Here is a 57,671-nt window from a genome sequence, read left to right as displayed (position 1 = left end):
GATCGACGTGCACTCCGCCGTCGTCACCACCGCGCTGCTCGACCTCGTCCCCGGCGTACGGGAGCTCGACGGCTTCCACGACGGGCGCGCCCCGCTGACCGGCGACGCCCACCACGCCGTCCGCGCCGCCGCCTTCGCCGCCGTCTCCCCGCGCCAGCGCGCCGAGGCCCAGCGGGCCGCCCGGTCCCACGCGGCCTCCCTCGGCATCGGCACCCTCCACGAGTGCGGCGGACCGCGGATCTCCTCCGAGGACGACTTCACCGGCCTGCTGGACCTCGCCCGCGGCGAGCCCGGCCCCCGCGTCGTCGGCTACTGGGCCGACCTCGACATCGAGCGGGCCCGCGCGCTCGGCGCCCTCGGCGCGGCCGGCGACCTCTTCGCCGACGGCTCCCTGGGCTCGCACACCGCCTGCCTCCACGAGCCGTACGCGGACTCCGCGGGGCACACCGGGTCCGCCCACTTGGACGCCGGCGAGATCGCCGCCCACGTCGTGGCCTGCACCGAGGCCGGCCTCCAGGCCGGCTTCCACGCCATCGGCGACGCGGCCGTCGGCGCCGTCGTGGACGGCGTCAGGGCCGCCTCCGAGAAGCTCGGCCTGGCCCGGATCCGGGCCGCACGGCACCGCGTCGAGCACGCCGAGATGCTCACCCCCGAGACGATCGCCGCCTTCGCCGAGCTCGGCCTCACCGCCTCCGTCCAGCCCGCCTTCGACGCCCTGTGGGGCGGCGACGAGGGCATGTACGCCGACCGCCTCGGCACCGAGCGGGCCCGCACCCTCAACCCGTACGCGGCCCTGCTGCGCGCCGGTGTGCCGCTCGCCTTCGGCTCGGACAGCCCGGTCACCCCGCTCGACCCGTGGGGGACCGTCCGGGCCGCCGCCTTCCACCGCACCCCCGAGCACCGGATCTCCGTCCGGGCCGCCTTCACCGCCCACACCCGCGGCGGCTGGCGCGCGGTCGGCAGGGACGACGCCGGCACCCTGGTGCCCGGCGCCCCCGCCGACTACGCGATCTGGCGGACCGGCGATCTGGTGGTCCAGGCCCCGGACGACCGGGTGGCCCGCTGGTCCACCGACCCCCGCTCCGGCACGCCCGGTCTGCCCGATCTGTCCCCGGGTGCCGACCTTCCCGTCTGCCTGCGGACCGTGGTGTACGGACAGACGGTTTTCGTACGGCCGAACGAGTGATGTCCGGTTGACGGCCACCCGGGTGTACGCACCACGGGTTCGTCCCCGACCTGCGGATCTTCCCGTCCGGCCTGCGGCTTTTCGATAACCCCGCAGGTCAAACGGGTGTTGACAGCCGACCGCCATGGCCCGGTAGGTTCTCGGGCGTCCACCACAGGACGTCCGACCGGACCACACCTCCTCGCCGGCGCCGACCGCCGCCCGCGCCTCGGCCGCGAGGGAAGGTTTCACCGGCGGAAGGTGCGACCCGGGTGGGGCCCGGACGTTCAGTAGACAACGGCCTTCGGCCGATCCGCAGCCAGCGGGTCCCGGGTCGGACCGAAGGACGTCGGGCCCCGCACCGCACGCGACCCCGCGCCCCCGCGTCGCACGTCTCACACCCCGCTGGACCGGACCACGCCGGAGACCTCGCTAAGGTGGGGGCCTGTGTCTGTATCCGAAGGGGCTGTAGTGAACGACGGTGGCGTGAGGCGTTACGGCCCGCTCGGCAAGGCTTTGGTGATCATTCCGACCTACAACGAGGCGGACAACATCAGGCCGATCGTCGCGCGCGTACGGGAGGCCGTGCCCGACGCGTTCATCCTCGTCGCCGACGACAACAGCCCCGACGGCACGGGCAAGTTCGCCGACGAGATCGCGGCCGAGGACGACCACGTCCACGTCCTGCACCGCAAGGGCAAGGAAGGGCTCGGCGCCGCCTACCTGGCCGGCTTCCGCTGGGGCATCGAGAACGGCTTCGACGTCCTCGTCGAGATGGACGCCGACGGCTCCCACCAGCCCGAGGAGCTGCCCCGGCTGCTCACCGCGCTGAAGGGCGCCGACCTGGTGCTCGGCTCCCGCTGGGTGCCGGGCGGCCGGATCGTGAACTGGCCCAAGTCCCGCGAGTTCATCTCCCGCGGCGGCAGCCTCTACTCCCGCGTGATGCTCGACGTCCCGATCCGCGACGTCACCGGCGGCTACCGCGCCTTCCGCAAGGAGACCCTGGAGGGCCTGGGCCTGGAGGACGTGGCCTCCGCCGGCTACTGCTTCCAGGTCGACCTCGCCCGCCGGGCCGTCGCCGCCGGCTTCCACGTCGTGGAGGTCCCCATCACCTTCGTCGAGCGCGAGGTCGGCGACTCCAAGATGAGCCGCGACATCCTCGTCGAGGCGCTGTGGCGCGTCACCGGCTGGGGCATCACCGCCCGCGCCGAGAAGGTCACCAAGCTCCTCGGCCGCAAGCGCGGCTGACCCCGGCCCGGACCGTCGCACGGTCCGCCGCCGTCCCCGGCCCGGACCGTCCCGCGGTCCGGGCTGATCCTTTCCTTACGACGTTCCTGCGGCGCGCCAGGCACACTGGACGGCATGACGACCGGCGCAACGCCCCCTCACGCCCCCAAGCGCTCCCGCGCGCGCACCTTCCTCCCGCTCGGCATCGCCGCCTGGCTGGTCCTGGAGATCTGGCTGCTCACCGTCGTGGCGAACGCGGCGGGCGGCCTGACCGTGCTGCTGCTCCTCGTCGGCGGTGCCGTCCTCGGCGGCGCCGTCGTCAAGCGGGCGGGCCGCCGGGCCTTCGCCAACCTCTCCTCCACCTTCCAGCAGGCGCAGGCCGCCGCGCAGAGCGGCACGGCGCCGAGCGCCGCCGACCGGAAGGGCGCGGAGGACCGCAACGGCTTCCTGATGCTGGGCGGCCTGCTCCTGATGCTCCCCGGCCTGATCTCCGACGTCGCCGGCCTGCTGCTGCTCGTGCCCCCGGTCCGCACGGCCCTCGGGCGCGCCGCGGAGAAGGCCGTGGAGCGCCGGATGGCCGCCGCACGTCCCGGAAGCCTCCAGGACGCCTTCCAGCAGGCCCGTATGCGCCGTCCGGACGGAAAGGTGGTCCAGGGCGAGGTCATCCGCGACGACGCGCCCCGGAGCCCGTACGGCCCCGCCGACGGACAGCGCCCGCCGCTGACGCCCTGAGCGGGCGCGCACCGCGGGACCACGCGGGACAGCCGCCTCACGCGGGAACGCCGAGGGGCCCGGTACACGAATCGTGTACCGGGCCCCTCGGCGTTGCTTCTGCCGTGTCGTCCGTCAGGCGGACTTGCGGCTGTCGCGCGGATGCACCGCGATGTTCATGGCGCCGGAGCGCAGGACGGCCAGCCTCTCGGCCAGGACCTCCTCCAGCTCCTCGCGGGTACGCCGCTCCATCAGCATGTCCCAGTGCGTACGCGCCGGCTTGCCCTTCTTCTCCTCGGGTCCGTCGCCGTCCACCAGAAGCGCCTGGCTTCCGCAGACCTTGCATTCCCACTCCGGCGGAATCTCCGCCTCCACCGAGAAGGGCATCTCAAAACGATGGCCCTTCTCGCATGCGTACTCCACGGCCTGGCGCGGGGCCAGATCGATGCCGCGGTCGGTCTCGTAGCTGGTCACCACGAGGCGCGTGCCGCGAAGAGCTCGCTCACTCATGAATCGTGCCTCCCGGGCTTGTCGCCCACAGGACAGGTGTCGCTGTCGTCGTCATCCGGTCAACGTCCGGTCGGCGATAAAGATTCCCGTTCCGGGTCATGCGTCGCCCGTCGTGCCGCCCCTTGTTGTACCCACCAGTGCCCGTTTTGTCACATCTGGCGGCAGATGTGACACGGCGTCTTCACTAAAGGAGCACGCAGTAACGGTCCGCCTGGCAGGCCAAACGCGTACACTACCGGCCTTTCACTTCCGCGTCTAAATTCGCTCGGGTACGACATTGCCCGCCTCGTGCGCGGCGTCCCGTACGGGCACCCTGGCGAGCAGCGCGAAACCGGCCACGAAGAAGATCACGAGAGAGATGATGGCAGCTCGATAGCTGTCCGTCAGCTGATACACGAGGCCGAACATCAGCGGGCCCAGCCAGCTCAGCCCGCGGTCGCTCAGTTCGTACGCCGAGAAGTACTCCGCCTCCTTGCCCTCCGGGACCAGATGCGAGAAGAGCGAGCGGGACAGCGCCTGGGTGCCGCCCATCACGAGCCCGATCGCGGCGGCCAGGCAGTAGAAGAAGACCGGCGCCCCGGCGGGCAGCAGGTACCCGGCCATCAGGATGACGGTCCACACGACGAGCGCGCCCAGGATCGTCCGCTTGGCGCCGTACGTCCGGGCGAAGCGGGCCATCAGCAGGGCGCCCGCCACCGCGAGCACCTGCACCAGCAGCACCGCCGTGATGAGCGTGGTCTTCTCCAGGCCCAGCTCCTCCTCGCCGAAGATCGCCGCCTGCGAGATGACCGTCTGCACCCCGTCGTTGTAGACGAGGTAGGCGAGCAGGAAGGCCAGCGTCAGCGGGTGCTTGCGCATGTCCTTGATGGTCGACCGCAGCTGCCGCCAGCCCGCGCCGACCGCGCCCCCGCCCGCCGGCCGGTCCGGCCCGGCCGCGGGCGGCAGCCGCCGGTCCCGCAGCCGCCGCAGCGGGATCAGCGCCCACGCGCCCCACCACAGGCCCGCCGAGGCCAGGCAGATCCTGACCGCCTCGCCCTCCTCCAGGCCGAAGGACTCGTGCGCCGAGTACAGGACCAGGTTGAGCACCAGGACCAGGGCGCCGGAGGTGTAGCCGAAGGCCCAGCCGCGCGAGGAGACCCGGTCCCGCTCCTCGGGGTCGGCGATCTGCGGCAGATAGGCGTTGTAGAGCATCATCGCGACCGCGAAGGACGCGTTCGCCACGATCAGCAGGAAGGCGCCGAGGAGGTACCGGGTGCCCTCCAGGAAGAACATGCCGGTCGTCGCGCCGGCCCCGATGTACGCCGCCGCCGCGAGCAGCGGCTTCTTGCGGCCCCAGCGGTCCGCCGCGGCGCTCACCAGCGGCATCGCCACGATGGCGACTACCAGCGAGACGGAGACCGCGTACGGGAAGAGCGAACCCGGGGCCACGGGTATGCCCAGCGGGTACACGAGCTTGCCCTCGCCGCCGGCGGCGTTCTCGGCCACCGTCTTGAGGTACGGCCCCAGGAAGACGGTGACGACGCTGGTCGAGTAGACCGAGCAGGCGAAGTCGTAGAAGTACCAGCCGCGCTGCTCACGTCTGCGCTCGGCCGGATCGGTGATGGGCCCCTCAGGACCGGTCGTCTCGGCGGTCACGGCCGCACGCCCCCTCGCTCGTCCCCGTCGCCGGGACGCCCGCGCGGCCTCAGGCCCATGCCCCACGGGCGGTGAGGACCTCGCGCAGCGTCTCCAGATGATCGGTCATGATGCCATCGACCCCCAGGTCGAGGAGAGAGTCCATGCGCTCCGCGTCGTTCACGGTCCACACGTGCACCTGGAGCCCGCGCGCGTGCGCCGCCCGGACGAAGCGGCGGTCCACCACGCGGATCCCGCCCTGCGTCTCCGGGACCTGCGCGGCGACCGCGCCGGCCCGCAGCGGCGCCGGGACGCCGAGCGAGCGCATCCGCAGGGCGGCGACGCCGGTCACGCCGTACGAGGTGGCCAGCCGGGGCCCGGCGAGGCGCTGGGCCCGCGCGATGCGGGCCTCGGTGAAGGAGCTGACCAGGACCCGGTCCCAGGCGCCGGTGCGGGAGACGAGGTCCACCAGCGGGACGAGCGCCGACTCTGTCTTGAGGTCCACGTTCCAGCGGGCCTCGGGGAACTCCTGGAGCAGGTCCTCGAAGAGCGGCAGCGGCTCCTTGCCGGCCACCCGCGCCTCCCGCACCGCCGCCCACGGAAGGTCGCGGATGAGGCCCGAGGCGTCCGTCACCCGGTCCAGGGTCGAGTCGTGGAAGGCGACCAGCACGCCGTCGGCGGTGGTGTGCACATCGGTCTCGAAATAGCGGTAGCCCGCCGCGGCGGCCCGGCGGAAGGCGGCCGCGGTGTTCTCCAGGCCGTCCGCCGTGCCGCCCCGGTGGGCGAAGGGCAGCGGGAGCGGGTGGTCGAGGTAGGGGTGGCGTACGCGAGTCACCGCCGCAGTATGGCGCCTTCCGGTGACTCCGCGGCGACCGGCGTGTCGACGGCTTCGGGCCCGGGGGTGGCCTTCCGCGCGGGGGCGGCGGCGTCCGGCCGGGAGGCGGACTCCCGCTCGGGGGCGGCGGCGGCCTCCGGCCCCGGGACGGCGAAGAGGCGCAGGAAGAACTGGGCGAGCGGGCCGATCGACAGCGCGTAGAGCACCGTGCCGACGCCGACGGAACCGCCGAGCAGGAATCCGGTGGTGACGACCGCGATCTCGATCAGGGTCCGGGTCAGCCGGATCGACCGGCCGGTCAGCCGGTGCAGCCCGGTCATCAGGCCGTCGCGCGGGCCGGGGCCGAAGCGGGCCGCGATGTACAGGCCGGTCGCCACGCCGTTCAGCACGATGCCCAGCACCAGGAGCGGGATCCGTACCGGCAGGCCGTGGCCCTCCGGGAGCAGCGCCAGGGTGCCGTCCATCGCCAGGCCGATCACGAACACGTTCGACACCGTGCCCAGACCCGGGCGCTGCCGGATCGGGATCCACAGCAGCAGCACGACCGCGCCGACGATGATCGACACCACCCCGATCGTCAGCCCCGTCCGCTCGGCCAGGCCCTGGTGGAGCACGCCCCACGGCTCGAGACCGAGCCCCGCCCGGACCAGCAGCGCCGAGCTGATCCCGTACAGGGCCAGACCGGCGTAGAGCTGGACGAGCCGCCGGGTGAGTTGCCGGCCACGCGAGCCGGAGGCGATGGACATGGACGTGCCCCCCTGGGGTGGTGTGCGGGAGTGATCGCGGCCCGGTGTGGTGACGGTGGACCGACTCATGACACTCTGTGGCGGGAGAACGGATGCCAACCATGGCCAATTCGAGGAAGGTGGACTGATTTCCATGGCTCAGTGGACTTCAGCCGTCGGGGCCGCCCAGCTCGCCCGGCAGCTCCAGGCGCAGCAGCCCCGCCCCGCGGGCCCCGGCGCCAGGAAGCCGCCCGCCTACCGCGCCCTCGCCGACGGCATCCGCCTGCTCGTCCTGGAGGGCCGGGTGCCGGTCGCCGCCCGCCTGCCCGCCGAGCGCGAGCTCGCCCTCGCCCTCACCGTCAGCCGCACCACGGTGGCCGCCGCCTACGAGGCGCTGCGCACCGAGGGCTTCCTGGAGTCCCGGCGCGGCGCCGGCAGCTGGACCGCCGTCCCGGCCGGCAACCCGCTGCCCGCGCGCGGTCTGGAACCCCTGCCGCCGGAGACCCTCGGCTCCCTCATCGACCTCGGCTGCGCGGCCCTTCCCGCCCCCGAGCCCTGGCTGACCCGCGGCGTCCAGGGGGCCCTGGAGGAGCTGCCGCCGTACGCGCACACCCACGGCGACTACCCGGCCGGCCTCCCCGCGCTGCGCGCCATGCTGGCCGAGCGCTACACCGCCCGGGGCATCCCGACCATGCCCGAGCAGATCATGGTCACCACGGGGGCGATGGGCGCCATCGACGCCATCTGCCACCTCTTCGCCGGGCGCGGCGAGCGGATCGCCGTCGAGTCGCCCTCGTACGCCAACATCCTCCAGCTGATGCGGGAGGCGGGCGCCCGGCTGGTCCCCGTCGCCATGTCCGAGGGGCTCGGCAGCTGGGACATCGGCCGCTGGCGCCAGGTGCTGCGCGACGCGGCGCCCCGGCTGGCGTACGTCGTGGCCGACTTCCACAACCCGACCGGCGCCCTCGCCGACGAGGACCAGCGGCGGCGGCTCGTCGAGGCCGCCCGCGGGGCCGGCACGGTCCTGGTCGTCGACGAGACCATGGCGGAGCTGCACCTCGACGACGACGTGGACATGCCCCGCCCGGTCTGCGCCTTCGACCCGGCAGGATCCACCGTCCTCACCGTCGGCTCGGCCAGCAAGGCGTTCTGGGCCGGGATGCGGATCGGCTGGGTGCGCGCCGCCCCCGACGTCATCCGCTCCCTGGTCGCCGCCCGCGCCTACGCCGACCTGGGCACGCCCGTCCTGGAGCAGCTGGGCGTCAACTGGCTGATGCGCACCGGAGGGTGGGAGGAGGCGGTCGGCCTGCGCCGGGCACAGGCCCGGGAGAACCGGGACGCGCTCGTCACCGCGGTCCGCAGGGAGCTGCCCGAGTGGGAGTTCGAGGTGCCGAAGGGCGGGCTGACGCTCTGGGTGCGCACCGGCGGGCTCTCCGGCTCGCGCCTCGCCGAGGCGGGCGAGCGGGTCGGCGTCCGGGTGCCCTCCGGCCCCCGGTTCGGCGTCGACGGCGCCTTCGAGGGGTACGTCCGGCTGCCGTTCACCGTCGGCGGCCCGGTCGCCGACGAGGCCGCGAGCCGGCTCGCGGCCGCGGCCCGGCTGGTGGAGTCGGGTCTCGGCGGAGGGGTCGAGCCGCCGCGGACGTTCGTGGCCTGAGCGGTGTGTTCGCGGCCCGAGCCGGGGCCGTTCCCGCGCGGGAACGCCCGTCCGCGCCCTGACGTCCGCCACGCGCGCGTGGGAACGGCGAAGGCCGGTACCGACCCGTCAGGGTCCGTACCGGCCTTCGCCGCTCTGTGGATCGGGGCGGGATCGGGGCGGGTCAGCCCTCCGCCGGGACCGGGGCGTGGTGGGGGAGGATGCCGGGGGTCGGCTCCGCCGCCGCCTCCGGGACCTTCTCCAGGGCCACCGTGGCCGCCGGCCGCCGCTCCGGGAGCAGGTCGAGGACGGCCTGCCGGTCGGTGTCGCCGACGGCGTCGTCGTACGGATCGGGCGTGGCCGGCACCTGGAGCCGGAGGACCTCCCCGGTGCCGAGGCGGGCGTAGCCGCGGCCCGGCGGGACCTGCGCGGTCGGGGTGGTGTGCGGCGCGGCGCCGAGGACCGCGGCGATCTGCTCGGGGGAGGCGGGGCCGAGCACCACGCGGGCGCGGGTGTGGGCGCGTACCCCCTCGTGGAGGGCGTCGGCCGTGTCGAACTGCTCGGCCACCACCACCGTCACCTGGGCGGCGCGGCCGTGCCGCAGCGGCACCTGGAGCAGCTCCTGGGGGTCGGGACGCCCCTCGGAGGCGGCCAGGTGGCCGAGGGCGCCGGGGCGGTCGAGGAGGATCCACAGCGGGCGGCGGGTGTCCGCGGGGGCCGGGTGGCCGGCCTGCCGGGCGCGGTTGGAGGAGATCAGCCGGCGCTCGGTCTCGTGGGCGGCCCATTCCAGGCTCTCCAGCGCGCCGGACAGCTCGCTCTCGATGCCGAGGACGCCGTCGCGGCCGACCAGGCAGGCGTACTCGCCGGCGCCCGCGCCGTCCACGATCAGCACGTCGCCGTGTTCGAGGGCCTGGAGCGCGAGGGACCGCAGCAGGGTGGAGGTGCCGCTGCCGGGCTGGCCGACGGCGAGCAGATGCGGCTCGGTGGAGCGGGGGCCGGTGCGCCAGACGACGGCGGGCGCGTCCTCGGAGCCGTCCGCGGAGACGACCGGCACGGTCCGCTGCACGGCCTCCGCGTCGGTGAAGCCGAGCACGGTCTCGCCCGGGGCGGTGACGAACCGCTGGGCGCCGATGGTGGTCGGGAGGGCGGGCAGCACCTGCATGACGAGGCGGTTGCCCTCCTCGTCCCAGTCGAAGCGGTACTCGCGGCCGCGCCCCGACTTGGCGTGGAGCAGCTGCTCGATGCGGGCGCGGGAGGCCGGCTCGCCGTCAGGGAAGTACGGCGGGTAGGAGATCCGCAGTCGGGTCGGGCGGCCGTCCCCGTCGAAGGCGTGGTCGGCGAAGGCCCGGCTCCAGTCGCCGCCGTGGGCGAAGAGCGGCTCCGGGTCCTCGGGGACGGAGAAGTACGGCACCAGGGCCTCGTACAGGCCCTTCAGCCGGGCGATCTCCGCCTCGTCGGGGCCGGTCTTCACGACCGGTTTCTCACGCCCCTTCCACGCGGCGGCGCCCATGAGCGCGACGAGCGCGAGCAGCGGCCCGTACGGCACGAGGGCGACGACCAGGACGCAGGCCGCGACCAGGAACAGCGTGGGACCGCGCCGCTCCTTGGGGGTCGCGGCCCACTTGGCGCGCGCGGTCGCGGCCAGCTTCCGCAGACCACGGGAGACCGTGATCAGCGGGTGGAGCACGTCGGTGGCGCTGTCGGCGGCCGACCGCGCGATCTCTCGGCTGCGCGCGAGCTGCGCGCTGCCGCTGCTCAGAATGCGGGGGAGTGGTCGCCGGGCCACGTCGTACTCCTGAAGTGGTGGAAGGGGGTGAGAGGCGTCAGAACTTGATTCCGCCCAGCAGGCCGGCCAGGCTCTGGCCGCCCGCCGTGATGCTGGGTGCGATGGCGGTGCCCGCCAGGTAGAAGCCGAAGAGCGCGCAGACGAGGGCGTGCGAGGCCTTGAGGCCGTCCTTCTTGAAGAACAGGAAGCAGATGATGCCGAGCAGGACGACGCCTGAGATGGACAGGATCATGGGGTGTTCTCCTGGTTGAGGGGACAGTCACGATGAGTCCTTCCAGGTTCACGGCAAGTATCTATGTGACTAAAGGTTCATTCGGGTGAATAGCGGGCGTTTTCACTTGACCGGCGGACGCCGGTCCCCGCCCCGGGTGGCGAAACCCCCGAAGTGGGGTAAGGGAGCACCGAGGGGTGCTGGTCACCGCTGGTGAACGGGGTGATCCTTGCCTCGGCCGGACGCGGCCATGTCACCGCGAGGGCAGTACCCTGTCGATTCACTCGTACGGCCGCGCTTGCCGTGCGCAGGTCAAGGGCAGGCGGTACCGGGCGGCACGCGCGCGGGACGCAGGCGGAGCACGGAAGGCGGTTGTGAAGATGAGCGAGACCCCGGACCCCGAGGTCGTCGAGCTGGCGTCGAAGGTCTTCGACCTGGCGCGCACCGGCGACGCCGCGGCCCTCGCCGCCTACGTCGACGCGGGCGTCCCCGCGAACCTCACCAACGACCGGGGCGACACCCTCCTCATGCTCGCCGCCTACCACGGCCACGCTCCCGCGGTCACCGCCCTCCTGGAGCGCGGTGCCGACGCCGACCGCGCCAACGACCGCGGCCAGACCCCGCTCGCCGGCGCCGTCTTCAAGAACGAGGACGCCGTGATCCGTGCCCTCCTGGCCGGCGGCGCGAATCCGGAGTCCGGCACTCCGTCCGCCGTCGACACCGCCCGCATGTTCGGGAAGAACGAGCTCCTGGAGCTCTTCGCCGACCGGTGAACGACAGCTGAACCCCAGGTGGGAGCGGTGTCGTAAATGTGGTCGCGGCGGTGGAAACGGTCGGTCATCATGACGACAAGCCCGGCCGTCCGACCGGGCCACGGACGAGAGGCAGAGGAAGATGAACAGCGCGCACAAGCAGCGACGTACGACGGACGGCCCGACTTGTTGTCCCGCGGCCTACTAGGGCGGCCACCGCGCGGACGGGCCCAGCGCCCGACCCGGTCCACCCCGGTCCACCCCGTCGTGTCGACAGCTTGATGTGAGGCGTCTTCCCATGTTCGAACCAGCCATAGCGCCGAGCGGCACCCTGCTCGGTCTGCTGCAGCGGGGCCGCGGCGACGGCACCCTGCACGCCCTCGCCGCACCACGCCCCGAGGCCCTCGCGGCCCTCGACCGGTGCGTGCTCGCCGACCCCCGCCACGACTGGCGGGTCGAGAACCGCTCCCTCTACTACGCCCGGCTCTACCTCGACCTCCACGGAGGTCTGGAAGCCGTCGAGGCGCACCTCTTCGCGCCCGAGGACCACCTCGACACCGAGGAGCACCGCACCGGGCTCGCCCTCGCCGTCCTCGGCCACCTGGCCTCCTACGGACGCCACGACGCCCTCCTCCTGCTCCGGCGCTACGCGGCCACCGGCGCCAACTGGGCCTGGGCGCTCGACGAGCTCGCGCTCCGCGACGACGACGCCGGACTCCGTTCCCTCGCCGAGCCCGTCCTCGCCCGCTTCCCCCAGGACGCGGCGGGCGACGCCGAACTCGGCCGCACCGTCCGCGACGCCTTCGAGCCCCGCCCCTGGCGGCTGTGGGCCGAGGACCAGCGCGACGCCGTCGGCGCCCGCGTCCGCGCGGCCCAGGAACAGGGCTCCTTCGACCGCTGGCAGCGCCAGCTGCGCCCCACAGGACCCCGCCCCGGCTGGAGCGTGCGCGCCGTCCTCGACTGGGCCCAGGAGGGCTACGAGCGCGGCGCCGACCTCGCAGGGCCCGCCGCCCGCTGCCTCGCCGCGGTGGCCGGGCCGGAGGACCGCCCCGAGCTGCTCGCCGCCGGCCGCGACGGCGCCCCCGGCGCGCGCGGCGCCGTCCTGCACCACCTGGCCGCCGGCCGGGACCCCGCCGTCCTCGACCTCGTCGAGGCCGCCGCCGACGGCGTCCACCCCCTCGACGCCGCGGCCGCCGCCGACGCGTCCGGCCAGGGCGAGCCGTACGGCGACGTCCCCGGCGCCGTCGACCGCGACGCCCTGCACGTCGCCCGTGCCGCCGTCACCGCCTACCTCCGCATGTGCGGCGACGACGCCGTCGCCCGCGCCCGCGCCTGGGTCCACCGCCCCGACCCCCTCGGAGCCGCCGCCGGCGAGCTCCTCGCGGCACGCGGCGAGGACCGGGACGCCCAGCTCGTCCTCGGCGCCCTGCGCACCGCCATCCGCGCCGCCGGGCCCGACGCGCCCGCCCTCGGCGCCCTCGTCGACGGCGCCGGCCGCCTCGGCATCGCCTGCGCGGCCCCCGTGCTGCGCCACGTCTACCGGGAGACGGCCTCCTCCCAGCTGCGCGGCCGCACCGCCCGCGCCCTCGCGGCCACCGACCCCTGCTTCGCCAGCGGCTTCGCCGTCGAATGCCTCTGGGACTGCGAGGAGACCACTCGCGAGATCGCGGCCCAGCACGCGGAGACGGCCGACGTCCGCGTGGCCGAGCGATTGCGACGCCTGGCCGCCGACCCGGCCGAAGAGGTCGAGGTCCAGACGGCCGTCCGCAACCGCATCGGCCCGGACCTCCAGGTCTGACCCACCCTCCCTCCGCCCCGCCCGGGGCGGCGCGGCCCCCGGCGGAGACCCCGCCGAGCGTGGCCCCGCCCCGGGGCGGGGCCGGCAGCCGACGAGCCCGGGGGCGTACGGGGCTCCGCGCCCCGGATCCCCCGTCGGCCGCCCGACACCCGCACGGCGCCCCCGACCGCCCGCCGCCGGTCCGGGTATCGGAGGCGCGCCGCACGGGCGGGGCGGGAAAAGCTCACGGGACGTTCCCCCCGCGTCCAGATCCACGTCGGCGGGGACACGTCGGACGCGACGAGAACACCCGTATGCGTGTCGTCATCGTCACCGAATCCTTTCCCCCCGACATCAACGGTGTGGCGCACTGCGCCCTGCAGACCGCGCGCCACCTCGTCCGCCGGGGCCACCAGCCCCTCGTGATCGCCCCGGCCGTCCCCGACCCCGCCGCCGACACGGACGCGCCGTGCCCGGTGGTCCGCGTCCCCTCCCTGCCGCTGCCCGGCTACGCCCAGGTGCGGGTCGCCCTCCCCAGCCGCCGCGTCGCCGCCGCCATCGCCGACCACCGCGCCGACCTCGTCCACCTCGCCGGACCCTTCGTCCTCGGCGTCCGCGCGATGGCCGCCGCCACCCGCCTCCGGGTGCCCACCGTCGCCGTCTACCAGACCGACCTCGCCGGCTACGCCCGCACCTACGTGGGTGCCGGGGAAGCCACCGCCTGGCGCCGCCTCCGCGCCGTCCACGGCGCCGCCGACCGCACCCTCGCCCCCTCCCGGGCGGCCCTGCGCGACCTGGAGGCGCACGGCATCGCCCGCGTACGCCTCTGGGGCCGGGGCGTCGACACCACCCGCTTCCACCCCGGCCGCCGGGACCAGGAGCTGCGCCGGGCCCTCGCCCCCGACGGCGCGCTCCTCGTCGGGTACGTCGGCCGCCTCGCCCCGGAGAAGCGGGTGGACCTCCTCGCCGCCGCCGACGGACTCCCCGGGGTCCGGCTCGTGGTCGTCGGGGACGGACCGAGCGGGTCCGCCCTCCGCGACCGCCTCCCGGGCGCGCACTTCCTCGGCCGGCGCACCGGAGACGACCTCGCCCGGATCTTCGCCTCGCTCGACGTCTTCGTCCACACCGGTCCGTACGAGACCTTCTGCCAGACCGTCCAGGAGGCCATGGCCAGCGGGCTCCCGGTGATCGCCCCGGCCGCCGGCGGGCCGCTCGACCTCGTCGCCCACCGCCGCACCGGCCTCCTCGTCCCCCCGGAGGACCCCCTCGCCCTCCGCGAGGCCGTCACCGCCCTCGCCGCCCCCGGCCTGCGCGCCGCCTACGGCAGGGCGGGCCGGGCCGACGTGGCGGGACGCACCTGGGAGGCCGTCGGCGACGAACTGATCGGCCACTACCTGGAGGTGCTGCGCGAGCGGACGGCGGTGGCGGCGTGAACGGGGCGCGGAGCCACGGCACCGACCGCACCGGGACCCCGGCCCCGCCGCACGGGAACGGCGGGGCGGGGGTCCCGCCGTACGGGAACGGCGGGGCAGGGGTCCCGCCGCATGGGAACGGCGGCGCCACGCGCGCGTACCGCGCCTCGTACGGCCGCGAGGGGCTGCGCATCGTGCGCCTCGCGAACTTCGTCACCCCCACCTCGGGCGGGCTGCGCACCGCGCTCGACCGGCTCGGCCGCGGCTACCGCGCGGCCGGCCACGACCCCGTCCTCGTCGTCCCCGGTGCCACCGCCGGCGACGAACCGGCCGCACAGGGCCGGGTCGTCACCCTGCCCGGACCCGAACTCCCCGGCACCGGCGGCTACCGGGTCCTCGCCGACCGGAGCCGGCTCACCGAGCTCCTGGAACGGCTCGCTCCCGACCGGATCGAGGTCTCCGACCGCACCACCCTGCGCTGGACGGGGGAGTGGGCCAGGCGCGCCCGCGTCCCCTCCGTGATGGTCTCCCACGAGACCGCCGACGGCGTCCTGCGCACCTGGGGCGTCCCCGCCCCGCTCGCCGCCCGCGCCGCGGACCGGCTCAACCGCCGCACCGCCTGGGCCTACGGCCGGATCGTGTGCACCACGGCCTGGGCGGAGGAGGAGTTCCTCCGGGTCGGCGCCCGCAATGTCGTACGGGCTCCGCTCGGCGTCGACCTGGAGCGCTGCCGGCCCGGCCGACGGGACCCCGGCGTGCGGGCCCGGTACGCGGAGGGGGCCGGGGTCCTGCTGGTGCTCTGCTCCCGCCTCTCGGTGGAGAAGCGGCCCGGGACCGCCCTGGACGCCCTCGCCGGGCTGCTGGACGCGGGTGTCCCGGCCCGCCTGGTCGTCGCGGGCGACGGGCCGCTGCGGCGCGGCCTGGAGCGGCGGGCGCGGGCACGGGGCCTGCCCGTCCGGTTCCTCGGCCACGTCGCCGACCGGGAGGAGCTGGCCGACCTCCAGGCGGCCGCCGACCTCTGCCTGGCCCCCGGGCCCGCCGAGACCTTCGGGCTCTCCGCCCTGGAGGCACTCGCCTGCGGGACGCCGGCCGTCGTCAGCGCCTCCTCGGCCCTCCCCGAGGTCGTCGGCACGGCCGGCGCCGCGGCCGCCGACACCCCCGCGGCCTTCGCGGACGCCGCCCGAGCCCTGCTCGCCCTCCCGGAGGCCGCCCGCAGGTCCGCCGCACGCGCGCGTGCCGAGCGCTTCTCCTGGGACCGCTCGGTGGCGGCCTTCCTCCACGCCCACGAAGCGGCCACCACCGGTCCCGCCCCGCACCCGGCGGCCCCGCTCGGGGACCCCACCGCCACGGGACCCGCCCCCGCCCGGAGCCAGGGGGCCGGCGGGTGAACCCGCTCCGCGAGAACCCCGTGCCGGTCCACGGCCCCGCCCCGGACACGGGACCCGCGGCGCCGGCCCGCCCCGGCGGACCCCCGGGGACGGAGCCCCCTGCCCGTACGGGCCCGGGGACGGAGCCCACCGCCCGTGCGGGCCCGGCTCCCGGGCCGGTCGCCCCCGCTCGTACGGGAACAGCGCCCGGGCCGGTCGCCCCCACCCGTACGGGAACAGCCCCCGGGCCGGTCGCCGCCACCCGTACGGGCTCGGTCCCCGGCCGGGTCCCCACCGGCGGGGACCCGGCTCCTGGGCCGGTCGCCCCCGTCCGTGCGGCCCGGGACCCGGTGTCGGTCGCGCGCCTCCGTGAGGGGACCGATCCGGGCCGGGTCGGACCCGCCCGGACGGAGGGCGTTCCGGGTCCCGGCGCCCCGGCGGGGCACGCCGCGGACAGCGACGCCGCCGGCCGCGCGGAGGCGGCCGCGTTGCGGTTCGTGGCGCTCGGGGACTCGTTCAGCGAGGGCGTGGGGGACCGGGTCGGCGGGACGTGGCGGGGATGGGGCGCGCTGCTCGCCGACGGGCTCGCCGGGCCGGGCCGGCGCGTGGAGTTCGTCAACCTCGCCGTCAGCGGGGCGCTCAGCGGAGATGTCGCCGAGGACCAGGCGCCGCGTGCCGCCGCTCTCCGGCCCGACCTCGCCTCCGTCGTGGTGGGCGTCAACGACACCCTGCGGCACACCTTCGACATCGGTCTCTTCGCCCGCCGCCTGGACCGGGTCCTGGGCACGCTCGACGCGGCCGGAGCCGTACTCCTGACCGCCTGTCTGCCCGACCCGGGACGGATGCTCGGCCTGCCGGGACCGCTCGCCCGGCCGCTCGCCCGCCGCCGGACGTCCGTGAACGCCGTCGTGCACGCCCTGTCCGCCCGGTACGCGGCCGTCCACCTCCACCTCGCCGAACCGGCCTGGACCACCGACCGGGCGCTGTGGAGCGCCGACCGGCTCCATCCCGGCGAGCGAGGCCACCGCGCCGTCGCAGGGGCCTTCCACCGGCTCCTCGCCGAGCGCGGGATCGCCCAGGGACCGGCACCGTCCCCGGAGGCGTCCGAACCGGCGCCCACGCGCGCGGAGACCGCCATCTGGCTCGCCACCGCCGGCACGGGCTGGGTGCTCCGCCGCAGCCGCGACCTGCTGCCGCAGCTCCTGCTCCTCGCCGGTGAGGAGCTCCTCCACCGCGCCGGAGGAACCGGAACCGGCCCGCTGGACGCGCGCGCCGAGACCGCCCTCGCCGAGGCCCTCGCGGCGACAATGGGGGAATGAGCGGGCGCTGGGAGTTCTGGATCGACCGGGGCGGCACCTTCACCGACGTCGTGGGGCGGCGCCCCGACGGGCGGCTGGTGACCCGCAAGGTCCTGTCCCACGACCCGGCCCGCCGCCAGGACGCCGCCGTGGCCGGGATCCGGCTCCTCATGGGCCTCGGCCCCGACGACCCCGTCCCCGCCGACCGGGTCGCCGTCGTCAAGATGGGCACCACCGTCGCGACCAACGCCCTCCTGGAACGACGCGGTGAACCCACCCTGCTGCTGATCACCGAGGGCTTCCGCGACGCCCTGCGCATCGCCTACCAGAACCGGCCCCGCCTCTTCGACCGGCACATCGTCCTGCCCGAGGCGGTGTACGCGCGCGTGGCCGAGGTGCCCGAGCGCGTGGACGCCCGGGGCACGGTCGTCCGGCCCCTCGACGAGGACGCCGTCGCCGCCGCGCTCGCCGCCGCCCACCGGGACGGCCTCCGCTCCGCCGCCGTCGTCCTCATGCACGGCTACCGCCGTCCGGACCACGAACTGCGGATCGCCGCCGCCGCCCGCGCCGCCGGATTCACCCAGGTCAGCTGCTCCCACGAGGTCAGCCCGCTCATCAAGCTCGTGCCGCGCGGCGACACCACCGTGGTCGACGCCTACCTCTCGCCCGTGCTGCGCCGCTACGTCGACGAGGTCGCCGCCGAACTCGCCGGGATCCGCCTGATGTTCATGCAGTCCAACGGCGGACTCCGGGAGGCCGTCCACTTCCGGGGCAAGGACGCCGTCCTGTCCGGACCCGCGGGCGGTGTCGTCGGCATGGCCCGCACCGCCGCCCAGGCCGGACACGACCGGGTCATCGGCTTCGACATGGGCGGCACGTCCACAGACGTGTCGCACTACGCCGGCACCTTCGAGCGTGAACTCGGTTCACAGGTCGCCGGGGTGCGGATGCGGGCACCCATGATGAGCATCCACACCGTCGCCGCGGGCGGCGGCTCCGTCCTCCACTACGACGGGCGCCGCTACCGCGTCGGACCGGACTCGGCCGGAGCCGTCCCCGGCCCCGCCTGCTACCGGCGCGGCGGACCGCTCACCGTCACCGACGCCCAGGTGATGCTCGGCCGCATCCAGCCCGCCCACTTCCCCGCCGTCTTCGGCCCGCACGGCGACGAGCCCCTCGACGCCGACGCCGTCCGTGAGCGCTTCGCCGCCCTGGCCGAGGAGGTCGGCGGCGGACGCACCCCCGAGGAGGTCGCGGCCGGCTTCCTGCGCATCGCGGTCACCGACATGGCCAACGCCGTCAAGAAGATCTCCGTCCAGCGCGGCCACGACGTCACCCGCTACGCCCTCACCTGCTTCGGCGGCGCCGGAGGCCAGCACGCCTGCGCCGTCGCCGACGCCCTCGGCGTCGACACCGTCCTCGTCCCCCCGCTCGCCGGCGTCCTCTCCGCCTACGGCATCGGACTCGCCGACGCCACCGCCCTGCGCGAACGGTCCGTGGAGGCCCCGCTCGACGCCCCCGGCACCCCCGCGCGCGTGACCGCCGTCGCCACCGAACTCGCCGACCGCACCCGGGCCGAACTCCGCGCCGACGGCCTCCCCGACACCGCGATCACCACCCACACGCGCGTACTCCTCCGCTACGCCGGCACCGACGCGAGCCTCCCCGTCGACCTCGGCCCCGCGGACGCCATGGCCGCCGCCTTCACCGCCGACCACCGCGCCCGCTACGCCTTCACCATGGACAAGCCGCTCGTCGTGGAGACCGTCACCGTCGAGGCCGTCGGCGCCGCGGGCCCCCACGACCCCGTCCATCTCGCCACGGGCACCCGCACCGGCCCCCTCACCCCCCGCGCCACCGTCCGCACCCACGACGGCGCCACCGCCACCGACACCCCGCTCCACCGCCGCGAGGACCTGCGCCCCGGCGACACCGTCGACGGGCCCGCGATCCTCGCCGAGGACGACGCCACCACCGTCGTCGACCCCGGCTGGCGGGCCACCGCCGCCCCCACCGGGCACCTGCTGCTCACCCGCGCCGTCCCGCGCCCGGCCCGCACCGCCGCCGGCACCGACGTGGACCCGGTCCTCCTGGAGGTCTTCCACAACCTCTTCATGGCCATCGCCGAGCAGATGGGCGTCCGACTGGAGAACACCGCCCACTCCGTCAACATCAAGGAACGGCTCGACTTCTCCTGCGCGCTCTTCGACGCCGACGGCAACCTCGTCGCCAACGCCCCCCACATCCCCGTCCATCTCGGCTCCATGGGCGAGACCGTCAAGGAGGTCCTGCGCCGCCGCGCCGGCGACCTCAGGACCGGCGACGTCTACGCCGTCAACGACCCCTACCACGGCGGCACCCACCTCCCCGACGTCACCGTCGTCACCCCCGTCTTCGACGACACCGGGCACCGACTCCGCTTCCTCGTCGCCTCCCGCGGCCACCACGCCGAGATCGGCGGCATCACCCCCGGCTCCATGCCCGCCTTCAGCCGCACCGTCGACGAGGAGGGCGTCCGCTTCGACAACTGGCTCCTCGTCCGCGACGGCAGGCTCCGCGAGACCGAGACCCGCGCCCTCCTCACCGGCGCCCCCCACCCCTCACGCGACCCCGACACCAACCTCGCCGACCTGCGCGCCCAGATCGCCGCCAACGAGAAGGGCATCGAGGAACTCCGCAAGGCGGTGTCCGAGTTCGGCCTGGCCGCCGTGCAGGCGTACATGGGCCACGTGCGGGCCAACGCCGAGGAGTCCGTCCGCCGGATCGTCGCCCGCCTCCACGACGGCACCCACCGCTACGAGACGGACTCCGGCGCCGTCATCCAGGTCGCCGTCCGCGTCGACCGCGAACGGCGCTCCGCCGTCATCGACTTCGCCGGCACCTCACCCCAGCTCCCCGGCAACGCCAACGCCCCCACCGCGGTCGTCATGGCCGCCGTCCTGTACGTCTTCCGCACCCTCGTCGACGAGGACATCCCCCTCAACAGCGGCTGCCTGGCCCCCCTGGAGATCCGCGTCCCGCCCGGCTCCATGCTCGCCCCCGAACCGCCGGCCGCAACCGTCGCCGGGAACGTCGAGACCTCCCAGGCCGTCACCGGAGCCCTCTACGCGGCCCTCGGCGTCCAGGCCGAGGGGTCCGGCACCATGAACAACCTCACCTTCGGCGACGACCGCGTCCAGTACTACGAGACCGTCGCCAGCGGCTCCGGCGCGGGCGACGGCTTCGACGGCGCCGACGCCGTCCAGACCCACATGACCAACTCCCGCCTCACCGACCCCGAGATCCTGGAGTGGCGCCACCCCGTCCGCGTCGACGCCTTCGCCGTCCGCGCGGGCAGCGGCGGCCGCGGCCGCCACCACGGCGGAGACGGCGTGGAGCGGCGCCTGCGGTTCCTGCAACCGATGACTGTCACGCTCCTCACCGGACACCGCCGGGTGCCGCCGTACGGGATGGCGGGCGGCGCCCCGGGCACGCTCGGCGAGAACCTCGTCGAGCGCGCCGACGGCACCGTGGAGACCCTCGGCGGCGCCGCCACCACGGAGGTCGCCCCCGGCGACGTGCTCGTGCTGCGCACCCCCGGCGGCGGGGGCTACGGCACCCCGCCCCCGGAGCCCGGGCGGGACACCGGCCCTACGGCGCCGTGACGAAGCGGACCGGCGTCCCGGGCACCGCCTGCGCCGCCGCCCCCAGATCCGCCTCACGCACCACCGCCACCACCGGGTAGCCGCCGGTCGTCGGATGGTCGGCCAGGAAGACCACCGGCCGCCCGTCCGGCGGCACCTGCACCGCCCCCAGGACCATGCCCTCGCTCGGCAGCTCACCGGGACGGGCTCGCTCCAGGGCCGGCCCGTCGAGGCGCAGACCGATGCGGTTGCTCGCCGAGGACACCAGGTACGCGCGCGTGGTGAGGGTGCGCAGCGCCGCACGCGTGAACCAGTCGTCGCGCGGCCCGAGCCGGACCCGCAGGACGAGTTCGTCCGGCGGGCCCGGCCACGGGGGAGCGTCGACCCACCCCCGTGCGGCCGCCGCCGCCCCCAGAGGCAGCACCGCCCCGTCCACCAGGGGTGCCGGGCCGAGTCCGGACAGCAGGTCGGTGGAGCGGCTGCCGAGCACCGGATCGACGGCGATCCCGCCACCGATCGCCACGTACGAGCGCAGCCCGCGCACGGCCGGGCCGACCTCCAGGAGCGCGCCGGCCGGGACCCGTACCGCCGTGCCCCAGGGCAGCGGACGGCCGTCGGCCCGGAGCGGGCAGGGCGCGCCGCCCACCGCCACGGTCACCGCGCGGCGGGGGCGCAGGGCGCAGCCGGTCACGGTGGTCTCCAGGACCGCGGCCGACTCGTCGTTGCCGACCAGCCGGTTGGCCAGCCGGGCGGCCGCCGGGTCCAGGGCTCCGGAGCGGGGCACGCCCAGGTGCGCGTACCCGGGCCGTCCCAGGTCCTGCACGGTGGTCAGGGCGCCGGCCCGGACGACGGCGACGGCACGGTCGTTCACCGGCCGGCCCCCGTCCCGGCCAGGACGTCCCGCGAGGGCCTGAACCGCACGCGCGTGCCGGGGGAGAGCAGCGCCGCCGGCTCGCGCCCGGTGTCCCACAGGACCACGTCCGTGGTCCCGATCAGCTGCCAGCCGCCCGGGGAGGAGCGCGGATACACGCCCGTGTACGGCCCCGCCAGCGCCACCGCACCGGCCGGGACAGCGGTCCTGGGCGTCGCCCGGCGCGGCACCTCGTACCGCTCGCCGAGCCCCGTGAGGTAGCCGAAGCCCGGGGCGAAGCCGCAGAACGCCACCCGGAACTCGGCCGAGGCGTGGATCCGTACCGCCTCGGCGGGCGACACCCCCCACCGGGAGGCCACCTCGGCCAGGTCCGGCCCGTCGTACCGGACGGGTACCTCCACGACCTCGCCCACGCGCGCGTGCTCCGGCCGCAGCTCCCAGCCCGGCAGTTCGGCGGCGAGCCGGACCGGCTCGGCCACCCCGTCGAGCAGCACCGTCCGCGCCGCCGGAACGATCTCCCGCACCCCGGTCAGCGCGCCCGCCGCCCGGCGCCGCAGCAGCTCCGCGTGGAGGGCCTCCGCGGCGGCCCGGTCGGCCAGTTCGACGAGGAGGGCGTGCTCGCCCACCCGCAGCACCCTCACGCGAAGGCCCCCACGGTGACCCCGGCGGACTCCAGGCCGGCCCGGACGCGCCGGGCCAGCTCGACCGCGCCCGGGGTGTCGCCGTGCAGGCAGAGCGAGCGCGCCAGGACGGGCACGGGAGTCCCGCAGTGCGCGGTCACCGTGCCCGAGCGGACCATGGCCACCGACCGCTCGACCACCGCGTCGGGGTCGTGCACGACGGCCCCCTCCTGCCCCCGTGGCAGCAGGGAGCCGTCGGCCCGGTACGCGCGGTCGCCGAACGCCTCGGCGACCACCGGGAGCCCCGCCCGCCCCGCCGCCTCGTGCAGCCGGGAGCCCGGCAGTCCGAGCACCGGCAGCCCGCCGCCCGCGAGCAGCACCCCGTCGACGACCGCCGCCGCCTGCTCCGCGTCCCGCACCACCCGGTTGTAGAGCGCCCCGTGCGGCTTCACGTACGCCACCCGGGAGCCGGCCGCGCGGGCGAAGACTTCCAGGGCCCCGATCTGGTACGCCACCTCGGCGGCCAGCTCCGCCGCCGGCACGTCCATGGCGCGCCGGCCGAAGCCGGCGAGGTCCCGGTAGGACACCTGGGCCCCGATCCGTACCCCCCGCTCGGCGGCGAGCTCGCACACCCGCCGCATGGTGACCGCGTCCCCCGCGTGGAAGCCGCAGGCCACGTTGGCGCTGGTGACGACGGAGAGCAGCCGCTCGTCGTCGGTCAGCGTCCAGCGGCCGAAGCCCTCGCCGAGATCGGCGTTCAGGTCGATGAAGACCCCGCTCATGATGGTGCTGTTCCCTTCGCAGGTGCTGTGGTGCTGTGGTGCTGTGGTGCTGTTGTGGTGACGGGTGCGCTCTCGGGCGGTACGCGCGCGTGGCGGGCGGCGGGTCGGTGTCAGAGGTCGTTCACCCGAGCTCCTTCCCCCGCGTCTCCGGCAGACCGAGCAGCGCCAGTACGGCGATCCCGTACCCCACGGCACCGAAGACCAGCGCGCCGCCGACGCCCCAGCTCTCGGAGAGGAAGCCGACCAGGGTGGGGAAGATCGCACCGACCGCGCGCCCGGTGTTGTACGTGAGCCCCTGTCCGGTGCCGCGCACCGGCGTCGGGTACAGCTCGGCGAGGAAGGAGCCGAAGCCGCTGAAGATGGCCGACATGCAGAAGCCGAGCGGGAAGCCGAGCACCAGGAGGAGGGTGTTCGCTCCCTCCGGGATCCGGGTGTACGCGATCACCGCCGCCGCCGACAGGACGGCGAAGAGCGCGATGTTCCGCTTCCGGCCGATCCGGTCCGTCAGATGGCCCCCCGTCAGGTAGCCGATGAAGGCGCCCGAGATGAGCAGCGTCAGATAGCCGCCGGTGCCGACCACGGTCAGACCGCGCTCGGTCTTGAGGAAGGTCGGCACCCACGTGGCCAGGGTGTAGTAGCCGCCCTGCACGCCCGTGGAGAGCAGGGTGGCGAAGAACGTGACGCGCAGCAGCCCCGGCCGGAACACCGCCCGCAGCGAGCCCCGCTCGGAGCTTGCCTCGCGCACCGCGGCCGCCTGCGGGGCGTCCTCCACGTTCCGCCGGACCCAGACCACGAGCAGCGCGGGCAGCGCGCCGGTCCAGAAGAGGATCCGCCAGGCCAGGTCCGCCTCGAAGAACTGGAAGACCAGGGTGTAGACGATCACCGCGAGGGCCCAGCCGGCCGCCCACGCCGACTGCACGGCGCCGAGCGTACGGCCCCTGTGGCGTGCGGAGGCGTACTCGGCGACGAGGATCGCGCCGACCGCCCACTCGCCGCCGAACCCCAGGCCCTGGAGCGCCCGGAAGACCAGCAGGGTCTCGTAGTCGGGGGCGAAACCGCAGAGCACGGTGAAGAGCGCGTAGGTGATCACCGTGATCATCAGGGCCTTGACGCGGCCGACCCGGTCGGCGAGGACGCCGGCGAGCGCGCCGCCCACCGCCGACATGACCAGGGTCACGGTGGTGAGCAGTCCCGTCTGGCCCTTGTCGAGGTTGAAGTAGGCCGCGATCGCCACCATGGAGAGCGGCAGGGTGAAGAAGTCGTAGGAATCGAGGGCGTAGCCGCCGAAAGCGCCGCCGAAGGCGCGCCGTCCGCGCTGGCCGAGGGCGCGCAGCCAGCCGAACGCGCCCGTCGCGTCGGGCCGGTCGTCCTGGGAGCGCTGCCGGGTCTGTGCCGTGCTCATCTGCACCTCGCAGGTGGGAGAGGCGTGCCTGAGAGACGTACGAGGGGGCGGAGCGTGTTCCGGTGGTGACCGTGTGCGGTGGCCCAAGGTAGAGGATTGTTCAACGATTCGACAAGGGGTCTGTTGTCCCCGGTTGCGATCTGCGGTTGACTCGGCGGCCGGGACGAGGACGGGCCGACCGGCCCGTGGGGAAGGGGGGACCGTGGACGCGAGCGGCACGGGGACGACCGGGAGCACCGGGGGGCTGGCGGACGACCGCGCGCTGCTCGGGCGCACCAGCACGGCGGAGAGGGTCGCGGACATCCTCCGCACCCGCATCGCCGAGGGCTTCTTCCCGCCCGGCACCCGGCTCTCCGAGGAGAGCATCGGCGGCGCCCTCGGGGTCTCCCGCAACACCCTGCGCGAGGCGTTCCGGCTCCTCACCCACGAGCGGCTGCTCGTCCACGAGCTGAACCGCGGGGTCTTCGTCCGGGTCCTCGCCGTGGACGACGTCGAGGACATCTACCGCACCCGCCGGCTCGTCGAGTGCGCCGTCGTACGGGGCCTCGGCCACCCGCCCTTCCCGGTGGCCGGACTCGCCGCCGCCGTCGCCGAGGGCGAGGCCGCCGCCCGCGACGGCGACTGGCGCGGGGTCTCCACCGCCAACATCCACTTCCACCGCGAACTCGTCGCCCTCGCCGGCAGCGCCCGCACCGACGAACTCATGCGCGGCGTCCTCGCCGAACTCCGGCTCGCCTTCCACGTGGTCGACGACGCCCGGGCCCTCCACGAGCCCTACCTCCTGCGCAACAAGGAGATCCTGGACGCCCTGCGCGCGGGGGAGCGGGCCGCCGCCGAACGCCTCCTCGCCCGCTACCTCGACGACTCCATCGCGCGCGTGGGCGCCGCCTACGCCCGGGCCGTGGACGAACCGGCGGAGGGGTAGCCGGAGGGGCGTGGACGCACCGGCGGAGGGGTAGCCGGAGCGACGCGCGGACGGAAGCCCTCGCGCGGGCGCACCGGCGGGAGGGTACCGCCCCGGTCGGGGCCGGGGCGGTGGTTTCTGCGCCGTTTCGACCCATGTCAGTGCGAGGACCTACTCTGTGCACCGTGACTTCGCCTGCCTCGACGGACCTCGCTCCGCCCCAGCTCAGCGCGGGGCCGCGTCCCGCGCAGGGGCCGGCCGCCGACGAAGGGCTCGCGCGGCGCCTGCGCGCGCTCGCCTGCACCGCGCCGCTGCACGACCTCGACGCGCGCAAGGCGAACCTCGCCGGCGAGTACACGGTCTACGCGATGGCCGAGGTCGCCCTCGCCGCGATCGACCTCGTCACCCTCCACATGGACTTCGACACCGGCGCCGACCACGACCAGGTCGTCGCCCGGCTGCTGCCCCGCGTCGCCGCCCAGGCCCCCGCCCGGCCCGCCGCCGAGCACGAGCGGGTGGCACGCTGGGTGCTGGAGAACCTGATCAACGTCGGCAGCGTCGACCGGGGCTTTCGCGCCGTCTACGGCACCTTCGGCACCGACGGCGTGTACGTCCGCCGTGACTACGACTTCAAGCTCATCGAGGAGGTTCCCGGGTACGGCGGCACCGTCTGCCTCCGGACCACCGACGAAGCCGTCAACGTGCTCGTCGGTGCCCTCGACACCGACGTCACCAGCGCCCAGATCGCCGCCGAGGTGAAACTGGAGGTCCTGATCAGCCGGGGCCGCCTGGCCGACGCCCAGCTCGCCGCCGAACAGGCCCGCTACCGGACCGTCCAGTACGCGGAGACCCTCCGCAAGACCCTGGAGGCCACCCGGCGCAACGTGCGCGCCGTGGACTGGCTCAACAGCGTCCCCGACATGATCGCCGAGGCGCTCGACCACGTCGCCGACCGCTACCGCCACGAGAACGCGATCCTCACCAACATCCGCAAGGCGCGCGACGAGGCCGAGGACCCCGAGCACAAGCGCCGGGCCGCCGAGCTGGTCGACATCGTCAAGGACTGCATCCGCCGCCACACCCAGCTCCAGTCCCGGCTCCTGGAGGCGGGGCCGCTGTTCCGCGCCGAGCAGGACCGGCAGGCGTTCGCCGCCCCCACCCGGTACACCGGCCTCGACCTGTACGGGCAGCTCGTCGCGCCCGTGCTGCCGCTCCCCGTGGAGCGGGCCACCCGGGTCACCGACGCCTTCTTCGCGCACGGCACCGGTCTGCGCACCCCCGCCTCGGTCCGCCTCGGCGACCTCGTGGACCTGCTGCTCACCCCGCCGGTCGAGCGCGAGCACCTGGGCGCGGAGATGCCCGAGCCGGACCTGATCGCCACCCCCGACGACTCCCGCTTCAGCGAGCGCCAGCTCGCCGACGCGCTCGCCCTCCTGGAGCTGGAGCACGACGCCCCGCGCCGGCTCTCCGGCCTGCTCGCCGAGGCCCGCGCCTCCGGCGGCGAGGACCTCGCCTACCTCGTGGCCCTGCTCGCCGTCCACGCGGCCAGCCCGCCGGTCGGCACCGCCTACCGGCAGGGCGAGGAGCGGCTGCTCTTCGCCGTCGACGACGGCACCCCGCTCGACGACCCCGGCTTCGGTGGCGCCGACCTCATCGTCGGCACCGCGCTCCTCGACGCCGCCGGCATGGCCGCGGACCGTACGGAGGCGACATGACGTACGTCTCCGACGCGACCCCGCCCGCCTCCGGCGCGGGCCGGGACCCCCACGCGCCCCGCCGGTCCGCCCGACCCACGCGCGCGGGGCTCCCGACACCGGAAGCCCTGACCGCCCTCCTCGCTGAGACCCCCCTCGCCGGGCCCCAGGCGGCACCGCCGGAGCCGCAGGACGCGCTCGCGGAGCCGCTCGCGGAAGCCGTCGTGGTGCCGCTCGCGGAAGTTGCCGTCATGCCGCCCGCCGAAGCCGCAGTGGCCCCGCTGGCGGAAGCCGCCGTGGTCCCCTTCGCCGAAGCCGTCGCGGCTCCGACCAGGCCGCTTCCGGCACCGACGCGGCCGCCTGTCCCGGAAGCGCCGACGGCACCCCGGCCGGCCGCCCCCGGCCCCCGCCTCCGGCCCCCCTTCGTGGACTCGCCCGCCGCCGGCACGGCAACGCCCGACACGGGAGCGCCCGGCGCGCGGCGCCCGGACGGCGGGCCCGGCGACCGGCCCCGCCTCGGAGCCGTACCCCTGCCCGAGGCGCCCCGGGCCGCCGCGCGACGCCGGGACCTCCCGACGGTCCGCGCCGTGCGCCTCGGGGGCGCCCCTGCGGAGCCACGGCCCGCACCGGGCGAGGCCCCCGCCGCGCCCGCCGCCGTCACCCCAGTGCCGCTGCCCCTGCCCCGGGCCTCCGGCACCGCAGCCGTACCGAACGAGAGCCGCACCGAGGAGCCCCAGCCGTGAGCGACAGCGTCCAGCACACCGAGTACGCCGAGTACCCGGACGCGTGGAGCGAGCAGGAGTCCCCCCGGCCCCCGGCCTCCGCGCACACCGCATCCGCGCACCCCGCATCCGCGCACACCGCCCCCGTCACCCCCGCGGACGCCGCCGACGCCGCGCGGCTCGTCTCCTTCGGCCTCCAGCCCAAGCTGCTGCCCGCCCGCGACGCCGAGTACGCCGAGCTGCTCCGCCGCTACCAGGAGGACCCGCCCTTCGCGCGGCTCGCCGACGCCGTCGCGACCGGCCTCGGCCTGATCGTCCTGGAGGTCTCCCCGCGCGCCGGCATGGCCGTCACCGCCGGCGAGGACTCCGTCTTCGCCGTCCGCATGGGCGACTACGCCCGCCGTGCCAACACCGACTCCGCCGACCGCTTCCTGCACGGCCTCGCCCACCTCGCCGTCGCCGCCATGGCCTTCCCGCGCCCCGAGGACCTCGCCGACGACGCGTACATCGGCCGCCTCACCGTCAACGGCGTGGACTCCTTCGTCCGCCAGGCCTGCCTCCGCCTGGAGCAGCGCGCCGAGGAGGAGGGCGAGAACACCGACCCGGCCTCCGACGCCCCCGGCCTGGAAGCCGCCTGGCGCGTCTACTCCCGCCGCTCCACCACCGGCGCCACCAAGGACGCCCGGCGCCTCGCCGGCTCCACCACCGGCATCGTCGCCAAGGCCGTCGCCTTCCTCACCGACTCCGGCTTCCTCCAGCGCACCGGCGACGAGAGCGGAGGCTCCTACCGCACCACCGCCCGCTACCAGCTCCAGGTCCGCGACATGGCGGGTTCCGCCGCCCTGACCGAACTCCTCGACCTCGGGATCGTGCCGGTCAGCGACGGCACCGCCACCCTCGTCCCGCCGCCCGAGGGCGACGACCTGGACCTCGCCGCCGACGCCGGCCTGCCCTTCCACGCGTAACCCCGGCGCACCCCGCCGCCCCCGCCCCGCGCGACGCCCCACACCGCCCGCGCGACCGAACTTCCCGAGCACGAGAGCACGAGAGTCCCTCGCCATGTACGAGCTGTCCCGGGTCCGCCTCTACTCCATCGGCCCCGCCGGCGCCCGCTACGCCGACACCGTCCTGGACCTGCGCGGTGTCGGCGCCCCCGTGCCGAACCCCGCCCCCACCCAGGCGGAGTTCTTCGAGGAGGAACCCGTGGGCCCGCCGCGCCGCCCCGCCCCCGCGGGCGTGCTCTTCCTGGAGAACGGCGGCGGCAAGTCCGTCCTCCTCAAGCTCATCTTCTCGGTGATGCTCCCGGGCCACCGCAACACCCTCGGCGGCGCCAGCTCCGGCGTGCTCCGCAAGTTCCTGCTCGCCGACGACTGCGGCCACGTCGCCCTGGAGTGGCAGCACACCCTCACCGGCGAGCTCGTCGTGGTCGGCAAGGTCAGCGAGTGGCGCGGCCGCCAGGTCTCCAACGACCCGCGGAAGTTCGCCGAGGCGTGGTACTCCTTCCGCCCCGGCCCCGGCCTCAGCCTGGACAACCTCCCGGTCGCCGAGGCCACCTCCGTCCGCCCCGCCGCCGAGGGTGCCTCCGGCGCCTCCGGCCGCCGCCGCACCATGAAGGGCTTCCGCGACGCCCTCACCGAGGCCGGCAAGGCGTACCCGCACCTCGACGTGGCGTGGGAGGAGATCCACGACCGGTGGAACGAGCACCTCGGCGAGCTCGGCCTCGACCCCGAACTCTTCCGCTACCAGCGCGAGATGAACGCCGACGAGGGCGAGGCCGCCGGCCTGTTCGCGGTCAAGAAGGACTCCGACTTCACCGACCTCCTCCTCCGCGCGGTCACCGACACCCGGGACACCGACGGCCTCGCCGACCTCGTCGGCGGCTTCGGCAACAAGCTCGGCCGCCGCGCCGAACTCACCGCCGAACGCGAGTTCACGGCCGGCTCCGTCGACCTCCTCAACCGGATCGTGGACGCGGCCGGGACCCGGTCCCACGCGCGCGAGGTGCACACCGCGGCCGAGCGCCGCACCCGGACCCTGGCCCGCCGGCTCTCCGGCCGCGCGGCCGGCGAGCGCGCCCGCGCCGCCGAACTGGCCCAGCAGGTCACCTCCGCCGGCCACGCCGTCTCCGAGGCCGAGACGGCCCGCGAGCGCAGCGCCCTCATCGCCGCCGAACTCGCCTACCGGCACGCCTCCCTGGCGCTCGCCGCCGCCGAGAAGGGCGCCGCCTCCCAGCGCCGCGAGCTCATCGAGGCCCGCACCCTGCACTCCGCCTGGCAGGCCGCCGAGTCCGTGCTCCGCCACCGCGCCGCCGGTGACCGCTCCGCGCGCGTGGCCGCCGCCATCCGCGAGGCCGAGCGCGACGCCGCCCCCGCCCTCGCCGCCCGCGCCACCGCCGCCGCCGACCTCGTCCGCGCCCTCGCCGCGGCGGCCGAGGAGGGCGAGCGGCACGCCACCGAGGAGGAGGAGCGGTCCACCGCCCTCCAGGAGGTCGGCGAGGCCGCCCACCGGGACGCCACCGCCGCCGCCACCGAGGCCCAGCGAGCCCGCAGCGAGGCCGGCCACCTGCGCCAGCGCCTCGCCGAGGTCGAGCAGGAGACCGCCGAGGCCGTCCGGGCCGGCTGGCTCGACGACTCCGCCCCCGACGCCGACCCGGCCCGCGCCGCCCTCGCCGCGGCCGACGCCGAGAAGACCACCGTCGCCGCCTGGGACGCCGCCCGCGAAGCGGCCCGCACCGCGAGCGAGCGCGCCCGCGAGACCGCCGCCACAGAGTCCCGCGCCGAACTCGCCGCCGCCCGCGCCGCCGACGCCGCCGAGGCCACCGGCAACGCCTACGACGCCGAACGCCGTGCCGCCGAGGCACTGGCCGGCGAGGAGCGCCTCGCCGAACTCCTCGGCCTGCCCGGCTCCGGCTCCCCGCTCCCCGGCCAGCGCGCCGCCGACACGGACGGCGAGGCCCCCGAGGACGACGAGCGGGCCCCCGAGGGCGACGCGCAGCCGCCGCTCTCCGTCACCGACTTCGACCGCTACGCCGAGGAGCTGCGCCGCCTGCTCGACGGGGCCGTCACCTCCGCCGAACGCCAGCTCTTCGACCTGCGCACCGCCGCCGCCGACGACTCCCGCATCCTCGGCGCCCTCGGCGACGGCGGCCTGCTGCCGCCCGGCCCCGACGTCCTCGCCACCGTCGAGTTCCTCGGCGAGCACGGCATTCCCGCCCTCCCCGGCTGGCGCTACCTCGCCCAGTCCGTCGACCCCGCCGACCACGCGCGCGTGCTCGCCGCCCGCCCCGAACTCGTCGACGGCGTCGTGATCACCGACCCCGTCTCGTACGGGCGCGCCCGCGAGGCCCTCGGCTCCGCCGCCCTGCTGCCCCGCTCCGCCGTCGCCGTCGGCACCGCCGCCGCCCTCCTCGCCCCCGTACCGGCCCAGGAGGCCGGCGAGGACACCGGCGTCTTCCTGGTGCCGCCGAACCCGGCCATGCACGACGAGCACGCCGCCGACGAGGAGCGGCAGACGCTGCGCGCGCGTGCCGCCGCCCGCGACGAGGAGATCCGCGCCCTCGCCGCCCGGCTCGCCGGCGACCGCGCCCTCGCCGCCCGCATCGGGGCCTGGCGTGCCGACTGCCCGCCCGGCATGCTCGCCGAGCTCGCCGCCGTCGCCGCGACCGCCCGCGAGACCGCGGAGACCGCCGCCCGGGCGCTCGAAGAGGCCCGCGCCACGCGCGCGGAGGCCGAGGAGACCGCCGCCGAGGCCCTCGCCGTCCGCGACGACCGCCAGGAGGCCGCCCAGCGCGCCCGCCGGGCCGCCGACGCCCTCGCCGGCCTCGCCTTCCGGCTCCGCGAGCGCTCCGCCTGGCAGGCCAAGCTCCGGGAGCTCGCCGACGACGCCGCCGAGGCCGAGGCCCGCGCCCAGACCTGCCTGGAGCGCGCGCGGGCCGCCGACGAGGACCGCCGTGTCGCCCAGCGCGCCGCCGACGACGCCCACCGCACCGCCCGCGCGCTGCGCGCCGAGCGTGCCGAGATCGCCGGCGCCCCCGAGCAGCTCCCGGAGGAGGACGCCGCCGCGCCCCGCGCCGCCCTCCCCACCCTCCGCGAGGCGTACCGGGCCGCCTCCCAGGTGTACGAGAAGGTCGGTGTCGGCGCCGACCTGCGCGCCGAGCAGGCCCGCGCGGAGAGCGACGAGTCCGCCGCCCTCGCCGAACTGGACCGCCTCACGAACAAGGTCCGCACCCGCGCCGAGCAGCTCCTGGAGTCCACCGACGGCGCCGACGGCCCGTCCCGGCAGGCCGCCGCGGCCCGCGCGGAGGCCCTGGTGCAGCTGCTGGAGACCCGCGCCTCCGAGGCGAGCGAGAAGCTCGGCCGACTCCGCGGCGAGGCCGAGCGGCTGGCCCCCGAGGACGGCGGGGTCCACACCGAGCTGCCGGAGGAGCTGGTCCCGGCCGACGCCGACCGGGCACAGGCCCTGCTGCGTACCGCGAGCACCGAACTCGCCGCCCGCGGCGACGCCCTGGACGCGGCCCGCGCCGCCCACACCGGGCTGCTGCGCGACCACCGGGCCGCCGAGGACGCCGCGGGCGGCTTCGACGAGACCGCCGCGCTCCTGCGCGACCTGCTGCGCGACCACGCGGAGGAGGACCAGGAGGAGCAGGAGCCGTACCCCGGTTCCCTGGAGGAGGCCAGGACCACCGCGGGCGAGGCCCGCAGGGCGCTGCGCGCCTGCACCGCCGAGCTCTCCGCCGCCGACGCCTCCGTCCGCGAGGCGAGCGACATCCTCGTCCGGCACGCCAACTCCACCCGCTACGAGCAGGTCCGCACCCCGGCCCGCCTCCAGATCCGCGAACTGCCCGCCTCCGCGCTGCCCGAGCACGCCGCCAAGTGGGCGGAGGCGTTCGCGCCCCGGCTCCGGGTCCTCACCGACGAGCTGGCGCAGCTGGAGCGGAACCGCGACTCGATCGTGGACCGGCTGCGGGGCCTGGTGGAGACCTCGCTGGCCACCCTCCGCTCCGCCCAGCGGCTCTCCCGGCTCCCGGAGGGCCTGGGGGAGTGGTCCGGGCAGGAGTTCCTGCGGATCCGCTTCGAGGAGCCGGACCAGGCGACCCTGACCGAGCGGCTCGGCGAGGTCGTCGACGAGGCGACCCGCGCCGCCGTGCGGAAGAACTCCGACCTGCGCCGCGACGGCATGTCGCTGCTGCTGCGCGGGGTGCAGGCGGCTGTGGAACCCAAGGGCATCGCTGTCGAGATCCTCAAGCCGGACGCGGTGCTGCGCGCCGAGCGGGTGCCGGTCGGGCAGATGGGCGACGTCTTCTCCGGCGGCCAGCTGCTCACCGCGGCCATCGCGCTCTACTGCACGATGGCGGCACTGCGCTCCAACGACCGGGGCCGGGACAAGCACCGGCACGCGGGCACGCTCTTCCTCGACAACCCGATCGGCCGCGCCAACGCCACGTACCTGCTGGAGCTCCAGCGGGCCGTGTCGGACGCGCTCGGCGTCCAGCTGCTCTACACCACGGGCCTCTTCGACACCACGGCGCTCGCCGAGTTCCCGCTGGTCATCCGGCTGCGCAACGACGCCGACCTGCGGGCCGGCCTCAAGTACATCAGCGTCGAGGAGCACCTGCGGCCGGGCCTGCCGCAGCCGGCCGCCGAGGGGGAGACGATCCACGGCGAGATCAAGGCGACCCGGATGTTCCGCCGCCACCAGGACGAGGAACCCCCGACCGCGCCGTAGCCCCGCCGGTCCCGGCACTGCCCCGCGGCACGCCGGTACTGCCCCGCCACACGCCGAGTCGGTCCGCCGGTCCCGGCACTGCCCCGCCGCCGCACACCGAGTCAGCCGCGCCGCACGCCGACTCGGCCCCGCCGTACGCCGACTCGGCCAAAATAAAACGAAACGGGCCCGGCTCCCGGAGATCACTCTCCGGGAGCCGGGCCCTCGTCCCGACCGAGGTCAGGCGACCCGCTCCTCCGCGACCCGCTCGCGCCGCGCCTGGTAGGCGCTGCTGCTCGGCTCGGAGACCACGCCGGCGCGCTGCCGCCACACCTGGCGGGTGATCCAGATGTCCAGCACGCTCCAGGTGGCCACCACCGTCGCGACCACGGCCGCTATCGTCATCGGATAGGCCAGCCAGGAGCCCGTCACCGAGGTGAGGAAGGCGACCACGGCGAGGATGATCGTCACCGAGCTGATCATCACCGCCCGCACCGCCGCGTTCCGCACCGGATCCGGCATCCTCCGCAGTCCCCGCTCGTCGTCCACCCACAGCTGACGCGCCGTCCGCGTCTCGTCATCCATGTTCTGTCACTCCCCACAGCACGGTGCTCCCCGGGGTGGCTGCCCGCTTCCCGCGGTTCTACACGGCGCGGACGGCCGGCCCTCGGCCCGTCCGCCCCCGGGCTGCACGTTCCCCCGTACTTCATGACGCTCTGGACAGGGAAAAGGTTTCCCCACGTCACCCGACATCGCGAACGGAACGAACGATTCCAGCCATTGCGCCCAGGACGGGAAATCGCGCACCGTCACGTGTCCTGCGCCACAGTGGCCGATCCCAACTCCTGGAATACCAGGACATCTGATGATCAACGCTCACTCGGCAGGCTGAAAATCGCCCAGACACACCTTCGAGATGCCCGCGATGCAGTAGTAGGCTCACGCCGCCGTTTGTTGAAACCGAAGGTTGACGCGCCGTGTTGACGCGGCGACGCCGTTCGAGGGACCTCCGTGGCCGGGGGCCGTACTGGGGGAGGCCATGCGCTTTCGCGGGAAGTCCATCCGCCGGAAGATCGTGGCGCTGCTCCTCGTACCGCTCGTCTCCCTCACCGGCCTCTGGGGTTTCTCCACCGTCCTGACCGGACGCGAGGCCGACCAGCTCCTCGACGTCGGCTACATCGTCGACAAGATCGGCTACCCCATCGAGGACACGGCCCGGGTCATCCAGCTCGAACGCCGCCAGTCCCTCGTCTACCTCGCCGACCCGCGCGGCTCCGAGGCGCTGACCCAGCTCCGCGAGGCCCGCCTCGCCACCGACCGGCAGATGGACCGCATCCGCGCCAACGCCGAGGACCCCGGCGTCCGCGAGGAGATGCGCCCGGTCACCACCCAGAAGCTCAACTCGCTCCTCGCCGCGTTCGAGGAGATCACCTCCCTGCGCCGCTCGGTCGAGAAGCGCAGCATCGGCCGGCTCCAGGCGCTGGAGTTCTACAACCGCCTCGTGGACCCCTGCTACAGCTTCCTCGTCACCCTCCACGCGCTGGAGAACGTCGAGATGGACAAGCAGGGCCGCGCCCTCGTCGGCATCACCCGGGCCCGCGAACTCCTCTCGCGCGAGGACGCCCTGGTCCTCTCCGCGCTCGTCGCCGACCGCGTCACCGCCCAGGAGATCCGCGCCGTCTCCGATCTGATCGCCGTCCGCAAGCAGTTCTACGAGGTCAACCTCGAACTCCTCCCCGCCGCCGAGCGACAGCGCTTCGAGCAGTACTGGCGCAGCCCCGAGACCTCGGCCCTGCGCACGGCCGAGGAGGCGTTCGTCACGGCGGGCCCGACCGAGCGCCCCCGCTCGGTCACCGCCGCCTACTGGCAGGACGAGGCCAGCCCGGTCCTCGACGAGCTCGCCCGCGCCAACACCGCCGCCGGCGACCGCTACCAGGACCGCGTACAGCCCGCCGCGTACAGCGTCCTGCTCAAGGCGGGCGTCGCCGGCGTCCTCGGCTTCCTCGCCCTCCTCGCCTCCGTCGGCATCTCGGTCCGGATCGGCCGCTCCCTCGTCCGCGACCTGCGCCGCCTCCAGAAGGAGTCCCAGGAGGTCTCCGGCGTCCGCCTCCCCAGCGTCATGCGCCGCCTGGCCGCCGGCGAGCCCGTCGACGTCGAGACCGAGGTCCCGCACCTGCGGTACGGCGAGGACGAGGTCGGCCAGGTCGGCCAGGCCCTCAACACCCTCCAGCGCGCCGCCGTCGAGGCCGCCGTCAAGCAGTCCGAGCTGCGCCGCGGGGTCTCCGAGGTCTTCGTCAACCTCGCCCGCCGCAACCAGGTCCTGCTCCACCGTCAGCTCACCCTGCTCGACACCATGGAGCGGCGCACCGAGGACACCGAGGAGCTCGCGGACCTCTTCCGCCTCGACCACCTCACCACCCGCATGCGCCGCCACGCCGAGGGCCTGGTGATCCTCTCCGGCGCCGCGCCCTCCCGCCAGTGGCGCAAGCCCGTGCAGCTGATGGACGTGGTCCGGGCCGCCGTGGCCGAGGTGGAGGACTACGAGCGCGTCGAGGTCCGCAGGCTGCCCCGGCTCGGCGTCGGCGGACCCGCCGTCGCCGACCTCACCCACCTCATCGCCGAACTCCTGGAGAACGCCACGGTGTTCTCCCCGCCGCACACCGCCGTCCAGGTCCTCGGCGAGCGCGTCGCCAACGGCTTCACCCTGGAGATCCACGACCGCGGCCTCGGCATGAGCCCCGACGTCCTGCTCGACGCCAACCTGCGGCTCGCCGAGACCCCCGAGTTCGAGCTCTCCGACACCGACCGCCTCGGCCTCTTCGTCGTCAGCCGCCTGGCCCAGCGCCAGAACGTCCGGGTCTCGCTCCAGACCTCCCCGTACGGCGGCACCACGGCGGTTGTTTTCATCCCGGCCGCGCTGCTCACCGACGCACCCGAGACGCAGGGCGCGGGCTTCCGCCTCGACCGCAAGTCCCTCGACCCGCGCGCCGCGGAGGGCACCGACCGGCACGCCTCCGGCGGATCATCCCGTACGACCTCCGGGGCGCCCGCGGGCGTGCTCGGCGACGCCCCCCTGCCGCAGCGCCGGCCCGCCCTCGCGCGCGTGCCCGACCTGGCGGACGGGACGGGCCCGGCCGGACGCCGGGCCGGTGCCGGGGACGGAGCGTTCGACGCGGGCGCCGACCGGATGCTCGACCGCCCCGTGGACGGGCCGGTCGAACTGGAGCCGCCGTTCGGCCCCGAGGACATCGACACGCTCCTCGACCGCTCCGCCGACCTCCTCGACAGCGACAGCGAGCGCGGTGGCCTCTTCCGCCCCCAGCGCCGGCGCCCCGGCCTGGCCCCGGCGGGCGAGCAGCACCAGCAGGCCCCCGACCAGACCGGCGGCCCCGGGCAGGACGCCCCGGCGGGCGAGGACACCGCGCACGGCCCGGTGCCCCTGCCGCGCCGCCGTCAGCCGACCCTGGTCGTCGACCACGGACGCCGGCTCGACGAGCCCGGCCGCGCCCACCCCGCCCCCGGCGCGGACCGCCGGCTGCCGTCGCGCACCACCGGGCCCACGCTCGTCCCCGTACGCCCGGAGGGCACCGACGTACGCCCGGAGCCGCCCACGGGCGCCGAGAGCACCGGCGCGGGTACCGCCCCGGCCCCCGAGCGGCTCGACGGGCTCCCGCGCCGCGTCCGCCAGGCGAGCCTCGTCCCGCAGCTCCGCGAGCCCGAGCAGCCGGCCGCGCCCGCGGCCGGTCCGGCCCCGGCCGAACGGCCCGCCGCCGAGGACGACTTCGAGCGCGACGCCGAGGAGGTGCGGGCCCGGATGGCCGCCATGCAGCGCGGCTGGCAGCGCGGACGCCAGCACGGCACCGGACCGGACGACACCACAGCACACGGAACGACACCTGAGGGGGACGGTCGATGACCGCACCGAACGCCGCAGCACCCACCAGCAGCTCCGTCCACGGCAACGGCGAGCTGAACTGGCTCCTCGACGAGCTGGTCCAGCGCGTCTCCGCCATCCGCAAGGCCCTGGTGCTGTCCAGCGACGGCCTGGCCACCGGCGCGTCGAAGGACCTCAGCCGCGAGGACGGCGAGCACCTCGCCGCCGTCGCCTCCGGCTTCCACAGCCTCGCCAAGGGCGTAGGCCGCCACTTCGAGGCCGGCCGGGTCCGGCAGACCGTGGTCGAGCTGGAGGACGCCTTCCTCTTCGTCACCGCCGCGGGCGACGGCAGCTGCCTCGCCGTCCTCGCCGACGCCGACTCCGACGTCGGCCAGGTGGCGTACGAGATGACCCTGATGGTCAAGCGGGTCGGCACCCACCTCGGCACGGCCCCCCGGACCGGTCCGTCCACGGGAGGGTGAGCCGCCCCGCATGAGCGACGCAGCCGAGCGCGGCCGGACCGGCCGGGAGACCCCCGGCCGGGAGACGCCCGCCCCCCACCACTGGTACGACGACGAGGCCGGACCCGTCGTCCGTCCGTACGCGATGACCCGCGGACGGACGAGCGCCGCGGGCCGCCACCGGCTCGACCTCATCGCCGTGGTGGTCCCCGAACCCGCGGCCGACGATCCCGGCCGTGACCAGTCGCTCTCCCCGGAACACGTGGAGATCGTCGAACGCTGCTCGGAGCAGCCCCAGTCGATCGCCGAGCTCGCCGCCGGACTCGACCTCCCCGTCGGGGTGGTCCGGGTCCTGGTGGGCGACCTCGTCGACGAGGAACTCGTGCACGTGACCCGCCCCGTTCCGCCGGCCCAGCTGCCGGACGTGAGCATCCTCCGCGAGGTGATCAATGGCCTTCGGGCGCTCTAGCCGCAAGAAGACCCCCGTCGAGCCGGTGACGCTGAAGATCCTGGTCGCGGGTGGCTTCGGGGTCGGCAAGACGACACTGGTCGGCGCGGTCAGCGAGATCCGGCCGCTGCGGACCGAGGAGGTCCTGACCGAGGCCGGCCGTCCGGTGGACGACCTGCACGGCGTCGAGGCCAAGACGACCACCACGGTCGCCATGGACTTCGGGCGGATCACGCTCCGCGAGGACCTCGTGCTGTACCTGTTCGGCACTCCCGGCCAGGACCGCTTCTGGTTCCTCTGGGACGAACTGGCGCAGGGGGCGCTCGGCGCGATCGTGCTCGCCGACACCCGCCGCCTGGAGGACAGCTTCGCCGCGATCGACTACTTCGAGCGGCGCGGCATCCCCTTCACGGTGGCCGTCAACTGCTTCGAGGGAGGCCGCCGCTACCCGACGGAGACCGTGCGGGCGGCGCTCGACCTCGACCCCGAGGTCGAGCTGGTGATGTGCGACGCCCGTGACCGCGAGTCGGTCAAGGGCGTCCTCGTCGCCGTGGTCGAGCACGCCCTCGTCCTCGCCGACCGGGACCACGAACCGGTGGCGACCTGAGCCGTACCCGAACACCGGTCGAGCGCTGTCCGAGCGGTACGGTCCCCGGGCCCGGGGGGTGGCGGCTCAGCGGACCGCCACCACCGCCGACCCGTGCCCGAACAGGCCCTGGTTGGCGGTGATCCCGGCCCGCGCCCCCGGCACCTGCCGGTCCCCGGCCGTGCCCCGCAGCTGCCAGGTCAGCTCGCAGACCTGGGCGATCGCCTGCGCGGGCACGGCCTCCCCGAAGGAGGCGAGTCCGCCGCTCGCGTTCACCGGCAGCGCGCCGCCGAGCCGGGTCACCCCGTCCCGGAGCAGCTTGGCGCCCTCGCCGCGCCCGCACAGGCCGATGTCCTCGTACCACTCCAGTTCCAGAGCGGTGGACAGGTCGTACACCTCGGCCAGCGACAGGTCCTCCGGCCCGAGCCCGGCCTCCTCGTACGCCGCCCGCGCGATCGAGGCGCGGAAGGGGTGCGGCGGAGGCGCGACGGCGGTCGTCGCGTCAGTGGCGATGTCCGGCAGGTCGAGGACCGTCCTGGGGTAGGTGGGGGAGACCGTCGACACCGCCCGGATCCGCACCGGGTCCGGGTGCCCGTGCCGGCGCGCGAAGTCCAGGCTGGACAGCACCAGGGCCGCCCCGCCGTCGGAGGTGGCGCAGATGTCGAGCAGCCGCAGCGGATCGGCGACGACCGCGGAGGCGGCGACCTCCTCGGGCGTCACCGCCTTCCGGTAGCGGGCGAGGGGGTTGAGCGCCCCGGCCGCCGCGTTCTTCACCTTGACCTGGGCGAAGTCCTCGGCGGTGTCGCCGTACACGGCCATCCGGCGGCGGGCGTAGAGCCCGAAGTACGCGGGGTTGGTGGCGCCGAGGACCCGGAAGCGCAGCCAGTCCGGATCGTCGGGCCGCTCCCCGCCGGCGGGAGCGAAGAAGCCCTTGGGGGCGGAGTCCGCGCCGACGACGAGGACCGCGTCGGCGAGCCCGGCCAGGATCTGGGCCCGGGCCGCGCCGATGGCCTGCGCGCCCGAGGCGCAGGCCGCGTAGACGCTGGTCACCCGCGCCCCCTGCCAGCCGAGGGCCTGTGCGAACGTCGCGCCGGCCACGTACCCCGGATAGCCGCCCCGCACGGTGTCGGCTCCGACGATGGATCCGATGTCCGACCACCGCACTCCGGCGTCGGCGAGCGCGGAGCGGGCGGCGGCGGTCCCGTAGGAGACGAAGCTCCGCCCCCACTTGCCCCAGGGGTGCATGCCGGCCCCGATGACGGCGATGTCGTTCACGCGCGGTCCTCCGTCGTCCCCACGGGCCGCCACCGCCAGGTGGTCCAGGTGTGCCTGGCGTCCTCGTACAGCACCCCGGGCACCAGCTCGACCTCCTTCCCCACCGCGAGGTCCGCCGTCCGCACCCCGGGCGCGGCCTGCCCGAGCACCACCATCCCCTCCGCGCCGAACTCGACCGCCAGGAGGACGTACGGCTCCCAGGGCGCGTCCGGGTCGGAGACGTACGGCGCGGGCGGCCGGTAGCGCGCGTCGGTGTACGACCACACCCGCCCGCGCGGCGGGAGCGGCAGCACGTCGAGCGTGCCCCCGCCCGCGCACTCCGGATTCCGGCAGGAGTCGTCCACGGGCGGGAAGAAGACCGCCGCGCAGGCCGAGCACCGGGTGGCGAGGAGCCGGAACTCCCCGTCCGGGACCGTGTCGTCGGTGAACCAGCCTTCCACGACCGGCCTGCGCGTCCGTGCCATCTCCGGGACCTCCCACAGATCTGACGAAGTGTCAGCTACCTGCTCCCGAGTCTGGCACGGCCCCACCGGACGGGGAAGACGCCGACGCCCGGCCGCGGGCAGACCTTCGCGTGGGGAAGACGTCAGGGCCGGGCTCGGGGCTCCGGGCCCACCGGACAGGAAGGCGTCAGTGCCCGGCCACCGACCTCCGTGCGACCGGGAAGTCGAAGAACGTCGACGGGAACGGCTCCGGCTTGAAGGTGAAGTGCCACCACTCCTCCGGCAGGTTCACGAATCCCTCCGCCGCCAGCACGCCCTTCAGGAGCTGCCGGTTCGCCCGCTGGACGCCCGTGATCCGCGGATCGTCGGTGTGCGAGAGCGTGTCGAAGCAGTCGTACCCGGTCCCCATGTCCACCGAGCTGTCCGGGAACCGCTCCGTCCGGGGCCCGGTGCACGACGTCAGCCTCTCGCCAGGCACATACGCGCGCGTGGGCTTCGCCGGCAGCCTCACGACCGTCAGGTCCACCGTCGAGCCCCGGCTGTGCCCGGACTTCTCCGCGATGTAGCCGTCCGCGAACAACCGCTCCTTGGACACCAGCGGATAGAACTCCGCCTTCATCCGCTCGTCCGCCAGGTCCTGTGCCCAGCGCACGAAGTGGTCCACCGCCCGCTGCGGCCGGTAGCAGTCGTACACCTTCAGCGTGTACCCCCGGGCCAGCAGCCGCCGCTGCGCCCGGTGCAGCGCCTCGGCCGCGGGCCGGGTCAGCAGGCACAGCGGCTGCCGGTAGCCGTCGATCGGCTCGCCCACGAAGTTGTGCGCCGTGGTGTAGCGCATCTCCTGGAGGATCGTCCGGTCCACCGAGTCCAGCGCCACGAACTCCCGCGGCGCCTTCGGCTCGGGCACGGCGACGGCCGGCGAGGCGAGGGCCCCCGTACAGGCCATGAGGACGGCCGCGCCGGTCACGGCGAGGGAACGGAGGGCAGAGGCAAGTCCAGTCATGCGCACCGGGTCTACCAGTTCCGCCCCCGCCGGGAAACCCCCATCGCGTACGGTCCCCCCGTGACCGACACCGCGCCCGCGCCCCCCGTGCTCCACTCCCACTGCTCGGCCTGTGGAGCCCCGTACCCCACAGGAACCACGACCTGGCCCCGCACCTGCCCCGTCTGCGCCACCACCGCCTACCGCAACCCCCTCCCCGTCGCCGTCGCCCTCCTCCCCGTCACCTCCCCCCGAGGCACCGGCCTCCTCGCCATCACCCGGGCCATCCACCCCGGCCACGGCGGCACCGCCCTCCCCGGCGGCTTCATCGACCACGGCGAGGACTGGCGCACCGCCGTCGTCCGCGAACTCCGGGAGGAGACCGGCCTGGACGCCGACCCCGACGCCGTCCGGCTCGCCGACGTCCTCGGCTCCCCCGAGCACCTGCTGGTCTTCGGCCTCCTCCCGCCGGTCCCCGCGGACACGCTCCCCGCCTTCACCCCGACCTCGGAGACCTCCGCCCGCCTCGTCGTGCCGGAGCCGCGCGAACTGGTCTTCCCCCTCCACACCGAGGCCATGAGGAAGTGGTTCGCCGGCGCGTACGGCTGACCCCCCGGCCGCCGCTCAGTCCCACCAGAAGGTCCACTCGTCCGCCCCCACCAACTGCTCCGCGTACGCCCTGAGGTCCTCACAGGACCCCTGCCACACGTTGTCCGGGCAGAAGGCGAAGTGCTCGGCGGCGACGCGCAGCGCCTCCGCCGGGGTGGCCGGGGGAGCGGCGACGGAGAGCCGCAGCGTCGCGAAGCCCACGGCGAACACCCGCGCGCCGAAGCGGCGTTCCCAGTCGGCGACGACGGCGGCGATCCGCGCGGTGTCGTTCTCGTGGTTGGCCGGCCCCGACCAGCCGGCCACGGCCAGCGCCTCCGCTCCGGAGGCGGCCTCGACGAGCCCGAGCCGCGCCTCGGTGCCGAAGGACAGCAGGACGTCGGCGTGCTCGGCGGCCAGCCGGTCGGGGTCCTCCACCGCCTCCCGCCCCGGCGCGAGGCCGGGCCAGGCCGCGCCGTAGGGGGCGGTGACGGCGAGCCGCCGCTCGGGGGAGAGGACGTCGTCCTCCTCCACCGAGGTGGCGGACTCCCACCAGCGGACGAGGACCGCCTCGGGAGCGTGGTCGGCGGGGCGGGACATGCCCTCCGGGTACAGCTCGCCGGACGCCCACGGCCGGAACTCCTCGGCGTCCGGGCGCAGCGGTTCGAGCAGCAGCGGCCACAGGCCGGTCCGCGGGTGTGCGGCTCGTATCCGCCCCCACGCCCCGTAGTCCGCGGGACCGTCACTCAGCCACAACGGCCGTGTGTCGCCGTCCCCTTCGGCGGTCGGGATCAGGCGGCCGGGAGGAAGCTCGACGTCATCGCCCAGCAGGGCTTCAGGGTTCATGCTCCGGATGCTAGGCGGCGGGTCCGACAACGCCTCCCGCTCCCCGGTCCTGCTCCCCGCTCACCCCCGCACCGCCCGCCGACCCCCACCACCCACCTCGCCCGCCGCGCACCCGTGCGCCCGCGCCGCCCCCATCCCTCCCCGTGCCCGCCCTCACATCCAGGGCCCGCCCTCACACCCCCCGTACCCGCACCGGCAGCCCCGCCTCCACCGGCCCGTCCTCCGTCATCCGCTCCACCACCACCCGGCCGTCCACGAGCCGCGACTGGTACCGCTCGATCTCCGCCGGCTCCCAGCCGTCGCCGGTGTCGCGGACGACGAGCCCTCCACCCGTGCGCCCCTCCGCGGGCGGCCACACGTCGAGCGCGAGCCCGCCGTCGTCCCCCCGCACCGGCAGGACCGCACCCGCGCGGGCCAGTACGGGCACGCGCGCGAGGGGCGCGTCGAGCAGCACCTGCCCCGGACCCTCGTACGCCGAGCCGGTCGCCGTGTCGTACCAGCGGCCGCGCGGCAGCCGTACCGCCCGCCGGTCCGCGCCCCGGTGCAGCACGGGCGCCACCAGCAGCGCGTCGCCCAGCAGGAAGGCGTCGTCGCACTCCCGCAGCAGCCGGTCCTCCGGCGTCCCCCACCACACCGGCCGCACATAGGGCGCGCCGGTCATCCGCGCGAGCCGTGCCAGGGTCGTGAAGTACGGGTGCAGCCGCTCCCGTTCGGCCAGTGCCACGCGCGCGTGCTCCAGCACCTCCGGACCGAACTCCCACGGCTCGCGCCGCCCCGCGTCCAGCGCCGCGTGCGTCCGGAACAGCGGCAGCCAGGCGCCCAGCTGGTACCAGCGCAGGAACAGCTCCGGCGACGGACTCCCGTCGAAACCACCCACGTCGGGCCCCGAGTACGGCACCCCGCACAGGCCCAGCCCCAGGACCAGCGCCAGCGAGGCCCGCAGCCCCGGCCACCCGGTGGCCACGTCACCGGACCAGGTGCCCCCGTACCGCTGCATGCCCGCCCACCCCGAGCGCGTGAACAGGAACGGCCGCTCCTCGGGCCGCAGCCGCCGCAGCCCCTCGTGGCCCGCCCGCGCCATCAGGAGCCCGTACACGTTGTGCGCCTCCCGGTGGTCGCCGCCCCGCCCGTCCAGATGGTGCCGGGCCGACCGGGGCAGCGTCGGATCCCCGAACGCGGCGAACGTCACCGGCTCGTTCATGTCGTGCCACACGCCCGAGAAGCCCTGCCGCAGCCGCTCCTCGTACAGGCCGCCCCACCACTCCCGTACCGCCGGATCAGTGAAGTCCGGGAAGGCGCACTCCCCGGGCCACACCGCACCCCGCACCTCCTCGCCCCGCGCGTCCCGCACGAACGCCCCGGCCGCCCGCCCCTCCTCGTACAGCACGTTCCCCGGCTCCGCCGCGATCGCCGGGTCCACGATCGACACCAGCCGCACGCCCTCCTCCCGCAGCTCCTCGGCGAGCCCCGGCAGATCGGGGAACCGCTCCCGGTCCACCGTGAACACCCGGTGCCCGTCGTAGTGGTCGATGTCCAGATGGACCGCCGACAGCGGCAGCCCCCGCTCCCGGTACCCGGCCACCACCCGCCGCACCTCGGCCGCGCCGCCGAACCCCCAGCGCGCGTGCTGCGGCCCCAGCGCCCACGCGGGCGGCAGCGCCGGCGCCCCGGTCAGCGCCGCCCAGTGGTGCAGCACGCGCGCGGGGGTCCCGACCATCACCCAGCACCGCAGCGGCCCGCCCTCCATCCGCAGCTCGCTGGTGCCCGGCCGGTCGTGCCCCGAACCGGCCCCCTCCTCGCCCTCCGCCAGCGTCACCCGCCCGTCCCACGGGTTGTCGTGGAAGGCCAGGTGCGTCCCCGCGTCCGCGACCACGAACTGCACCGGCATCGTGATGTACAGCGGATCGTCATCCGGTCCGAACCGCCCCTTCGGATCCGTGTTCCACAGCCGGTACGAGCCGTCCCGCAGCCGCGGCCCCGCCGACCGCCCGCCCAGCCCGAAGAACCGCGCGTCCGCCGCCACCTCGGCCCGCTGCGCCCACCGCGAGGGCCCCCCGCCGACCGGCTCCCACCAGCGCGGCGGCAGATCCCTGCGGAGCATCACCCCGCCCGGCGTCCGGATCTCCACCGCCCCGTGCCGCGAGACCGCCACCGTCACCCGCTCCGACACCACCCGCCAGCCGCCGTCCGTGTCCGGCTCCAGGACCGCCCGGGGGTCCGGATCGGGCGCCGGACCCGCCAGCGCGTACGACGGCTCGGGCGCCGCCCCGTCCCACCCCCAGAAGACCGCGCCGCCCGCCGACACGCACACCCGCAGGGACGACCGGGCGAACCGCACGATCCCCCCGCCCGGCAGCCCCTCCGCACCCTCCGCGAGACCCGGCACCCGCGCCCGCTCCGCGCCCCGCCGCGGCAGCGCCGCCGCGTCCGCGCGCCGCTGCCGCCACGCCGCCCGTACCGTCCTGAGCCCCCGCACCGAACCGAACACCCTCACCGAACGCACCAGTCCACGACCGTCCATGGTGATCACACTGCCAGCCGCCGGCGGCGTCACGAGCCCCGTTCAACTGCCGTTCACCCGTGGTGGGAGCACATGTTCAACCTGCCGACCACAGGCGGGCTGCCCTGGTGCGAAAGCCGCTCCCATGGCATCGTCCTGTCAGCCGCGTCACGCGCACACCCCCGCACGTGCGCGCGACACACGCCGACCCGCGTACAGCCAGGGAGCCACCCGATGACATCTGCGCCGACCGAGCCGACCGAGCCGCTCTGGCAGCCGGACGAGGAGCGCATCGCCCACGCCGCCGTCACCCGCTTCCAGGCATGGGCCGCCGAGCGCCACGGCGCCCCGGAGGGCGGCGGATACCCCGCGCTGCACCGCTGGTCCGTCGACGAGCTGGAGACCTTCTGGCAGGCCGTCGCCGAATGGTTCGACGTCCGCTTCTCCACCCCCTACGCGCGCGTGCTCGGCGACCGCTCCATGCCGGGCGCCGAATGGTTCCCCGGCGCCGCCCTCAACTACGCCGAGCACGCCCTGCGCGCCGCGGAGGAGCGACCCCACGACACGGCGCTCCTCCACGTGGACGAGACCCACGAGCCGACCCCGATCACCTGGGCCGAACTGCGCCGCCAGGTCGGCTCGCTCGCCGCCGAGCTGCGCACCCTCGGCGTCCGCCCCGGCGACCGCGTCAGCGGCTACCTGCCGAACGTCCCCCAGGCCGTCGTCGCCCTCCTCGCCACCGCCGCCGTCGGCGCCGTCTGGACCTCCTGCGCCCCCGACTTCGGCGCCCGCTCCGTCCTCGACCGCTTCCAGCAGGTCGAGCCGGTCGTCCTCTTCACCGTCGACGGCTACCGCTACGGCGGCAAGCAGCACGACCGCCGCGACACCGTCGCCGAACTGCGCGCCGAGCTCCCCACCCTCCGCGCCGTCGTCCACATCCCGCTCCTCGGCACCCCGGCCCCCGAGGGCGCCCTCGACTGGGACGGCCTGGTCGCCGCCGACGTGGAGCCGGTCTTCGAGCAGGTGCCGTTCGACCACCCCCTGTGGGTCCTGTACTCCTCCGGCACCACCGGCCTGCCGAAGGCCATCGTCCAGTCCCAGGGCGGCATCCTCGTCGAGCACCTCAAGCAGCTGGGCCTCCACTGCGACCTGGGCCCCGAGGACGTCTTCTTCTGGTACACCTCCACCGGCTGGATGATGTGGAACTTCCTCGTCTCCGGCCTCCTCACCGGCACCACCGTCGTCCTGTACGACGGCAGCCCGGGCCACCCGGACACCGGCGCCCAGTGGCGCATCGCCGAGCGCACCGGCGCCACCCTGTACGGCACCTCCGCCGCCTACGTGATGGCCTGCGCCAAGGCCGACGTGCACCCCGGCCGCGACTTCGACCTGTCCGCCGTCAAGTGCGTCGCCACCACCGGCTCCCCGCTGCCGCCCGACGGCTTCCGCTGGCTCCACGACGAGGTGCGCGAGGACCTGTGGATCGCCAGCGTCAGCGGCGGCACCGACGTCTGCTCCTGCTTCGCCGGCGCCGTCCCCACCCTGCCCGTGCACATCGGCGAGCTCCAGGCCGCGGGGCTCGGCACCGACCTCCAGGCGTGGGACCCCTCCGGCAAGCCGGTCGTCGGCGAGGTCGGCGAGCTCGTCGTCACCAACCCCATGCCGTCCATGCCGATCCACTTCTGGAACGACCCGGACGGCAGCCGCTACCGCGACAGCTACTTCGAGATGTTCCCCGGCGCGTGGCGGCACGGCGACTGGATCACGATCACCGACCACGGCTCGGTCGTCATCCACGGCCGCTCCGACTCCACCCTCAACCGCCAGGGCGTCCGGATGGGGAGCGCCGATATCTACGAGGCCGTGGAACGGCTCCCCGAGATCCGCGAATCCCTCGTCATCGGCCTGGAGGAGCCGGACGGCGGCTACTGGATGCCGCTCTTCGTCCACCTCGCCGAGGGCGCGACCCTGGACGAGGAGCTGATCGCCCGGATCAGGACCACGATCCGCACCGAACTCTCCCCGCGCCACGTCCCCGACGAGATCATCGAGGTCCCGGGCGTCCCGCACACCCTCACCGGCAAGCGCATCGAGGTCCCGGTCAAGCGCCTCCTCCAGGGCACCCCCCTGGAGAAGGCCGTCAACGCGGGCTCGGTCGACAACCTCGACCTCCTGCGCTTCTACGAGGACCTCGCGGCGACCCGCGGCGCCTGACGCGCCGAAGGGGCGCCCCCGACGGGGGCGCCCCTCCACGGCCGACGACCGGCCTGGTTCAGCCGGGCAGCTGCCCGGCACGGGCCACGGCGGCCTTGGTGAGCACCGCCGTCTCGCTCAGCACCGTCCCCGCGGGACCGGCGTCCGAGGCGGCCATGAGCACGGTCCGCTCACCGAGGAAGGCGGACGTCGACCGGTCGAAGACCCACTGGGTCCGCTCGCCACCGGAGGTACGGGCCACGGCCACGCCCTCCCGGCCGGCCGCGTCCCGCGCCGAGGGCACCGTCACGACGCCCGGGATCCGCGCGGCCGCCTCGAACAGCGCCGCCGTCACCTCCGGCGGCGCCCAGGTCTCGACCAGAAGCGTCCCGATCGCCGTGAACGCCCGCTGGTCCGCGTCCCCGCCCCCTGCGCGGGTCTGCTCGCGCACCAGCCGCAGCAGCGCCTCCGGATCGGTCGGCAGCCCCGCGACGAAGGTGTGCGTCGGAGCCGAGACCGACGGGCCCTCCGGCTCCAGGAACGTCTGCCGCGGCTCCGCGCCCCGATGCTCCAGCTCGTACACGGGCAGCCGCGGTGACAGCTCCTCGTCGGCGGCCCCCTCCTCGCGCAGCAGTCCGGCACGGCTCCCGTCCGCCGACAGCCACACCTGGCGCCGGTGCGCGGCTTCCACGACGGCGGCCCCGCCACCGGCGGGACGCCCGGCCCGGGACACCAGGCTCTCCACGTACACGAACGCCTCCGGCCGCGCGTCCGGCGCGGGCGCGGAGGCCGCCGCGAGCGCGGCCCGCGACAGCACCGCCGAGGCACCCTCGGCCCGCACGGCCGGGCGCGGGTCGCGGGGCTCCGGGGGAGCGGCGACGAGCACCGCCCCGGCCGTGATGCCGCACACCACGGCGGGCACGGCGAACCGCACCGCCTTCCGGGTCCACCACACCGCGGGCCGGGCCGGCCGCGCCGCGGCCATCAGGCTCCGCCGCAGCTCCCGCTCGCGCTCCGGCGCGAACTCCGGTACGGCGGGCGGGGGCAGCAGCTCCGTCAGCTCCGCGCGCAGCGCGTCCTGAGGGCGGGAATCGATGTCGTTCATGCCGGCTTCTCCGGGGAGGTTCGGGGGACGAGGACGGTACGGCCCGTACGCGCGGGCAGGGCGGTGCCGGACGCGGCACCGGGCGACACGGCCCCGGAGGGTGACGCGGGCCGGGACACGGACTCGGGGGCCGGAGCGGCGACCGGTGCGGCGGGCGGTGCGGCGGCCGGGTCAGGGCCGCCGCCGGGCGTTCGCCGGCCGTGCCCGCGGCGGCCGGCGCGCAGTTCCGCCTCGGCGAGCGCCCGCAGACGCTCCCTGGCCCGCGAGAGCCGGGACCGCACCGTGCCGACGGGGATGCCCAGCGCCTCTCCCGCCGTCGCGTAGTCGAGGCCCGCCCACACGACGAGCCCGAACACCTCCCGCTCGCGGCGACGGAGCCGGCCGAGGGCCACCCGCGCGGCCCGGAGCCTGTCCTCGTCGGCCAGCCGCGAGGCCACCGCGTCGCTGAAGTCCGGAAGCACCCCGCGATCGGGGATCCGCGCCAGCGCCGCGTCCCGCCGCCGCGCCTCCCGCGCCGCCCCGCGCAGCACATTGGTCGCGATCCCGAGCAGCCACGGCCGCAGGCTTCCGCCCTCGGCATGCACCTTGCCCCGACAGCGCCACGCCTCCAGGAAGGTCGCGGAAACGGCGTCCTCGGCCGCGGCCCGGTCGCCGCACATGCGGTACGCGTACTGGAAGAGCACCCGTGCGTGTGCGTCGTACGCCTCACCGAGCGCGGAGGGATCCCCGGCCCGGAAACGATCTCTCATCTCTTGTTCCACACCGGGTACTGGCCGCCGGTTCACCGAGGTTCCCGTGACCCGCGCCACACGGGCCCGGCGCCGCAACCCCGTGTGGCGCGGGTCACGGGAACTCCGTCCGCTCCGGACCCAGTTCCCTGCATGAACGAAACACCGAAGACCGGATCCAGTATCCGAGCGATGGGATCCACTGCCCGAGCGTCTGGATCCAATATCCGAGCCACTGGATCCAGTATCCGAGGTATTGGATCCAGTATCCGAGGTATCGGATCCACGATCCAATACGCCGGATCCGATACCCAGAACACACCCTCCACGATCCGCACCACCGGATCCAGGATCCGCCCCGCCCTCCCCGCCCTCGCCCTCGTCGCCGCCCTCACCGCCACGGCCTTCACCACCCAGCCCGCGGCCCCGGCCTCCGCCGCGCAGAACGAGAGGGTCACCCTGACCCTCCGCCACCTCGACCGCACCGGCGCCCCGACCGACGCCTACGCGACCCGCGTGACCGGTGTCTCCGGACCGGGCGAGAACGTCAGGGAAGCCGCCCACGACCCCTCCGGCACCGTCACCCTCAGCCTGCCCAAGGGCCGCTACCTGCTCGACTCGGAGGTGTACCCCCTCCACCAGGGCGCGGGCACCGACTGGCTCGTCCAGCCCCGCCTCGACCTCGACGGCGACACGACCGTCACCATCGACGCCCGCACCACGGCCCCCGTCGACGTGCGCCCGCCCGAGACCGGTGCCGAGCCCCGGCACGCCATGTCCTTCGTCGAGGTCCACCACGAAGGACGGACCCGTTCCGTGAACCTGATGTCCTCGGCGACCGGCCTGCGCGTGGCCCACCTCGGCCCCTCGGCCGAACCCGGCTCCGTGACGGCCACGTTCGACGCCTACTGGATCGGCGGGCGGTCCGACTACGGCCTCGGCTACCGCTTCACCTCCGGCCGCTCCCTCACCGGTTTCGCCCGCAGGCCCGCGGCCGCCGACCTGGCCACCGTCAAGGCCACCGCGGCCGACCCGGAGGGCGCCGGCGGCGTCGGTGTGGCCGCCATCCAGCCGTCCGAGGGGACCACCGTCGGCCTCACCAGCGAGCTCGTCCGCCCCGGCACCGCGACCTTCCACGTCACGCCCGAACGCGGTGCCTGGGAGCTCTCGTACACCACGCCGGGCACCCCCGGTGCCCGGCCCAACCTGTACGAGGCGAGGGACCTCCAGGTCCGCCCCGGCGCCACCACCGTGCACACCTTCGACAACGCCGTCCGCGGTCCGGCACTCGACCCCGCCCCCGACGCGCCGCCCGCGCTCGTCCGGGACGGCGACAGCATCGCCCTCGACCTGCCGCTGCTCGCCGACGGCGAGGGCCACGCCCCCTCCGACCCGGTCTTCCGCTCGGCCGCCACGACCCTCCACCGGGACGGCGTCCTCGTCGGCACGCACCGGGGCACTCCGGGCCGTGCCGCCTTCCCGCTCAACACCCCCGCCCAAGCCCGCTACCGGCTCACCACCACCGCCCTGCACGGCGCCGGCCGCACCACCGCCGTCTGGACCTTCGACTCCGCCGCGACCAAGGCCCCGGCCGCGCTCCCGCTGAGCGTCGTCCGCTTCACGCCGACGCTCGCCCTCGACGGCACCGCCCCCGCCGGGGCGACGATCCGCGTCCCGGTCACGGTCCAGGGCCCCGCCGCCGGGCCGGGCCTGCGTTCCCTCACGGTCCGGGTCTCCGTCGACGGCGGCACCACCTGGACCGAGGCTCCGGTCACCGACGGCGCCGTCGAGGTCCGCAACCCGGCCCCCGGAGGCACGGTCTCACTGCGCGCCACCCTCACCGACACTGCGGGCAACACGCTCGACCAGATCCTCGGCAACGCCTATCGCACCCGCTGAACCACCGCCCCACGCGCGTGTGAGCCCGCCGTCCGGCCGTTCCCGGCCCGGACGGCGGGCTCACGCGCCCCTCAGCCCCCGTACGTCGCCTGCGTGTCGCCCAGTACCTGCGCGAAGTCCCCGGCGAGCCGCTCCGCGGCCTCCGGCAGCAGCATCGACGCGGTGATGCGTACGGCGGGCGGCGCGTCGATCCGGAACCGGGCGCCCGCCGCGACCCACCAGCCGTGCGTCCGCAGCCCGTTGACCACGGCGGACTCGTCGCGCACGGGCACCCACACGTTCAGGCCCCCGGCCCCCACCGCGGGGATCCCCCGCGCGCCCAGCGCGTCGATCAGGGTCCGCCGCCGCTCGGCGTACGCGGCCTCGCCCCGCGCCACGAGCCGCGCCACCTCCGGATCGGTGAACAGCCGGACCACGGTCTCCTGGAGCACATGGCTGACCCAGCCGGAGGTCATCAGCATCCGGCCGTCGTGCCGCGCGAGCGTCACCGCGTCCCCGGTCAGCCCGGCCCACCGCAGATCCACACCCAGCCGCTTCGAAACGGTGCGCACCTGCGCCCACCGGGCCGGCCCCAGCGCGCCGACGCTCGGCGCCGGGGGAGCGTCGAACGCGGCGAGGTAGTCGTCCTCGATCACCAGGACCTCGGGGAACTCCCGGAAGATCGCACCCAGTTCGTCCCGCCGGGCGGGCGTGAGCGAGGCCCCGGTGGGGCACTGCGCGCGCGGGCTGAACACGATCGCCCGCACCCCGGCCCGCAGCGCCGCCCGCACCGCGTCCGGGGCGATCCCCTCGCCGTCGACGGCGACCGGCACCATCCGCAGCCCCAGCGCGGGCACCAGATCCAGCAGGTGATGGAAGCCGGGATCCTCGACGGCCACGGCGTCACCGGGCCGCAGCTCCACGGAGAGGAGCCGGGCGATGCAGTCGAGCGCCCCGTGCGCGAACGTCACCCGCTCCGCGGGCACCCCGTCCCGCCGGAACCACGTACGGGTCAGCTCCTCCAGAGCGGCGAGCCGCGGTGAGGCCCGGTGCGAGCCGTAGACCGGCGCCACCTCGCCCGGCGGGTGCAGCACCGGCAGGAAGGCGGGGTCGGGCAGACCGCTTGCCAGATCCGTCAGCCCCTCCGGCATCCGGGGAGGACGCCGGGACGCCACGGAAGGCGCCTCGGCCACGACCGTCCCGCCCCGGCCCCGCGTCACCACGAGCCCACGTCCGCGCAGCTCCTTGTACGCGGTCGCCACCGTGCCGGGGCTGACTCCCAGATCGTCCGCCAACTTCCTTACGGGGGGCAGCGCGTCGCCCGGCGAGAGCTCGCCCTCGGTCACGCCGCGTTCCACGGACGCGGCAATCCCCTTGGCCGTCGTTCCCTCGATCGCATATTGTGTTGCCACGTTCCAAACTATGTATCAATACATAACTCGCGTCAAGGGGGAATCACGTGAGCCGCCCGTCCTCGTGGCACCGCACCGCACTCGACCGCATCCCCGGAGGCCGCGACGGCCGCCGCATGCTCGTCGTCAGCATCGTCGACAAGACGGGCACCGGCCTCTGGGCGGGCTGCACCGCCCTCTACTTCACGTACGTCTCCGGCCTGAGCCTCGCCCAGGTCGGACTCCTCATGACGGTCTCCGGCGGCGTCGGCATAGCCGGAGCCCCGCTCGCCGGGCTCCTCGCCGACCGCTTCCCCCTCGTCCGCGTCATCGTCGCCACCCAGCTCATGCGCGGAGCCGCCCTCCTCGCCCTCCTCACCACCGACCACTTCCTCCTCCTCACCTTCTACTCGGCCCTCGGGGCCCTCCCCGACCGCGCCGGAAGCGTCCTCATCAAGCTGTACGCCGCCCGCCAGGCAGGCGCCGACCGCGTCCGCTACCAGGCCATCCAGCGCACCACCGTCAACATCGGCTGGTCCCTCGGCGGCATCGGGGCCGCGGCCGCCCTCGCCAGCGGCTCCGACCGCGCCTACACCTACCTCCTGATCGGCAACGTCCTCTCCTACCTGGCCATCGCCGTCCTCACCCTGCGCTGTGCCGAACCGCCCGCCCCCGCCCGCGCCGACACCACCGCCACCGCCACCGACGCACCCCGCCCCAAGTCCGCCGGTCCCTGGCGCGACCGCACCTTCCTCGGCTACACCGCGACCGACGCCGCCCTCTTCCTCGACGACACCATCCTCCAGGTGGCCGTCCCCCTCTGGCTCGTCCACGCCACCGACGCCCCCGTCGGCCTCGTCCCGCTCCTCCTCGTCCTGAACACCGTCCTCGTCGTCCTCTTCCAGGTGCCCCTCGCCCGCTTCGGCGCCACCGCCCGAGCCGCCCGCCGCCTCCTCGTCCCCCTCTCCGGACTCTTCGTGGCCGGCACCCTCGCCCTCGCCGCCTCCGCCGCCGGCGGCCGCGCCCTCGCCACCGCCGCCCTCGTCGTCGCGGTCGTCGCCCTCACCTTCGCCGAGATCATCCACGCCACCTCCTCCTGGGAGCTCTCCGTCGCCCTCGCGCCCGCCGACGCCCAAGGCGCCTACCTCGGCGCCCACGGCCTCGCCCAGTCCACCCAGCGCTTCGCCGGCCCCCTCCTCGTCACCGGCGTCATGACTGCCGGTCCCCTCGCCTGGCCCGTCCTCGGCCTCGCCCTCGTCGGAGCCGCCGCGGCCCAGCACCGCCTCATCCGCGACCGCGTCGAGAAGCCCACTCCATCGTCACTGTCAGTGGCGAAGGTTACGGTGAGTGAGCACTGATCGTCCGTGATCGGCACACCGCACCCGAGGGGGACCCATGACGACCACCACCACCCAGACCACGGCCCGCCTCCGCCGCGCCCTGCGCCGTGAGATCCCCAGCACCGTCGGCCTCCTCGCCGACGAGCAGGACTTCACCGCCATGCGCCGCTACCGCACCTTCCACTTCGACGACCACCCCACCTATCTCAAGGAGGTCGAGGCACTCCTCAAATCCCTCGCCCGCCAGGGCACCCACACCACCGTGGCCCTCTTCGACCCCGACGAGTACGTCTCCTTCTGCTCGGAGACGGGCATCGCTCCCGACGACCCCACCAGCCGCAGCCGCTTCACCGACCACCTGGCCACCACCGGCGCCCGCGTCATCTACACCGGACAGCCCCTCACCGTTCTCCTCCCCGAGCTCGTCGACACCGCTGTCCGCCGCGCCACCTGGGAGTACGCCACCACTGTCCTCGCCACCGCGGGAGACTGCCCGGACTGCGGCCTCGACCTCGGCCGCGACTCCTTCGACCGCGCCACCCGGCTGCTCCTCGGCCTCCTCGACGGCGCGGGCACCGGCACCCACCACCTCGTCTGCAGCGTGCCCGCGGCCGACGACCACCTGCTCGCCGTGCTCCACACGACTCGGGACGAGCACGGCACCAACCACCACGACCCCACCACCGCCACCGAGTTCACCGCGGTCCTCGCCGCGGGGATCGTCATGGCCTCCCCGGGCGGACTCGTCCTGCGCGTGACCCGCCCCGGCCGCCCCGACCGGCTCCACGGCTGGCGCCTCGCCGACGGCACCCTCAGCCCCCTCACCGAGGCGGAGGTCTTCGCCGCCTACTGCACCGACGCCCGCACCGGCGAGCCCCTTCCCCCCGAGCACGGCGTCGACCACTGCGCCGGCTTCCCCCTCGCCCCCGGCCCCCACGAGCACCGCCCGGGCCGCGACTGACCCCGGACACGACGGAGGGGCTTCCCGTCACCAGGTGACGGGAAGCCCCTCCGGACCACGCGCTACGACTCCGGGATCACTCCCCGGACAGCACCGCCTGCGCGGCCACCCGCGCCTCGTGCGCCGTGTCCGCGGCACGCGCCGCGGACGCCGCCCGCTCGCACTGGGCGAGCGTGTACTTCGCCAGCGTCGCCCGTACGTACGGGATGGACGCCGCACCCATGGAAAGGGAGGTGACGCCCAGACCCGTCAGCACACACGCGAGCAGCGGATCCGAGGCGGCCTCGCCACAGACTCCACAGCTCTTGCCCTCGGCCTTGGCCGCCTCGGCGGACAGCGCGACCAGGTCGAGCAGCGCCGGCTGCCACGGGTCCTGCAGCCGGGACACCGCACCCACCTGACGGTCGGCGGCGAAGGTGTACTGCGCCAGGTCGTTGGTGCCCAGCGAGAGGAACTCGACCTCCTGCAGGATCGAGCGGGCCCGCAGCGCGGCGGACGGAATCTCCACCATCGCGCCGAACTTCGCCCGGAGCCCCGCCTCGCGGCACGCGTCGGCGAACGCCTTCGCGTCCGTCCGGTCGGCCACCATCGGCGCCATGACCTCCAGGTACACGGGCAGACCCTCGGCGGCCTTGGCCAGCGCGGTCAGCTGCGTCCGCAGCACCTCGGGGTGGTCGAGCAGCGACCGCAGTCCCCGCACGCCCAGCGCCGGGTTGGGCTCGTCGACCGGCGTCAGGAAGTCGAGCGGCTTGTCGGCACCGGCGTCGAGCACCCGCACGACCACACGGCCCTCGGGGAAGGCTTCGAGCACCTTCCGGTAGGCGTCGACCTGCTTCTCCTCGGACGGAGCCTTCTGGCTGTCGTCCAGGAAGAGGAACTCGGTACGGAACAGGCCGACGCCCTCGGCGCCCGCCTCCACCGCGGCCGGCACGTCGGCGGGGCCGCCGACGTTGGCGAGCAGCGGCACCTTGTGCCCGTCCGAGGTGGCGCCGGGACCGCTGGACGCGGACAGCGCCGCCTTCCGCTCCTCGGCGGCCTTGGTCAGCGCCGCCTTCTTCTCCTCGCTCGGGTCGACGAAGATCTCGCCGGTGGAACCGTCCACCGCGATCTCCGTGCCCTCGGCCAGCTCACCGGCGCCGGGCAGCGCCACCACGGCCGGCACGCCCAGGGCACGCGCGAGGATCGCGCTGTGGCTGGTCGGCCCGCCTTCCTCGGTCACGAAGCCGAGCACCAGCGCGGGGTCGAGCAGCGCGGTGTCCGCCGGCGCGAGGTCGCGGGCGATGAGCACGTACGGCTCGTCGCTGTCCGGAACACCGGGCATCGGCACGCCGAGCAGCCGCGCGACGATCCGGTTCCGCACGTCGTCCAGGTCGGCCACCCGGCCCGCCATGTATTCGCCGGCACCCGCCAGCAGCTCGCGGTAGTGCGAGAAGGCGTCGTAGATACCGCGCTCGGCCGTGCTGCCGACCGCGATCCTGCGGTCGACATCGGCGATGAGCTCCGGGTCCTGGGCGATCATCGCCTGGGCCTCCAGCACGGCCTGGGCCTCGCCGCCGGCCAGGTTGCCGCGCGCGATGAGGTCCGCGGCCACGGCCTCCACCGCCTGACGGGCGCGCCCCTGTTCGCGCTCCGCCTCCTCGGCGGGAATCGACTTGGCCGGCGGTTCCAGGACCGCCGTGCCCATGTGCCGCACCTGGCCGATCGCCACTCCGTGGCTGACGCCGACGCCTCGCAGCGTTGTCTCCATCTCACCCGTCTCCGATAGAGCGGCGGCCGATGCCGCCGCGTTGAATGTCGTACTCGCGGCCGTCCTGACGACGGACCGGGATCAGCTCCAGTCGAAGAGCTGGTCGCCGGCCTTCACGTCGCCGTCCTCGCGGACGTCGGAGAGCGAGTCGGCCGTGGCCTCGAGGGCGACGACGGGGCAGATGGCGGACTTGCCGGCGGCCTCCACCGCGGCCGGGTTCCACCGCACGACGGCCTGGCCGCGCGTGACGGTGTCCCCCTTGTTGACGAGGAGCTCGAAGCCCTCCCCGTTGAGCTGCACGGTGTCGATGCCGAGGTGCGTCAGCACGCCGTGTCCCTCGCCGTCCACGACGACGAAGGCGTGCGGGTGCATGGAGACGATGACCCCGTCGATGGGGGAGACCGCCTCGGAAACCTCACGTACGGGATCGATGGCGGTGCCGGGCCCGACCATGGCACCGGAGAAGACCGGGTCGGGAACGTTGGCGAGACCGATGGCGCGTCCAGCAAGTGGCGACGTCACGGTTGTCATGGGAAGCCTCCCAGGGGCGGAGATCGTGTGGCGCCGCCACACCTGTCCTGGGCGGCGCGTACTGTTCAGAAGCGTAAGTCATAAGAAGTCCCGGTTCCGCACGAGACGTACCAGTTGGCGGACCTAGGGACTACCGGAAACGATTTGCCTCTACTCAAGGTGGGATGTACTGTCGTACTCCTGCCTGACCCCAACGCGGCCTTGAGTCGTGGGTCGGCAGCACCTATCAAGCCAGATCCTAACCCCAGTGGTCTACACCTCTGCCTGCCTCGGTTCCTTCCGGAGAGCGCGGAGAGACTGGTCAGGGGGACCGAGAAAGCCTGGTAATGTTTGACCCCGCCGGAAGGCCCCGAGGAAAACGAATCGGGACCGGAAAGCACCGAGGAAATCGGATCGGAAAGATCTGATAGAGTCGGAAACGAAGAAAGCGCAGGAAGCGCCCGGAGGGCCTGGAAA

Annotated in this window: 45 protein-coding genes (1 of these 45 running past the window's edge); 24 read left to right on the top strand and 21 right to left on the bottom strand. The window is 75.1% G+C overall.

Annotation, left to right across the window (positions count from 1 at the left end):
- From ACFYT9_RS38045 to fxsA, 3 genes are all read left to right on the top strand, one after another.
- A protein-coding gene (locus ACFYT9_RS38045) for an amidohydrolase (RefSeq protein WP_389171433.1) crosses the window boundary here: on the top strand, positions 1–1,186 show its 3' portion. Its footprint begins 443 nt before the window's first position; the window shows 1,186 of its 1,629 coding nt (coding positions 444–1,629); its start codon lies beyond the left edge, outside the window; the stop codon is at positions 1,184–1,186.
- Positions 1,187–1,636: 450 nt separating this feature from the next.
- A complete protein-coding gene (locus ACFYT9_RS38040) occupies positions 1,637–2,413 on the top strand; it encodes a polyprenol monophosphomannose synthase (protein WP_389171430.1) in 777 nt (258 codons plus the stop codon).
- A gap of 114 nt (positions 2,414–2,527) precedes the next feature.
- On the top strand, positions 2,528–3,124 hold the full coding sequence (gene fxsA / locus ACFYT9_RS38035) for an FxsA family membrane protein (RefSeq protein ID WP_389171427.1): 597 nt from the start codon (positions 2,528–2,530) through the stop codon (positions 3,122–3,124).
- A 114-nt stretch (positions 3,125–3,238) separates the two neighbouring features.
- Here the strand turns inward: fxsA and ACFYT9_RS38030 are convergent, their stop codons facing one another.
- The 4 genes from ACFYT9_RS38030 to ACFYT9_RS38015 form a co-directional block, all read right to left on the bottom strand.
- Entirely contained in the window at positions 3,239–3,613 is a 375-nt protein-coding gene (locus ACFYT9_RS38030) for an RNA polymerase-binding protein RbpA (RefSeq protein WP_026278069.1), read from the bottom strand.
- Between the two features lie 255 nt (positions 3,614–3,868).
- Positions 3,869–5,248 carry an MFS transporter gene (locus ACFYT9_RS38025; protein ID WP_389171424.1) on the bottom strand — a complete coding sequence of 460 codons (1,380 nt, stop codon included), beginning with the start codon at positions 5,246–5,248 and terminating at the stop codon, positions 3,869–3,871.
- A gap of 49 nt (positions 5,249–5,297) precedes the next feature.
- Complete coding sequence (locus tag ACFYT9_RS38020) at positions 5,298–6,062, bottom strand: glycerophosphodiester phosphodiesterase (protein WP_387273195.1); 765 nt, start codon at positions 6,060–6,062, stop codon at positions 5,298–5,300.
- Complete coding sequence (locus ACFYT9_RS38015; protein WP_389171421.1) at positions 6,059–6,808, bottom strand: YitT family protein; 750 nt, start codon at positions 6,806–6,808, stop codon at positions 6,059–6,061. The genes ACFYT9_RS38020 and ACFYT9_RS38015 overlap by 4 nt, the downstream gene beginning before the upstream one ends.
- A 133-nt stretch (positions 6,809–6,941) precedes the next feature.
- Between ACFYT9_RS38015 and ACFYT9_RS38010 the strand changes: the two genes are divergently transcribed.
- Entirely contained in the window at positions 6,942–8,441 is a 1,500-nt protein-coding gene (locus ACFYT9_RS38010; protein WP_389171419.1) for a PLP-dependent aminotransferase family protein, read from the top strand.
- A gap of 163 nt (positions 8,442–8,604) precedes the next feature.
- Here the strand turns inward: ACFYT9_RS38010 and ACFYT9_RS38005 are convergent, their stop codons facing one another.
- Both ACFYT9_RS38005 and ACFYT9_RS38000 read right to left on the bottom strand, forming a co-directional pair.
- On the bottom strand, positions 8,605–10,206 hold the full coding sequence (locus ACFYT9_RS38005; protein WP_389171416.1) for a hypothetical protein: 1,602 nt from the start codon (positions 10,204–10,206) through the stop codon (positions 8,605–8,607).
- A 37-nt stretch (positions 10,207–10,243) separates the two neighbouring features.
- Positions 10,244–10,438 (bottom strand): hypothetical protein, encoded by a 195-nt coding sequence (locus tag ACFYT9_RS38000; RefSeq protein ID WP_030493667.1) that lies wholly within the window; start codon positions 10,436–10,438, stop codon positions 10,244–10,246.
- 359 nt (positions 10,439–10,797) lie between these two features.
- On the opposite strand from ACFYT9_RS38000, the gene ACFYT9_RS37995 reads away from it, so the two are divergent.
- The 6 genes from ACFYT9_RS37995 (at position 10,798) to ACFYT9_RS37970 (ending at position 20,667) form a co-directional block, all read left to right on the top strand.
- Positions 10,798–11,190, top strand: coding sequence for an ankyrin repeat domain-containing protein (locus ACFYT9_RS37995; protein WP_389171412.1), 393 nt, complete (start codon positions 10,798–10,800; stop codon positions 11,188–11,190).
- Positions 11,191–11,467: 277 nt separating this feature from the next.
- The gene (locus tag ACFYT9_RS37990; protein ID WP_376604584.1) at positions 11,468–12,967 is read left to right on the top strand and encodes a HEAT repeat domain-containing protein; all 1,500 of its coding nucleotides are present in this window, start codon (positions 11,468–11,470) and stop codon (positions 12,965–12,967) included.
- A gap of 293 nt (positions 12,968–13,260) precedes the next feature.
- The gene (locus ACFYT9_RS37985; RefSeq protein WP_389171409.1) at positions 13,261–14,379 is read left to right on the top strand and encodes a glycosyltransferase family 4 protein; all 1,119 of its coding nucleotides are present in this window, start codon (positions 13,261–13,263) and stop codon (positions 14,377–14,379) included.
- 164 nt (positions 14,380–14,543) lie between these two features.
- Positions 14,544–15,746: a glycosyltransferase gene (locus tag ACFYT9_RS37980; protein WP_389171440.1), complete on the top strand. Its 1,203-nt coding sequence runs from the start codon at positions 14,544–14,546 to the stop codon at positions 15,744–15,746.
- Between the two features lie 467 nt (positions 15,747–16,213).
- The gene (locus tag ACFYT9_RS37975) at positions 16,214–17,044 is read left to right on the top strand and encodes an SGNH/GDSL hydrolase family protein (protein ID WP_389171437.1); all 831 of its coding nucleotides are present in this window, start codon (positions 16,214–16,216) and stop codon (positions 17,042–17,044) included.
- Complete coding sequence (locus tag ACFYT9_RS37970) at positions 17,041–20,667, top strand: hydantoinase B/oxoprolinase family protein (protein ID WP_389171406.1); 3,627 nt, start codon at positions 17,041–17,043, stop codon at positions 20,665–20,667. Before ACFYT9_RS37975 ends, ACFYT9_RS37970 begins: the two co-directional genes overlap by 4 nt.
- Here ACFYT9_RS37970 and ACFYT9_RS37965 read toward each other — a convergent pair.
- The 4 genes from ACFYT9_RS37965 to ACFYT9_RS37950 all read right to left on the bottom strand — a co-directional run bounded on the left by ACFYT9_RS37965 (position 20,654) and on the right by ACFYT9_RS37950 (position 24,321).
- On the bottom strand, positions 20,654–21,517 hold the full coding sequence (locus tag ACFYT9_RS37965; protein WP_389171403.1) for a biotin-dependent carboxyltransferase family protein: 864 nt from the start codon (positions 21,515–21,517) through the stop codon (positions 20,654–20,656). The genes ACFYT9_RS37970 and ACFYT9_RS37965 overlap by 14 nt on opposite strands.
- Positions 21,514–22,158 carry an allophanate hydrolase subunit 1 gene (locus tag ACFYT9_RS37960; protein ID WP_376603404.1) on the bottom strand — a complete coding sequence of 215 codons (645 nt, stop codon included), beginning with the start codon at positions 22,156–22,158 and terminating at the stop codon, positions 21,514–21,516. The genes ACFYT9_RS37965 and ACFYT9_RS37960 overlap by 4 nt, the downstream gene beginning before the upstream one ends.
- A complete protein-coding gene (locus ACFYT9_RS37955; RefSeq protein ID WP_389171400.1) occupies positions 22,155–22,919 on the bottom strand; it encodes a LamB/YcsF family protein in 765 nt (254 codons plus the stop codon). Before ACFYT9_RS37955 ends, ACFYT9_RS37960 begins: the two co-directional genes overlap by 4 nt.
- Positions 22,920–23,040: 121 nt before the next feature.
- Positions 23,041–24,321: an MFS transporter gene (locus tag ACFYT9_RS37950; RefSeq protein ID WP_389171398.1), complete on the bottom strand. Its 1,281-nt coding sequence runs from the start codon at positions 24,319–24,321 to the stop codon at positions 23,041–23,043.
- A gap of 202 nt (positions 24,322–24,523) precedes the next feature.
- Between ACFYT9_RS37950 and ACFYT9_RS37945 the strand changes: the two genes are divergently transcribed.
- From ACFYT9_RS37945 to ACFYT9_RS37925, 5 genes are all read left to right on the top strand, one after another.
- Entirely contained in the window at positions 24,524–25,246 is a 723-nt protein-coding gene (locus ACFYT9_RS37945) for a GntR family transcriptional regulator (RefSeq protein WP_387278995.1), read from the top strand.
- A 164-nt stretch (positions 25,247–25,410) separates the two neighbouring features.
- Positions 25,411–26,940: a hypothetical protein gene (locus ACFYT9_RS37940; RefSeq protein WP_376603408.1), complete on the top strand. Its 1,530-nt coding sequence runs from the start codon at positions 25,411–25,413 to the stop codon at positions 26,938–26,940.
- Positions 26,937–27,662, top strand: a complete 726-nt coding sequence (locus ACFYT9_RS37935) for a hypothetical protein (RefSeq protein ID WP_389171394.1) — start codon at positions 26,937–26,939, stop codon at positions 27,660–27,662. The genes ACFYT9_RS37940 and ACFYT9_RS37935 overlap by 4 nt, the downstream gene beginning before the upstream one ends.
- Positions 27,659–28,606, top strand: coding sequence for a hypothetical protein (locus ACFYT9_RS37930; protein ID WP_389171392.1), 948 nt, complete (start codon positions 27,659–27,661; stop codon positions 28,604–28,606). The genes ACFYT9_RS37935 and ACFYT9_RS37930 overlap by 4 nt, the downstream gene beginning before the upstream one ends.
- A 94-nt stretch (positions 28,607–28,700) precedes the next feature.
- Positions 28,701–33,365 (top strand): hypothetical protein, encoded by a 4,665-nt coding sequence (locus ACFYT9_RS37925; RefSeq protein ID WP_389171389.1) that lies wholly within the window; start codon positions 28,701–28,703, stop codon positions 33,363–33,365.
- 219 nt (positions 33,366–33,584) lie between these two features.
- Here the strand turns inward: ACFYT9_RS37925 and ACFYT9_RS37920 are convergent, their stop codons facing one another.
- Positions 33,585–33,929, bottom strand: a complete 345-nt coding sequence (locus ACFYT9_RS37920; RefSeq protein ID WP_376605368.1) for a hypothetical protein — start codon at positions 33,927–33,929, stop codon at positions 33,585–33,587.
- A 454-nt stretch (positions 33,930–34,383) separates the two neighbouring features.
- Here ACFYT9_RS37920 and ACFYT9_RS37915 point away from each other — a divergent pair, with 454 nt between their 5' ends.
- The 4 genes from ACFYT9_RS37915 to ACFYT9_RS37900 are packed head-to-tail and all read left to right on the top strand — an operon-like array spanning position 34,384 to position 38,734.
- Positions 34,384–37,260, top strand: coding sequence for a nitrate- and nitrite sensing domain-containing protein (locus ACFYT9_RS37915; protein ID WP_389171385.1), 2,877 nt, complete (start codon positions 34,384–34,386; stop codon positions 37,258–37,260).
- Entirely contained in the window at positions 37,257–37,700 is a 444-nt protein-coding gene (locus ACFYT9_RS37910) for a roadblock/LC7 domain-containing protein (protein ID WP_387278985.1), read from the top strand. The genes ACFYT9_RS37915 and ACFYT9_RS37910 overlap by 4 nt, the downstream gene beginning before the upstream one ends.
- Before the next feature lie 10 nt (positions 37,701–37,710).
- Positions 37,711–38,148: a DUF742 domain-containing protein gene (locus tag ACFYT9_RS37905; RefSeq protein WP_376601993.1), complete on the top strand. Its 438-nt coding sequence runs from the start codon at positions 37,711–37,713 to the stop codon at positions 38,146–38,148.
- A complete protein-coding gene (locus ACFYT9_RS37900) occupies positions 38,129–38,734 on the top strand; it encodes an ATP/GTP-binding protein (protein WP_376601992.1) in 606 nt (201 codons plus the stop codon). Before ACFYT9_RS37905 ends, ACFYT9_RS37900 begins: the two co-directional genes overlap by 20 nt.
- Positions 38,735–38,800: 66 nt before the next feature.
- Here the strand turns inward: ACFYT9_RS37900 and ACFYT9_RS37895 are convergent, their stop codons facing one another.
- From ACFYT9_RS37895 to ACFYT9_RS37885, 3 genes are all read right to left on the bottom strand, one after another.
- Positions 38,801–39,988 carry a lipid-transfer protein gene (locus tag ACFYT9_RS37895; protein WP_389171381.1) on the bottom strand — a complete coding sequence of 396 codons (1,188 nt, stop codon included), beginning with the start codon at positions 39,986–39,988 and terminating at the stop codon, positions 38,801–38,803.
- Entirely contained in the window at positions 39,985–40,452 is a 468-nt protein-coding gene (locus tag ACFYT9_RS37890) for a Zn-ribbon domain-containing OB-fold protein (RefSeq protein WP_389171378.1), read from the bottom strand. Before ACFYT9_RS37890 ends, ACFYT9_RS37895 begins: the two co-directional genes overlap by 4 nt.
- 166 nt (positions 40,453–40,618) lie before the next feature.
- Positions 40,619–41,431: a M15 family metallopeptidase gene (locus tag ACFYT9_RS37885; protein ID WP_389171375.1), complete on the bottom strand. Its 813-nt coding sequence runs from the start codon at positions 41,429–41,431 to the stop codon at positions 40,619–40,621.
- 60 nt (positions 41,432–41,491) lie between these two features.
- Here ACFYT9_RS37885 and ACFYT9_RS37880 point away from each other — a divergent pair, with 60 nt between their 5' ends.
- Entirely contained in the window at positions 41,492–42,019 is a 528-nt protein-coding gene (locus ACFYT9_RS37880) for an NUDIX domain-containing protein (RefSeq protein WP_387278977.1), read from the top strand.
- Positions 42,020–42,034: 15 nt separating this feature from the next.
- On the opposite strand, the gene ACFYT9_RS37875 is transcribed toward ACFYT9_RS37880, so the two are convergent.
- Positions 42,035–42,841: a DUF4253 domain-containing protein gene (locus ACFYT9_RS37875; protein ID WP_389171372.1), complete on the bottom strand. Its 807-nt coding sequence runs from the start codon at positions 42,839–42,841 to the stop codon at positions 42,035–42,037.
- 172 nt (positions 42,842–43,013) lie between these two features.
- The gene (locus ACFYT9_RS37870; RefSeq protein ID WP_389171370.1) at positions 43,014–45,362 is read right to left on the bottom strand and encodes a TIM-barrel domain-containing protein; all 2,349 of its coding nucleotides are present in this window, start codon (positions 45,360–45,362) and stop codon (positions 43,014–43,016) included.
- A gap of 213 nt (positions 45,363–45,575) precedes the next feature.
- On the opposite strand from ACFYT9_RS37870, the gene ACFYT9_RS37865 reads away from it, so the two are divergent.
- Positions 45,576–47,555, top strand: coding sequence for an acetoacetate--CoA ligase (locus ACFYT9_RS37865; RefSeq protein WP_389171367.1), 1,980 nt, complete (start codon positions 45,576–45,578; stop codon positions 47,553–47,555).
- 58 nt (positions 47,556–47,613) lie between these two features.
- On the opposite strand, the gene ACFYT9_RS37860 is transcribed toward ACFYT9_RS37865, so the two are convergent.
- Both ACFYT9_RS37860 and ACFYT9_RS37855 read right to left on the bottom strand, forming a co-directional pair.
- On the bottom strand, positions 47,614–48,639 hold the full coding sequence (locus ACFYT9_RS37860; RefSeq protein WP_389171365.1) for a CU044_5270 family protein: 1,026 nt from the start codon (positions 48,637–48,639) through the stop codon (positions 47,614–47,616).
- Positions 48,636–49,388, bottom strand: coding sequence for an RNA polymerase sigma factor (locus tag ACFYT9_RS37855; RefSeq protein ID WP_389171363.1), 753 nt, complete (start codon positions 49,386–49,388; stop codon positions 48,636–48,638). The genes ACFYT9_RS37860 and ACFYT9_RS37855 overlap by 4 nt, the downstream gene beginning before the upstream one ends.
- A gap of 171 nt (positions 49,389–49,559) precedes the next feature.
- Here ACFYT9_RS37855 and ACFYT9_RS37850 point away from each other — a divergent pair, with 171 nt between their 5' ends.
- On the top strand, positions 49,560–51,266 hold the full coding sequence (locus ACFYT9_RS37850; protein WP_389171360.1) for a serine protease: 1,707 nt from the start codon (positions 49,560–49,562) through the stop codon (positions 51,264–51,266).
- A gap of 71 nt (positions 51,267–51,337) precedes the next feature.
- Here the strand turns inward: ACFYT9_RS37850 and ACFYT9_RS37845 are convergent, their stop codons facing one another.
- Positions 51,338–52,657: an aminotransferase class I/II-fold pyridoxal phosphate-dependent enzyme gene (locus ACFYT9_RS37845; RefSeq protein ID WP_389171358.1), complete on the bottom strand. Its 1,320-nt coding sequence runs from the start codon at positions 52,655–52,657 to the stop codon at positions 51,338–51,340.
- A 47-nt stretch (positions 52,658–52,704) separates the two neighbouring features.
- On the opposite strand from ACFYT9_RS37845, the gene ACFYT9_RS37840 reads away from it, so the two are divergent.
- Both ACFYT9_RS37840 and ACFYT9_RS37835 read left to right on the top strand, forming a co-directional pair.
- Positions 52,705–53,994 carry an MFS transporter gene (locus tag ACFYT9_RS37840; RefSeq protein WP_389171355.1) on the top strand — a complete coding sequence of 430 codons (1,290 nt, stop codon included), beginning with the start codon at positions 52,705–52,707 and terminating at the stop codon, positions 53,992–53,994.
- A gap of 37 nt (positions 53,995–54,031) precedes the next feature.
- Positions 54,032–54,937: a hypothetical protein gene (locus ACFYT9_RS37835; RefSeq protein WP_389171352.1), complete on the top strand. Its 906-nt coding sequence runs from the start codon at positions 54,032–54,034 to the stop codon at positions 54,935–54,937.
- A 76-nt stretch (positions 54,938–55,013) separates the two neighbouring features.
- Here ACFYT9_RS37835 and ptsP read toward each other — a convergent pair whose 3' ends face one another.
- Positions 55,014–56,684 carry a phosphoenolpyruvate--protein phosphotransferase gene (gene ptsP / locus ACFYT9_RS37830; protein WP_376605596.1) on the bottom strand — a complete coding sequence of 557 codons (1,671 nt, stop codon included), beginning with the start codon at positions 56,682–56,684 and terminating at the stop codon, positions 55,014–55,016.
- Between the two features lie 81 nt (positions 56,685–56,765).
- Positions 56,766–57,215, bottom strand: coding sequence for a PTS glucose transporter subunit IIA (locus tag ACFYT9_RS37825; protein WP_376605594.1), 450 nt, complete (start codon positions 57,213–57,215; stop codon positions 56,766–56,768).
- Positions 57,216–57,671 lie beyond the last annotated feature (456 nt).

The sequence above is a fragment of the Streptomyces sp. NPDC004435 genome (assembly GCF_042873895.1).
GTDB lineage: Bacteria > Actinomycetota > Actinomycetes > Streptomycetales > Streptomycetaceae > Streptomyces.
The sequence above is the reverse complement of the archived record's forward strand: the minus strand, read 5'-3'. Positions and strand labels throughout refer to the sequence as shown.

Bases quoted from the DNA above. Each gene is read 5' to 3' on its own strand.
- ACFYT9_RS37995 (WP_389171412.1), top strand. From the start codon at position 10,798: ATGAGCGAGACCCCGGACCCCGAGGTCGTCGAGCTGGCGTCGAAGGTC.
- ACFYT9_RS37825 (WP_376605594.1), bottom strand. From the start codon at position 57,215: ATGACAACCGTGACGTCGCCACTTGCTGGACGCGCCATCGGTCTCGCC.
- ACFYT9_RS37910 (WP_387278985.1), top strand. From the start codon at position 37,257: ATGACCGCACCGAACGCCGCAGCACCCACCAGCAGCTCCGTCCACGGC.
- ACFYT9_RS37835 (WP_389171352.1), top strand. From the start codon at position 54,032: ATGACGACCACCACCACCCAGACCACGGCCCGCCTCCGCCGCGCCCTG.
- ACFYT9_RS38030 (WP_026278069.1), bottom strand. From the start codon at position 3,613: ATGAGTGAGCGAGCTCTTCGCGGCACGCGCCTCGTGGTGACCAGCTAC.
- ACFYT9_RS37865 (WP_389171367.1), top strand. From the start codon at position 45,576: ATGACATCTGCGCCGACCGAGCCGACCGAGCCGCTCTGGCAGCCGGAC.
- ACFYT9_RS37850 (WP_389171360.1), top strand. From the start codon at position 49,560: ATGGGATCCACTGCCCGAGCGTCTGGATCCAATATCCGAGCCACTGGA.
- ACFYT9_RS37970 (WP_389171406.1), top strand. From the start codon at position 17,041: ATGAGCGGGCGCTGGGAGTTCTGGATCGACCGGGGCGGCACCTTCACC.
- ACFYT9_RS37925 (WP_389171389.1), top strand. From the start codon at position 28,701: ATGTACGAGCTGTCCCGGGTCCGCCTCTACTCCATCGGCCCCGCCGGC.
- ACFYT9_RS37935 (WP_389171394.1), top strand. From the start codon at position 26,937: ATGACGTACGTCTCCGACGCGACCCCGCCCGCCTCCGGCGCGGGCCGG.
- ACFYT9_RS38010 (WP_389171419.1), top strand. From the start codon at position 6,942: ATGGCTCAGTGGACTTCAGCCGTCGGGGCCGCCCAGCTCGCCCGGCAG.
- ACFYT9_RS37855 (WP_389171363.1), bottom strand. From the start codon at position 49,388: ATGAGAGATCGTTTCCGGGCCGGGGATCCCTCCGCGCTCGGTGAGGCG.
- ACFYT9_RS37875 (WP_389171372.1), bottom strand. From the start codon at position 42,841: ATGAACCCTGAAGCCCTGCTGGGCGATGACGTCGAGCTTCCTCCCGGC.
- ACFYT9_RS38000 (WP_030493667.1), bottom strand. From the start codon at position 10,438: ATGATCCTGTCCATCTCAGGCGTCGTCCTGCTCGGCATCATCTGCTTC.
- ACFYT9_RS38015 (WP_389171421.1), bottom strand. From the start codon at position 6,808: ATGTCCATCGCCTCCGGCTCGCGTGGCCGGCAACTCACCCGGCGGCTC.
- ACFYT9_RS37920 (WP_376605368.1), bottom strand. From the start codon at position 33,929: ATGGATGACGAGACGCGGACGGCGCGTCAGCTGTGGGTGGACGACGAG.
- ACFYT9_RS37860 (WP_389171365.1), bottom strand. From the start codon at position 48,639: ATGAACGACATCGATTCCCGCCCTCAGGACGCGCTGCGCGCGGAGCTG.
- ACFYT9_RS37955 (WP_389171400.1), bottom strand. From the start codon at position 22,919: ATGAGCGGGGTCTTCATCGACCTGAACGCCGATCTCGGCGAGGGCTTC.
- ACFYT9_RS37950 (WP_389171398.1), bottom strand. From the start codon at position 24,321: ATGAGCACGGCACAGACCCGGCAGCGCTCCCAGGACGACCGGCCCGAC.
- fxsA (WP_389171427.1), top strand. From the start codon at position 2,528: ATGACGACCGGCGCAACGCCCCCTCACGCCCCCAAGCGCTCCCGCGCG.
- ACFYT9_RS37885 (WP_389171375.1), bottom strand. From the start codon at position 41,431: ATGACTGGACTTGCCTCTGCCCTCCGTTCCCTCGCCGTGACCGGCGCG.
- ACFYT9_RS37905 (WP_376601993.1), top strand. From the start codon at position 37,711: ATGAGCGACGCAGCCGAGCGCGGCCGGACCGGCCGGGAGACCCCCGGC.
- ACFYT9_RS37900 (WP_376601992.1), top strand. From the start codon at position 38,129: ATGGCCTTCGGGCGCTCTAGCCGCAAGAAGACCCCCGTCGAGCCGGTG.
- ACFYT9_RS37870 (WP_389171370.1), bottom strand. From the start codon at position 45,362: ATGGACGGTCGTGGACTGGTGCGTTCGGTGAGGGTGTTCGGTTCGGTG.
- ACFYT9_RS37990 (WP_376604584.1), top strand. From the start codon at position 11,468: ATGTTCGAACCAGCCATAGCGCCGAGCGGCACCCTGCTCGGTCTGCTG.
- ACFYT9_RS37915 (WP_389171385.1), top strand. From the start codon at position 34,384: ATGCGCTTTCGCGGGAAGTCCATCCGCCGGAAGATCGTGGCGCTGCTC.
- ACFYT9_RS37985 (WP_389171409.1), top strand. From the start codon at position 13,261: ATGCGTGTCGTCATCGTCACCGAATCCTTTCCCCCCGACATCAACGGT.
- ptsP (WP_376605596.1), bottom strand. From the start codon at position 56,684: ATGGAGACAACGCTGCGAGGCGTCGGCGTCAGCCACGGAGTGGCGATC.
- ACFYT9_RS37890 (WP_389171378.1), bottom strand. From the start codon at position 40,452: ATGGCACGGACGCGCAGGCCGGTCGTGGAAGGCTGGTTCACCGACGAC.